56 protein-coding genes and 1 tRNA gene (1 of these 57 cut by a window edge) are annotated in these 55,283 nt (G+C 71.7%); 22 read left to right on the forward strand and 35 right to left on the reverse strand.

Annotated features, from left to right (window positions below):
• The 4 genes from ABZ406_RS04700 to ettA form a co-directional block, all read right to left on the reverse strand.
• Positions 1–312 carry the 5' portion of a YbjN domain-containing protein gene (locus ABZ406_RS04700; protein WP_357755978.1) on the reverse strand. The gene continues 273 nt to the left of window position 1, outside the view, so 312 of the gene's 585 nt are visible here — the first part of the coding sequence; the start codon lies at positions 310–312; its stop codon lies beyond the left edge, outside the window.
• A gap of 131 nt (positions 313–443) precedes the next feature.
• Entirely contained in the window at positions 444–1,187 is a 744-nt protein-coding gene (locus ABZ406_RS04705; RefSeq protein WP_357755979.1) for a hypothetical protein, read from the reverse strand.
• The gene (locus ABZ406_RS04710; RefSeq protein WP_357755980.1) at positions 1,184–1,630 is read right to left on the reverse strand and encodes a thioesterase family protein; all 447 of its coding nucleotides are present in this window, start codon (positions 1,628–1,630) and stop codon (positions 1,184–1,186) included. The genes ABZ406_RS04705 and ABZ406_RS04710 overlap by 4 nt, the downstream gene beginning before the upstream one ends.
• Before the next feature lie 12 nt (positions 1,631–1,642).
• Positions 1,643–3,319, reverse strand: coding sequence for an energy-dependent translational throttle protein EttA (gene ettA / locus ABZ406_RS04715; RefSeq protein ID WP_357756295.1), 1,677 nt, complete (start codon positions 3,317–3,319; stop codon positions 1,643–1,645).
• Between the two features lie 210 nt (positions 3,320–3,529).
• On the opposite strand from ettA, the gene ABZ406_RS04720 reads away from it, so the two are divergent.
• The 4 genes from ABZ406_RS04720 to otsB all read left to right on the forward strand — a co-directional run bounded on the left by ABZ406_RS04720 (position 3,530) and on the right by otsB (position 8,374).
• Positions 3,530–3,835, forward strand: coding sequence for a hypothetical protein (locus ABZ406_RS04720; protein WP_357755981.1), 306 nt, complete (start codon positions 3,530–3,532; stop codon positions 3,833–3,835).
• A complete protein-coding gene (locus tag ABZ406_RS04725; protein WP_357755982.1) occupies positions 3,832–4,224 on the forward strand; it encodes a hypothetical protein in 393 nt (130 codons plus the stop codon). Before ABZ406_RS04720 ends, ABZ406_RS04725 begins: the two co-directional genes overlap by 4 nt.
• A gap of 143 nt (positions 4,225–4,367) precedes the next feature.
• A complete protein-coding gene (locus tag ABZ406_RS04730) occupies positions 4,368–5,768 on the forward strand; it encodes a trehalose-6-phosphate synthase (protein WP_357755983.1) in 1,401 nt (466 codons plus the stop codon).
• Between the two features lie 41 nt (positions 5,769–5,809).
• Positions 5,810–8,374: a trehalose-phosphatase gene (gene otsB / locus ABZ406_RS04735; RefSeq protein ID WP_357756297.1), complete on the forward strand. Its 2,565-nt coding sequence runs from the start codon at positions 5,810–5,812 to the stop codon at positions 8,372–8,374.
• A gap of 205 nt (positions 8,375–8,579) precedes the next feature.
• On the opposite strand, the gene cobA is transcribed toward otsB, so the two are convergent.
• From cobA to cobC, 3 genes are read right to left on the reverse strand one after another with little or no spacing between them, the layout of a single operon-like run.
• The gene (gene cobA, locus ABZ406_RS04740) at positions 8,580–9,830 is read right to left on the reverse strand and encodes a uroporphyrinogen-III C-methyltransferase (protein WP_357755984.1); all 1,251 of its coding nucleotides are present in this window, start codon (positions 9,828–9,830) and stop codon (positions 8,580–8,582) included.
• A gap of 40 nt (positions 9,831–9,870) precedes the next feature.
• Entirely contained in the window at positions 9,871–10,974 is a 1,104-nt protein-coding gene (cobT, locus tag ABZ406_RS04745) for a nicotinate-nucleotide--dimethylbenzimidazole phosphoribosyltransferase (protein ID WP_357755985.1), read from the reverse strand.
• Positions 10,974–12,059, reverse strand: a complete 1,086-nt coding sequence (gene cobC / locus ABZ406_RS04750; RefSeq protein ID WP_357755986.1) for an Rv2231c family pyridoxal phosphate-dependent protein CobC — start codon at positions 12,057–12,059, stop codon at positions 10,974–10,976. Before cobC ends, cobT begins: the two co-directional genes overlap by 1 nt.
• 121 nt (positions 12,060–12,180) lie before the next feature.
• Here cobC and ABZ406_RS04755 point away from each other — a divergent pair, with 121 nt between their 5' ends.
• Positions 12,181–14,310, forward strand: a complete 2,130-nt coding sequence (locus ABZ406_RS04755; RefSeq protein WP_357755987.1) for a transglycosylase domain-containing protein — start codon at positions 12,181–12,183, stop codon at positions 14,308–14,310.
• A 23-nt stretch (positions 14,311–14,333) separates the two neighbouring features.
• Here the strand turns inward: ABZ406_RS04755 and ABZ406_RS04760 are convergent, their stop codons facing one another.
• Both ABZ406_RS04760 and ABZ406_RS04765 read right to left on the reverse strand, forming a co-directional pair.
• Complete coding sequence (locus ABZ406_RS04760) at positions 14,334–14,903, reverse strand: GNAT family protein (protein WP_357755988.1); 570 nt, start codon at positions 14,901–14,903, stop codon at positions 14,334–14,336.
• Positions 14,900–16,303, reverse strand: coding sequence for a cobyrinate a,c-diamide synthase (locus ABZ406_RS04765; RefSeq protein ID WP_357755989.1), 1,404 nt, complete (start codon positions 16,301–16,303; stop codon positions 14,900–14,902). Before ABZ406_RS04765 ends, ABZ406_RS04760 begins: the two co-directional genes overlap by 4 nt.
• Positions 16,304–16,508: 205 nt before the next feature.
• On the opposite strand from ABZ406_RS04765, the gene ABZ406_RS04770 reads away from it, so the two are divergent.
• Positions 16,509–17,330: an SURF1 family protein gene (locus ABZ406_RS04770; protein ID WP_357755990.1), complete on the forward strand. Its 822-nt coding sequence runs from the start codon at positions 16,509–16,511 to the stop codon at positions 17,328–17,330.
• 10 nt (positions 17,331–17,340) lie between these two features.
• Here the strand turns inward: ABZ406_RS04770 and ABZ406_RS04775 are convergent, their stop codons facing one another.
• The 5 genes from ABZ406_RS04775 to ABZ406_RS04795 all read right to left on the reverse strand — a co-directional run bounded on the left by ABZ406_RS04775 (position 17,341) and on the right by ABZ406_RS04795 (position 22,552).
• Positions 17,341–18,933, reverse strand: a complete 1,593-nt coding sequence (locus ABZ406_RS04775; RefSeq protein ID WP_357756299.1) for an ATP-dependent DNA ligase — start codon at positions 18,931–18,933, stop codon at positions 17,341–17,343.
• Between the two features lie 92 nt (positions 18,934–19,025).
• Positions 19,026–19,232 carry a hypothetical protein gene (locus ABZ406_RS04780; protein ID WP_357755991.1) on the reverse strand — a complete coding sequence of 69 codons (207 nt, stop codon included), beginning with the start codon at positions 19,230–19,232 and terminating at the stop codon, positions 19,026–19,028.
• 77 nt (positions 19,233–19,309) lie between these two features.
• The gene (locus ABZ406_RS04785) at positions 19,310–20,653 is read right to left on the reverse strand and encodes a dipeptidase (RefSeq protein ID WP_357756301.1); all 1,344 of its coding nucleotides are present in this window, start codon (positions 20,651–20,653) and stop codon (positions 19,310–19,312) included.
• Positions 20,654–20,689: 36 nt separating this feature from the next.
• Positions 20,690–21,835 (reverse strand): M48 family metallopeptidase, encoded by a 1,146-nt coding sequence (locus ABZ406_RS04790; RefSeq protein ID WP_357755992.1) that lies wholly within the window; start codon positions 21,833–21,835, stop codon positions 20,690–20,692.
• A 72-nt stretch (positions 21,836–21,907) separates the two neighbouring features.
• Positions 21,908–22,552 carry a hypothetical protein gene (locus ABZ406_RS04795; RefSeq protein WP_357755993.1) on the reverse strand — a complete coding sequence of 215 codons (645 nt, stop codon included), beginning with the start codon at positions 22,550–22,552 and terminating at the stop codon, positions 21,908–21,910.
• Between the two features lie 440 nt (positions 22,553–22,992).
• Here ABZ406_RS04795 and ABZ406_RS04800 point away from each other — a divergent pair, with 440 nt between their 5' ends.
• A complete protein-coding gene (locus ABZ406_RS04800) occupies positions 22,993–23,394 on the forward strand; it encodes a rhodanese-like domain-containing protein (protein ID WP_357756303.1) in 402 nt (133 codons plus the stop codon).
• 242 nt (positions 23,395–23,636) lie between these two features.
• Here ABZ406_RS04800 and ABZ406_RS04805 read toward each other — a convergent pair whose 3' ends face one another.
• The 3 genes from ABZ406_RS04805 to ABZ406_RS04815 all read right to left on the reverse strand — a co-directional run bounded on the left by ABZ406_RS04805 (position 23,637) and on the right by ABZ406_RS04815 (position 27,184).
• Positions 23,637–25,196: a cobyric acid synthase gene (locus ABZ406_RS04805; protein WP_357755994.1), complete on the reverse strand. Its 1,560-nt coding sequence runs from the start codon at positions 25,194–25,196 to the stop codon at positions 23,637–23,639.
• Complete coding sequence (locus ABZ406_RS04810; RefSeq protein ID WP_357755995.1) at positions 25,193–26,179, reverse strand: cobalamin biosynthesis protein; 987 nt, start codon at positions 26,177–26,179, stop codon at positions 25,193–25,195. The genes ABZ406_RS04805 and ABZ406_RS04810 overlap by 4 nt, the downstream gene beginning before the upstream one ends.
• A gap of 192 nt (positions 26,180–26,371) precedes the next feature.
• Complete coding sequence (locus ABZ406_RS04815; protein WP_357755996.1) at positions 26,372–27,184, reverse strand: single-stranded DNA-binding protein; 813 nt, start codon at positions 27,182–27,184, stop codon at positions 26,372–26,374.
• 304 nt (positions 27,185–27,488) lie between these two features.
• Between ABZ406_RS04815 and ABZ406_RS04820 the strand changes: the two genes are divergently transcribed.
• Positions 27,489–27,908 (forward strand): HPF/RaiA family ribosome-associated protein, encoded by a 420-nt coding sequence (locus tag ABZ406_RS04820; protein ID WP_357755997.1) that lies wholly within the window; start codon positions 27,489–27,491, stop codon positions 27,906–27,908.
• Positions 27,909–28,074: 166 nt separating this feature from the next.
• Positions 28,075–29,232, forward strand: a complete 1,158-nt coding sequence (locus tag ABZ406_RS04825) for an alpha/beta hydrolase (protein WP_357755998.1) — start codon at positions 28,075–28,077, stop codon at positions 29,230–29,232.
• 37 nt (positions 29,233–29,269) lie between these two features.
• Here ABZ406_RS04825 and ABZ406_RS04830 read toward each other — a convergent pair whose 3' ends face one another.
• Positions 29,270–29,965: a hypothetical protein gene (locus ABZ406_RS04830; protein WP_357755999.1), complete on the reverse strand. Its 696-nt coding sequence runs from the start codon at positions 29,963–29,965 to the stop codon at positions 29,270–29,272.
• 160 nt (positions 29,966–30,125) lie between these two features.
• On the opposite strand from ABZ406_RS04830, the gene ABZ406_RS04835 reads away from it, so the two are divergent.
• Positions 30,126–30,198: transfer RNA gene (locus ABZ406_RS04835), tRNA-Arg, on the forward strand.
• A 123-nt stretch (positions 30,199–30,321) separates the two neighbouring features.
• Here ABZ406_RS04835 and ABZ406_RS04840 read toward each other — a convergent pair.
• Positions 30,322–30,624, reverse strand: coding sequence for a MerR family transcriptional regulator (locus ABZ406_RS04840; RefSeq protein WP_357756000.1), 303 nt, complete (start codon positions 30,622–30,624; stop codon positions 30,322–30,324).
• A gap of 767 nt (positions 30,625–31,391) precedes the next feature.
• Positions 31,392–32,390, reverse strand: coding sequence for a hypothetical protein (locus tag ABZ406_RS04845; protein ID WP_357756001.1), 999 nt, complete (start codon positions 32,388–32,390; stop codon positions 31,392–31,394).
• Positions 32,391–32,731: 341 nt separating this feature from the next.
• Between ABZ406_RS04845 and ABZ406_RS04850 the strand changes: the two genes are divergently transcribed.
• The 4 genes from ABZ406_RS04850 (at position 32,732) to ABZ406_RS04865 (ending at position 36,586) form a co-directional block, all read left to right on the forward strand.
• Positions 32,732–33,907, forward strand: coding sequence for an ATP-binding protein (locus tag ABZ406_RS04850; RefSeq protein ID WP_357756305.1), 1,176 nt, complete (start codon positions 32,732–32,734; stop codon positions 33,905–33,907).
• Positions 33,897–35,105 carry a hypothetical protein gene (locus ABZ406_RS04855; protein WP_357756002.1) on the forward strand — a complete coding sequence of 403 codons (1,209 nt, stop codon included), beginning with the start codon at positions 33,897–33,899 and terminating at the stop codon, positions 35,103–35,105. Before ABZ406_RS04850 ends, ABZ406_RS04855 begins: the two co-directional genes overlap by 11 nt.
• The gene (locus ABZ406_RS04860) at positions 35,078–35,791 is read left to right on the forward strand and encodes a response regulator transcription factor (RefSeq protein WP_357756003.1); all 714 of its coding nucleotides are present in this window, start codon (positions 35,078–35,080) and stop codon (positions 35,789–35,791) included. Before ABZ406_RS04855 ends, ABZ406_RS04860 begins: the two co-directional genes overlap by 28 nt.
• 72 nt (positions 35,792–35,863) lie before the next feature.
• Positions 35,864–36,586: a hypothetical protein gene (locus ABZ406_RS04865; RefSeq protein WP_357756004.1), complete on the forward strand. Its 723-nt coding sequence runs from the start codon at positions 35,864–35,866 to the stop codon at positions 36,584–36,586.
• 65 nt (positions 36,587–36,651) lie between these two features.
• Here ABZ406_RS04865 and ABZ406_RS04870 read toward each other — a convergent pair whose 3' ends face one another.
• The 5 genes from ABZ406_RS04870 to ABZ406_RS04890 all read right to left on the reverse strand — a co-directional run bounded on the left by ABZ406_RS04870 (position 36,652) and on the right by ABZ406_RS04890 (position 41,430).
• Positions 36,652–37,404, reverse strand: a complete 753-nt coding sequence (locus ABZ406_RS04870) for a lysophospholipid acyltransferase family protein (protein ID WP_357756005.1) — start codon at positions 37,402–37,404, stop codon at positions 36,652–36,654.
• 95 nt (positions 37,405–37,499) lie between these two features.
• A complete protein-coding gene (locus ABZ406_RS04875) occupies positions 37,500–39,560 on the reverse strand; it encodes a glycogen debranching N-terminal domain-containing protein (RefSeq protein WP_357756006.1) in 2,061 nt (686 codons plus the stop codon).
• Positions 39,560–39,931: an SCP2 sterol-binding domain-containing protein gene (locus ABZ406_RS04880; RefSeq protein ID WP_357756007.1), complete on the reverse strand. Its 372-nt coding sequence runs from the start codon at positions 39,929–39,931 to the stop codon at positions 39,560–39,562. Before ABZ406_RS04880 ends, ABZ406_RS04875 begins: the two co-directional genes overlap by 1 nt.
• A gap of 325 nt (positions 39,932–40,256) precedes the next feature.
• Positions 40,257–40,673: a CBS domain-containing protein gene (locus ABZ406_RS04885; protein ID WP_357756008.1), complete on the reverse strand. Its 417-nt coding sequence runs from the start codon at positions 40,671–40,673 to the stop codon at positions 40,257–40,259.
• A 73-nt stretch (positions 40,674–40,746) separates the two neighbouring features.
• On the reverse strand, positions 40,747–41,430 hold the full coding sequence (locus tag ABZ406_RS04890) for a TMEM175 family protein (RefSeq protein WP_357756009.1): 684 nt from the start codon (positions 41,428–41,430) through the stop codon (positions 40,747–40,749).
• A gap of 98 nt (positions 41,431–41,528) precedes the next feature.
• On the opposite strand from ABZ406_RS04890, the gene ABZ406_RS04895 reads away from it, so the two are divergent.
• Positions 41,529–42,110, forward strand: coding sequence for a nucleotidyltransferase family protein (locus ABZ406_RS04895; RefSeq protein WP_357756010.1), 582 nt, complete (start codon positions 41,529–41,531; stop codon positions 42,108–42,110).
• Between the two features lie 18 nt (positions 42,111–42,128).
• Here the strand turns inward: ABZ406_RS04895 and ABZ406_RS04900 are convergent, their stop codons facing one another.
• The 4 genes from ABZ406_RS04900 to ABZ406_RS04915 form a co-directional block, all read right to left on the reverse strand.
• Positions 42,129–42,569, reverse strand: a complete 441-nt coding sequence (locus ABZ406_RS04900) for a PPOX class F420-dependent oxidoreductase (RefSeq protein WP_357756307.1) — start codon at positions 42,567–42,569, stop codon at positions 42,129–42,131.
• 153 nt (positions 42,570–42,722) lie between these two features.
• Entirely contained in the window at positions 42,723–43,748 is a 1,026-nt protein-coding gene (locus tag ABZ406_RS04905) for an aspartate-semialdehyde dehydrogenase (RefSeq protein ID WP_357756011.1), read from the reverse strand.
• Positions 43,749–43,922: 174 nt separating this feature from the next.
• Positions 43,923–45,260 carry a pitrilysin family protein gene (locus ABZ406_RS04910; RefSeq protein WP_357756012.1) on the reverse strand — a complete coding sequence of 446 codons (1,338 nt, stop codon included), beginning with the start codon at positions 45,258–45,260 and terminating at the stop codon, positions 43,923–43,925.
• Entirely contained in the window at positions 45,257–46,546 is a 1,290-nt protein-coding gene (locus ABZ406_RS04915) for a pitrilysin family protein (RefSeq protein ID WP_357756013.1), read from the reverse strand. Before ABZ406_RS04915 ends, ABZ406_RS04910 begins: the two co-directional genes overlap by 4 nt.
• A 103-nt stretch (positions 46,547–46,649) precedes the next feature.
• On the opposite strand from ABZ406_RS04915, the gene ABZ406_RS04920 reads away from it, so the two are divergent.
• Complete coding sequence (locus tag ABZ406_RS04920; protein WP_357756014.1) at positions 46,650–47,387, forward strand: phosphodiesterase; 738 nt, start codon at positions 46,650–46,652, stop codon at positions 47,385–47,387.
• Here the strand turns inward: ABZ406_RS04920 and ABZ406_RS04925 are convergent.
• Positions 47,354–47,572, reverse strand: coding sequence for a hypothetical protein (locus ABZ406_RS04925; RefSeq protein WP_357756015.1), 219 nt, complete (start codon positions 47,570–47,572; stop codon positions 47,354–47,356). The genes ABZ406_RS04920 and ABZ406_RS04925 overlap by 34 nt on opposite strands.
• A 281-nt stretch (positions 47,573–47,853) precedes the next feature.
• Here ABZ406_RS04925 and ABZ406_RS04930 point away from each other — a divergent pair, with 281 nt between their 5' ends.
• From ABZ406_RS04930 to ABZ406_RS04940, 3 genes are all read left to right on the forward strand, one after another.
• Positions 47,854–48,939, forward strand: coding sequence for a 3-deoxy-7-phosphoheptulonate synthase (locus tag ABZ406_RS04930; protein WP_357756016.1), 1,086 nt, complete (start codon positions 47,854–47,856; stop codon positions 48,937–48,939).
• Positions 48,940–49,463: 524 nt separating this feature from the next.
• A complete protein-coding gene (locus ABZ406_RS04935) occupies positions 49,464–49,688 on the forward strand; it encodes a hypothetical protein (RefSeq protein ID WP_357756017.1) in 225 nt (74 codons plus the stop codon).
• A gap of 23 nt (positions 49,689–49,711) precedes the next feature.
• Complete coding sequence (locus ABZ406_RS04940; protein ID WP_357756018.1) at positions 49,712–49,906, forward strand: hypothetical protein; 195 nt, start codon at positions 49,712–49,714, stop codon at positions 49,904–49,906.
• A gap of 65 nt (positions 49,907–49,971) precedes the next feature.
• On the opposite strand, the gene ABZ406_RS04945 is transcribed toward ABZ406_RS04940, so the two are convergent.
• The 3 genes from ABZ406_RS04945 to ABZ406_RS04955 are packed head-to-tail and all read right to left on the reverse strand — an operon-like array spanning position 49,972 to position 51,238.
• On the reverse strand, positions 49,972–50,511 hold the full coding sequence (locus tag ABZ406_RS04945; protein WP_357756019.1) for a DUF1360 domain-containing protein: 540 nt from the start codon (positions 50,509–50,511) through the stop codon (positions 49,972–49,974).
• Positions 50,512–50,567: 56 nt separating this feature from the next.
• Complete coding sequence (locus ABZ406_RS04950; RefSeq protein ID WP_357756020.1) at positions 50,568–50,900, reverse strand: hypothetical protein; 333 nt, start codon at positions 50,898–50,900, stop codon at positions 50,568–50,570.
• Positions 50,900–51,238, reverse strand: coding sequence for a DUF6158 family protein (locus ABZ406_RS04955; RefSeq protein WP_357756021.1), 339 nt, complete (start codon positions 51,236–51,238; stop codon positions 50,900–50,902). The genes ABZ406_RS04950 and ABZ406_RS04955 overlap by 1 nt, the downstream gene beginning before the upstream one ends.
• Positions 51,239–51,372: 134 nt before the next feature.
• Between ABZ406_RS04955 and ABZ406_RS04960 the strand changes: the two genes are divergently transcribed.
• Both ABZ406_RS04960 and ABZ406_RS04965 read left to right on the forward strand, forming a co-directional pair.
• Positions 51,373–51,795, forward strand: coding sequence for a hypothetical protein (locus tag ABZ406_RS04960; RefSeq protein ID WP_357756022.1), 423 nt, complete (start codon positions 51,373–51,375; stop codon positions 51,793–51,795).
• Positions 51,796–51,821: 26 nt separating this feature from the next.
• Positions 51,822–52,151, forward strand: a complete 330-nt coding sequence (locus ABZ406_RS04965) for a DUF3817 domain-containing protein (protein WP_357756023.1) — start codon at positions 51,822–51,824, stop codon at positions 52,149–52,151.
• Positions 52,152–52,209: 58 nt separating this feature from the next.
• Here ABZ406_RS04965 and ABZ406_RS04970 read toward each other — a convergent pair whose 3' ends face one another.
• On the reverse strand, positions 52,210–52,731 hold the full coding sequence (locus ABZ406_RS04970; RefSeq protein WP_357756024.1) for a DUF6232 family protein: 522 nt from the start codon (positions 52,729–52,731) through the stop codon (positions 52,210–52,212).
• Positions 52,732–53,233: 502 nt separating this feature from the next.
• Between ABZ406_RS04970 and ABZ406_RS04975 the strand changes: the two genes are divergently transcribed.
• Positions 53,234–54,208 carry an NlpC/P60 family protein gene (locus ABZ406_RS04975; protein ID WP_357756025.1) on the forward strand — a complete coding sequence of 325 codons (975 nt, stop codon included), beginning with the start codon at positions 53,234–53,236 and terminating at the stop codon, positions 54,206–54,208.
• A 72-nt stretch (positions 54,209–54,280) separates the two neighbouring features.
• On the opposite strand, the gene ABZ406_RS04980 is transcribed toward ABZ406_RS04975, so the two are convergent.
• Positions 54,281–55,270, reverse strand: a complete 990-nt coding sequence (locus ABZ406_RS04980) for a sigma-70 family RNA polymerase sigma factor (RefSeq protein ID WP_357756026.1) — start codon at positions 55,268–55,270, stop codon at positions 54,281–54,283.
• Positions 55,271–55,283 lie beyond the last annotated feature (13 nt).

A 55,283-nucleotide genomic window follows, 5' to 3' on the forward strand; every position in this document is an offset into this window, starting at 1 on the left:
GATCTCGTCCTCCGGGCCTTCCAGGGTGACCAGCACGGCGTGCCGTTCCCACATCGCCAGCAGGTTGCCGTCGCCGTCGGCCAGGTAACGCACGTCGAGCAGGTCGAGTGCGTCACAGACCCGGCGCAGGCTCACCGGCCCGACGGTGGCGGGCATCTCGGTCAGCACGGGCCGCTCGTTGGACGGGCAGTCGTCCCCCGGCTGGCGGGGACTGGGCGGCCCGATCCGGACCGCATCATCGACTGTGATCCCGCTTCGGGTTTCCGGATCGCCGCCGTCGGCGGGACCGGGGCGCCATGACCACCACGGCATCGCTCGCGCACCTCACTCCCCAGCGGATCCAGACGCCTACGGTGCGTTGGATCCGAGGATGGACGGTACCCGGACAGCCGGGTTGAAGCACCCCCCCAACGACCGCCCCTGACCAGAAGAACGATCTGGGGTCATCCGTTCGGACGAGTACTGACGGGTGTCACGGCAAGATCGGTGGCCTTCTGCAACCATGCCGCTCCATGCGGTCCCACCAGGCCCACCCAACGACCGGCCACCCGCACCTGAACGGAGTTCGAGCCCTCGTCGGCCGCCGGGTCGTCGGCGGCGCCGAGGAAGCCCATCCGGACCACCCCCTGCACCAGCCGCTGCGGCACCTCGACCGGCGCGGCGGGCGTCCCGTCCGGGGTGACGAGCACCGCCACGTGGTCGAGCAGAGCGTCCCGCAGGGCCCGCTGGCCCACGGCACGGCCGGCGACCCCCTGCTCGCTCGCCGTCCGCAGGGTGCCCGCCGCCGCGGCGGCGATCCGCCGGACCTCGGCAACGGGCAGCGCCTCCACCTGACGGCTCCGCGTCGGCGGCAGCGGCCACCGCCACTGGGCGTCCCGCCGGGTCGGCAGGGCCGTGCCGCCGCGCTCCAACTCGGCCAGCAGCTCCACGGCCGCCACCGTGACGTCCTCGGCGACACCGTCGGCCGGCCCACCGGCGACAGTGCGGACCACCAGAACCTGCCACGGCAGCCGGGCCCACAGGACGACCCGGCCGGGCCCGCCGGCCGGCCGCAGCCGGACCGGCGCCACCGGATCCAGTCGGACCAGCCGGGCCAGGAAGGCGCCCGCGTCGGCCACCCCCGCGAGACCGTGCGTGGACGCCGACGCCGCCACCCCGCCCGGCTCCGCGGTGCCCGGCCGGGTCACGCCACCTCACCCTGCGGTGCGTACGTGAGCAGGAAGTCCCGTTCCTCAGTGGTGATCCGCCGGGGCGTCTGCCGGGTCAGGTCGAACGGCACCAGCACCGAGCGGGCCCGACTGGCGAGCACCTCGCCGTCGTACAGCTCGTAGGCGACGGTGAACCGGGAGGCCCGGATCTCCTCCACCCACAGCTCGATCCGCACTGTGGGTGCCGCCTCGGCGGTGGCCCGGCCGAGCGCGTAGTCGACCGGGCGCAGGTAGTCGACCTCGTGCCGGCGGATCACCACCCCGTCGGCGAACGAACCGACGCCCCAGGCCCGGCCACCGGCGAACATCAACGCGACCCGCGCCTCCTCGTACAGGGTGAGGAAGCGCGAGTTGTTGATGTGGCCGTACGCGTCCAGGTCGGACCAGCGCAGGGTGCAGTGGTAGATGAAGCGGTCAGACACCTTCTCGGCCGGTCAGTCGCGGGTCAGCTTGCGGTAGGTCACCCGGTGCGGCCGGGCGGCCTCGGCGCCGAGGCGGTCGATCTTGTTCTTCTCGTACGCCTCGAAGTTGCCCTCGAACCAGAACCACCTGGACGGGTCCTGATCGTCGCCCTCCCAGGCCAGGATGTGCGTGGCCACGCGGTCCAGGAACATCCGGTCGTGGGAGATGACCACGGCGCAGCCGGGGAACTCCAGCAGGGCGTTCTCCAGGCTGGAGAGCGTCTCCACGTCCAGGTCGTTCGTCGGCTCGTCGAGCAGGATGACGTTGCCGCCGATCTTCAGGGTCAGCGCCAGGTTGAGCCGGTTGCGCTCGCCGCCGGAGAGCACCTTGGTCGGCTTCTGCTGGTCCGGGCCCTTGAAGCCGAACGCGGCGATGTACGCCCGCGACGGCATCTCGACCTTGCCCACCATCAGGTAGTCCAGCCCGTCGGAGACGACCTCCCAGACGGTCTTGTCGCCGTCGAGGCCCTCACGGTTCTGGTCGACGTACGACAGCGAGACGGTGGGACCGACCCGGACCTCGCCGTCGGTCGGCTCCTCGAAACCGACGATGGTCTTGAACAGGGTGGTCTTGCCGACGCCGTTGGGGCCGATGATGCCGACGATGCCGTTGCGGGGCAGCGAGAACGACAGGTTGCCGATCAGCAGCCGGTCCCCGAAGCCCTTGGCGAGCTTGTTCGCCTCGATCACCGTGCTGCCCAGGCGCGGGCCCGGCGGGATCTGGATCTCCTCGAAGTCGAGCTTGCGGGTCTTCTCCGCCTCGGTGGCCATCTCGTCGTACCGGTCCAGGCGGGCCTTCGACTTGGTCTGGCGGGCCTTGGCGTTGGAGCGGACCCACTCCAGCTCCTCGGTGAGACGCTTCTTCATCTTGGCGTCGCGGCGACCCTCGACGGCCAGTCGGGCGGCCTTCTTCTCCAGGTAGGTGGAGTAGTTGCCCTCGTACGGGTAGGCCCGGCCGCGGTCCAGCTCCAGGATCCAGTTGGCCACGTTGTCGAGAAAGTACCGGTCGTGGGTGATCGCCATGACGGTGCCGGCGTACTTCGCGAGGTGCTGCTCCAGCCAGGAGACGCTCTCCGCGTCCAGGTGGTTGGTGGGCTCGTCGAGCAGCAGCAGGTCGGGCGCCTCCAGCAGCAGCTTGCAGAGCGCGACGCGGCGACGCTCACCACCGGAGAGCTGGGTCACGTCGGCGTCCGGCGGCGGGCAGCGCAGCGCGTCCATCGCCAGTTCGAGCTTGGAGTCGACGTCCCAGGCGTCGAGGTGGTCGAGCTCCTCCTGGAGCTTGCCCATCTCCTCCATCAGCTCGTCGGTGTAGTCGGTCGCCATCTGCTCGGCGATCTTGTTGAACCGCTCCAGCTTGGCCTTGGTCTCGGCGACCGCCTCCTCGACGTTGCCGAGCACTGTCTTGGCCTCGTTGAGCGGGGGCTCCTGGGCGAGCATGCCGACGGTGTAGCCGGGCATGAGTCGGGCCTCGCCGTTGCTCGGCTTGTCCAGCCCTGCCATGATCTTGAGAAGGCTGGACTTACCGGCGCCGTTCGGACCGAGCACACCGATCTTGGCCCCCGGCAGGAAGCTCAACGTGACGTTGTCGAGCACGACCTTGTCGCCGTGCGCCTTGCGCGCCTTTTCCAGGACGTAGATGTACTGGGCCACGGTGCGGGCTACCTCCGTCGGTTTACTGTCGCTGATCGGCGGCGCGGCGCGGGCTGCGAGGACCGCCCGCCGCCGCCGGCCGGGAGCCGGCCGCGCGCACGCCATCGTCAATCCTGACAGGTACGGCGCGCTTCGCCCACATCACCCCGCCCCAGGAGTACGCGGGCGCGCCTCCTTGCCGGGCCCGGTATCACTCGCTAGCGTTTTCGTATGACCAAGAAGATCGCCATCAGCGTGCCGGATGACGTGGCGGAGCGGCTGGCCCTGGAACCCAATGTCTCCGCATTCGTGGCGCGGGCGGTGCGGCGCCAGATGGCGGGCGAGAAGACACGGGAGATGCTCGCCAGCGCGGGCTTCGTGATCACCGATGAGGACATCGCTGAGGCCCACGCGGAGATGGAGCAACTCAGGGCCCGGATCACCCCGGAGCTGCGTGAGCAGGCCGCCCGGCTGCAGGCCGAGGTGCTGGCGGCACGCGCCGGGGCGCGCGTCGCACGCGCCAGGATGCTCGGGTGATCCCCTTCGGTCTGGCGCTGGACACTGCTGCTCTGCTGTCCTACGCCTCCGGCACCAAGAATGTCGGCAAGAGAATCGCCGAGGCCGCCGACTACGGCCAAGAGGTGCTCGTGCCCGCCTTGTGTCTCGCGCACGCACACGAGCGCGTCGCACCCGCTCAGTGGGAGATGCTCGAACTGCTCGTCGCACTGCCGCACGTGCAGGTCACCTCCGTCGAGGCGAACATATGCGGCTACCTCGGGGGCTGGTCACGCCGCATGGAGGGTCGGATGGACCTGGCTCAACTCGCCATCGACGCCGCCGCCCACCCCCTCGTGCCGATCATGACGGATCGGCGGGAGTTGCTCGGCGAGGTGCTGCCGAAGGAATGGCCGATCATCGACCTCTGACCAGCGCGGCTGTCGAGAAGATCACCTTCGGGGTTCGGCCCGACCGGGGCGGGTAGGAGACTCCGGCACTAGGCACAAGACGCCGCAGCTACGCTCAGTACGCTCATCGCGGTGGACCCGTCAGTACCCGGAGGTGGCCGATCGTGACCGTCCGTAGCTCCTTTGTCGTAGTGGCGAACCGTCTGCCGGTCGACGAGGTGAGCACACCCGAGGGCCGGCAGTGGCGGCGCAGCCCTGGTGGGCTGGTCACCGCGCTGCACCCCGTACTCGCCGAACACAAGGGCACCTGGGTCGGCTGGGCCGGTGGCACCGGCGCCGCACCCGAGCCGTTCGACCTGGAGGGGATCCGGCTGCATCCGGTTCCGCTCAGCGCCGAGGAACTGGAGCGCTACTACGAGGGCCAGTCCAACGCGACGATCTGGCCGCTCTACCACGACGCCGTGGAGACCCCGGCCTACAAGCGCCGGTGGCGGGAGGCGTACCGCCTGGTCAACGCCCGGTTCGCGGAGGCCGCCGCCGACGTCGCCGCCGAGGGCGCGACGGTCTGGGTGCAGGACTACCAGCTCCAGTTGGTGCCGGCGATGCTGCGTGAGCTCCGCCCGGACCTGCGGATCGGGTTCTTCCTGCACATCCCGTTCCCGCCGATCGAGCTGTTCATGCAGATGCCGTTCCGCACCGAGATCCTGCGCGGTCTGCTCGGCTCCGACCTGGTCGGCTTCCAGCAGCGGTTGGCCGCGCAGAACTTCGTCCGGCTGGCCCGGCACCTGCTCGGGCTGCGCTACGAGGGCCAGATGATCCAGGTCGACGGTCGGCAGGTGAAGGCGGGCGCCTTCCCCATCTCGATCGACACCCGTGAGATGGAGCGGATGGCCGCCGACCCGGCCATCCAGGCCCGGGCCAAGCAGATCCGCGCCGAACTGGGCGACCCGAAGACGATAATCCTGGGCGTGGACCGCCTGGATTACACCAAGGGCATCGAGTTGCGCCTCAAGGCCTTCCGGGAACTGCTGGCTGACGGAAAGTTGACAGTTCCCGACGCGGTCATGGTTCAGGTCGCCACGCCCAGCCGTGAGCGCGTGGAGCACTACCAGGCACTACGGGTGAAGGTGGAGCGCGAGGTCGGCCGGATCAACGGTGAGTTCGGCCGAGTCGGCGTGCCGGCGGTCCATTACCTTCATCAGTCGTACAGTCGCAGTGAGCTGGCGGCGATGTACGTTGCTGCCGACGTGATGATGGTGACCCCGCTGCGGGACGGAATGAACCTCGTGGCGAAGGAATACGTAGCATCACGTGGCGATCAGGGTGGTGCGCTCGTACTCAGTGAGTTCGCCGGTGCCGCCACCGAGCTTCGCCAGGCATTTTTGTGCAATCCGCACGATCCGGACGCGGTCAAGGACGCCCTCCTCCGGGCAGTGCACGTGGAGAAAACCGAGGCGCGCCGCCGGATGCGGACAATGCAACGTCACCTGCGTACCCACGATGTGGGTCACTGGGCCAAGTCTTTCCTCTCGGAGCTCGGAGTTCCCGAGACGGAGGCCGAGTGAACACGACCGTCAACGATGGGGCGGCAACCGCCACCGGGGTCATGGACCCTGAGTTGCGGTCCGCCATCGGCCGAATCGCCCGGGTCCCCCAACTCCTTGTCGCCTGCGACTACGACGGCACACTGGCGCCGATCGTGGAGGACCCGAGCACCGCCGTCCCGCTGCCCGAGTCGGTGGCCGCGGTCCGCGCCCTCGCCGCGCTGCCGCAGACCACCGTCGCGGTGGTCTCCGGTCGGGCACTGCGGGACCTGGCCGCACTCTCCCGACTGCCCAGCGAGGTGCACCTCGTCGGCAGCCACGGCTCCGAATTCGACATCGGCTTCGTCGAGCGACTCTCCCCCGAGCTGGTCGCCGTACGAACCAAGGTCCGCAACGCGCTGCGCGAGATCGCCGCCCAGCACCCGGGCATCCGGTTGGAACGCAAACCGGCGAGCGTCGCGATGCACACCCGTGGGATCGACCCGCAGATCGCCGCCGCCGCCATCGAGGCGGTCCGCAACGGTCCGGCCACCTTCGACGGCGTCACGGTGACCCAGGGCAAGGAGGTCATCGAACTTTCCGTGGTGGCCACCCACAAGGGCACCGCACTCGACCAGCTGCGGACCCAGCTCGCCTCCAGCGCGGTGCTGTTCATCGGCGACGACGTCACCGACGAGAACGGGTTCGGTCACCTGCACGGTCCCGACCTCGGCATCAAGATCGGCACCGGCGACACCAAGGCCAGCTACCGGGTGGCCGACCCGCTGGAGGCCGCCCGCGCGCTGGCTCTGCTACTGGAGACCCGGCGACACTGGCTGTTCGGTGAGCGGGCGGTGCCTATCGAACGGCACTCCATGCTGGCCAACGGTCGTACCGTCGCTCTGCTCACCCCCGAGGCCAAGGTGAGCTGGCTCTGCCACCCCAAGCCGGACTCGGCGGCGATCTTCGCCGACCTGGTCGGTGGCAGCCCGGCCGGCCACTTCAGCATCACCCCGGAACGTGGCGGCATCCCGCTGGGTCAGCGCTACCGCTCCGGCACGATGACAGTGGAGACCCGCTGGTCCGGGCTCACCGTCACCGACTGGCTGGACAAGCCGGCGCGGGAGACCACCCCGGACGACAGCCCGGCGGTCATCACCGGCGACTCGACACTCGTCCGGGTGCTGACCGGCAGTGGCAAGGCCACTGTGGAGTTCGCGCCGAGGCCCGAGTTTGGTCAGGTCGCCGTCCAGATGCAGCCGATCGGCGACGGTCTGCTGGTGCTCGGCTCCAACGAGCCGGTAGCGCTCTACGCCCCCGGGGTGGAGTGGGAGGTCGGCAACGACGGCGGGTACGAGACCGCCAAGGCGATCGTCGATCTCTCCGCCGCCGGTGGGCAGGTCGTGCTGGAGCTGCGCTTCGGCACGCACAGCCTGGAGCACCACCGGGTGCCGATCCACGAGCGGCAGGCCGCCGCCGAGCAGCCGTGGAAGGACTGGGTCGCCTCGCTGCGGCTGCCGTCCACCGCTCGTGACCTGGTCGCGCGCAGCGCCCTCACCCTGCGCGGGCTCTGCCACGAGGCCACCGGCTCGATCCTGGCCGCGGCGACCACCTCCCTTCCGGAGGAGCTGGGCGGCGTCCGCAACTGGGACTACCGCTACTGCTGGCTGCGCGACGCCGCGCTGACCGCCCGCGCACTTGTCGACCTGGGCTCCGTGGAGGAGGCCGAGGCGCTGCTGCGCTGGGTGGACGGCTGCATCGAACGCACCGGGGGGCACCCCGAGCGGCTGCACCCGCTCTACACCATCGACGGGTACGAGCTGGGTGCCGAGGCGGTCATCGACACGCTGCCCGGGTACGCCGGTTCCCGGCCGGTCCGGGTCGGCAACCTCGCCAACCACCAGTTGCAGCTGGACGTCTTCGGGCCGATCGCCGACCTGATCGCTGCCGTCGCCGACGCCCGCGGTTCGGTCCGCGACGACGAGTGGCGGGTCCTGGAGAACATGGTCGAGGCGGTCCGCCGCCGCTGGCACGAGCCCGACCACGGCATCTGGGAGGCCCGACTGCCACCCCGGCACCACGTCTTCTCCAAGGTGATGTGCTGGATGACAGTCGACCGCGCGCTGCACGTCATGCGCGAGCACGGCGGCGAGGACCGACCCGAGTGGAAGGACCTGCGGGACCGGATCGGCGCCAACGTGCTGGAGCACGGCTGGCACTCCGAGGTCGAGGCGTACAGCGTCGCGTACGGGGACGAGGACATGGACGCCTCGTCGCTGTGGATCGGGCTCTCCGGCCTGCTCCCGGGTGACGACCCGCGCTTCCTGTCCACAGTCCTGCGGATCGAGGCGGACTTGCGCAGCGGCCCGGTCGTCTACCGCTACCACTGGGACGACGGCCTGCCCGGCCGTGAGGGCGGCTTCCACATCTGCACGGCGTGGCTGATCGAGGCGTACCTGCGCACCGGCCGACGCACCGACGCCGAGGAGCTGTTCGCGCAGATGGTGCTGACCGCCGGCCCGACCGGGCTGCTCCCCGAGCAGTACGACCCGCTCGCCGAGCGCGGCCTGGGCAACCACCCGCAGGCGTACAGCCACCTCGGGCTGATCCGCTGTGCCCTGCTGCTGGACAACATGCTCAAGCAGTAGTTCGACAGCTCGTGAGACAGGGCCGGAGCGCTTTGCGCTCCGGCCCTGTCGTCGCTCGCGGCCGGCTGGGCTCGGCTCGGCTCGGCTCGGCTCGGCTCGGCTCGGCTCGGCGATCTTTCACTTTCGGTCGTTGTTATGCGCTGATTTTCCTCTTATGCGACGACAGAAAGTGAAAGATCGCGCCGGGGGAGGGCACCCGCGGGGCTCAGGCGTCGAGGGCGTCGAGGGCGTGCACGACATCGCCCACGACGACTATCGCGGGTGGGCGGATGTCGGTCGCCAGCGCGTCGGCGGCCACCGCGCCGAGCGTGGACCGCAACACCCGCTGGGCGCTGGTGGTGGCTTCCTGGACGACGGCGGCCGGCGTCTCCGGTGACCGACCGTGGGCGATCAGGGTGGCGGTGATGGCGGCGAGGTTCTTCAGCCCCATCAGGACCACCAGGGTGCCGTGCAGGCCGGCGAGGGCGTCCCAGCGCACCAGCGAGGCCGGCGCGTCGGGTGCCAGGTGCCCGGAGACCACAGTGAACTCGTGCGCCACGCCCCGATGGGTGACCGGGATACCGGCCGCGGCCGGAGCGGCGACGGAGCTGGTCACGCCCGGGACCACAGTCACCGGCACGCCGGCCGCCGCGCAGGCCAGCAGCTCTTCGCCGCCGCGCCCGAAGACGTAGGGGTCACCGCCCTTGAGCCGCACCACGAAGGCACCGGCAAGGGCCCTGTCGACGAGGATCTGGTTGATCTCCTCCTGGGCCCGGGACGGGCCGTAGGGGATCTTCGAGGCGTCCACCAGCTCGACGTCGGGGCGCAACTCGTCGAGGAGCAGCCCGGGCACCAGCCGGTCGGCGACCACCACGTCGGCCTCGGTGAGCAGCCGCCAACCCTTCACGGTGATCAGCTCCGGGTCGCCCGGCCCGGCACCGACCAGCGCCACCCGCCCGCCGAGCGACCCACCGGTCGCACCTGTCGAAGCGTCGGGCCGGCCGGCGGTCGAGTCCGATGCCAGGCGGACCGCGAGCAGGTCGCGGATCGCGTCACGGACGGTCATCGCACGGCGGGGGTCGCCGCCCCCGAGCACCGCAACGGTGACCGGGCCGTGCCGGGTCACCGCCGGGGTCCAGGCGGTGGCGGCCGTCCGGTCGTCGGCCCGGACACAGAAGATCCGCCGCTCGGCGGCCACGGCACTCACCGAGGCCGCCGCTACCGGGTCGTCGATGGCGACCTGGACCAGCCACGCGCCGTCCAGGTCCTCGGGCACGAACGTGCGCGGCACCCAGTGCAGCCGGCCCGCGTCGACCCGGGCACGCAACGCCGGGGTCAGCTCCGGGGCCACCAGCAGGACGTCCGCGCCGGCGTCCAGCAGCGCGGGAACCCGCCGGGTGGCGACCGCGCCGCCGCCCACCACTACCACCCGCCGGCCGTCCAGCCGCAGACCGAGGGGGTACGGGTTGGCTGTCACCCCGCACCACCGACGCGGACGGCGAGTTCACTGCGCGTTGTCACTTCTCGGCCACCCCGGCGGAGTCGAAGGTGGCCACCTCGTGCAGCACCCGCACCGCGCCGGTGACCACTGGCAACGCCAGCAGCGCGCCGGTGCCTTCGCCGAGGCGCAGTCCCAGGTCGATGAGCGGGTCGAGGCCGAGGTGGCGCAGCGCCACTGTGGCACCGGGTTCGGCCGAGCGGTGGCCGGCGACCATGGCGCTCACCGCGTCCGGGGCGAACGCGGCGGCGGCGAGCGCTGCCGAGACCGCGATCACGCCGTCCAGCAGCACCGGCGTGCGGCGCGCCGCGGCACCGAGGATCAGCCCGGCCAGGGCGGCGTGCTCCAGGCCACCGACGGCGGCCAGCACGCCCAGCGGGTCGGCCGGGTCGGGGCGGTGCCGGGCCAGGGCGGCCCGCACCACTGCCACCTTGTGCGCGTACGTCGGGTCGTCGACCCCGGTGCCCCGGCCGGTGGCGTCGAGCGCGTCGGCACCGGTGAACGCGGCGATCAACGCGGCGGCCGGGGTGGTGTTGCCGATGCCCATGTCCCCGGTGAGCAGGATGCCGGCGCCGGCGTCGATCAGCTCGTCGGCGATCCGGATGCCGGTCTGCACCGCCGCCAGCGCCTCGTCCCGGGTCAGGGCGGCGGTCACCGTGAGGTCGCGGGTACCCCGCCGGACGGACGCGACAACCAGCCGGGGCACCGCCGGGTCGAGCACCGCCGGGTCGAGCACCGCCGGATCGAGCACCGCCGGATCGGTCGGCAGCGGGGTGGCCACGCCGACGTCGACCACGGTGACCGAGGCGCCGGCCTGTCGGGCGAACGCGTTCACCACCGCTCCACCGGCCAGGAAGTTGCCGATCATCTGCCCGGTGACCTCCTGCGGCCAAGGGCTCACCCCCTGGGCGTGCACCCCGTGGTCGCCGGCGAAGATCGCCACCGCGGCCGGCTCGGGCAGCGGTGGCGGGCACGCTCCGGCCAGGCCGGCGAGGCGTACCGAAAGCTCCTCCAGCGCGCCCAGCGAGCCCGCCGGCTTCGTGAGCCGGCCGTGCAGCTCCCGGGCGGCGGCCATTGCCGCTTCGTCCGCCGGGCGGATCGCCGCGATAGTGGTCTCCAACATCATGCCTCCATGATCTCGCGCAGCACGTCGATGAACGCGTCGGTGGTGTCGTGGTCGCGTACGGCCACCCGCAGCCAGTCCGGGCCGAGGCCGGGGAAGGTGTCGCCTCGGCGCACCGCCCAGCCGCGCTCGCGCAGGGCGGCCCGCATCGCTGTGGCGCCCGGCAGGTGCAGGAGGACGAACGCGCTGGCGGGACGGCCGACGACGCGTACACCTGGCAGGGTGGTGAGGCGCGCGACCAGGTGGTCGCGGTCGGCGGCGAGGTCGGCGGCGATAGCGCGTTCGGCCTGGACCGCGACGGTGCTGGCGCAGGCCGACGCGGCCGCCAGAGCGGGCGTGGAGACGGCCCAGAGCGGTTGGACGGCGGCCAGCCGGGACACCAACTCGGCGGCGCCGAGCAGGTAGCCGATCCGCAGCCCGGCCAGACCCCACGTCTTGGTGAGGCTGCGGACCACGAGCAGCCCGGGCAGGTCGCGGCGTTCGGCGAGCGACTCCGGTTCGCCTAGATGCCCGGGGGCGATCGTGGTGTCGGCGAACGCCTCGTCGACCACGAGCACCCGGCCGGGGCGGGCCAACGCCGCCACCGTCTGGGCGCTGTGCAGCACCGAGGTCGGGTTCGTCGGGTTGCCGATCATCACGAGGTCGGCGTCGGCGGGCACCCGCGACGGGTCGAGCCGGAAGTCGTCGGCGGCGTCGAGCAGCACCCGTTCGACCGGGTGTCCGGCGGCCCGCAGCGCCGCCTCCGGCTCGGTGAACTGGGGGTGCACGACCACCGGGCGGTGGACGCCGCGCAGCGCCTGGGCGATCAGCACGAAGCCCTCGGCGGCACCGGCGGTGAGCAGCACCTCGTTCGGGTGACGGCGGTGTCGGGCGGCGACGGCCGCCCGGGCCGGCGCCGGGTCCGGATAGCGGGCCAGGTCGGTCAGTGTCGCGGCGATCGGGTCGGCCAGCCAGGCGGGGGGCCGCGCCCGCCGGACGTTGACGGCGAGGTCGACCAGACCGGCGGTGGCCTCGGCGTCGCCGTGGTGGGCGAGGTCCGGCTCGGCCCACGTGGGCGGGGCGACAGCGCTCGTCTGATCGGACATGTCCGCGATCCTGCCGGGAAGGTGGCCGGTAGGACAGACGATCTCGGCGTAAGCCGCGTCACCACTTGCCGGTTTAAGAGTTCTTCTCATGTACGAATCGGAAATGTCATAACTTGACCAGGTGAGCAACCGACCCCTTGCTGCTACTGGTCGTCTCGTCCCTCTCCTCCGCGCCGGACTGATCGCCGCGATCGTGGTCGCCGCCGCCGCGTACCCACTCGTCGCCCTCACCGGGCTCGGCGCGAAGGCCACCGCGCACGCCGTGGACCAGAAGACCCGGGTGCTGAAGACCGCCCTGCCCGCCGAGACCTCGTACGTCTACGGCCCGGACGGCAAGACCGTCCTCACCATGTTCTACGAGGAGTACCGGCAGTACACCAAGCTGTCGGACATGTCGCCCAACATCCAGCAGGCGATCGTGGCCGCCGAGGACTCCCGCTTCTACCAGCACCACGGCGTCGACCCGAAGGGCGTCGCCCGGGCCTTCGTCTCCAACGCCCGCTCCGGCGGCTCCCAGGGCGCCTCGACACTGACCATGCAGTACGTCCGGATGGCCCTGCGGGACAGCGCGACCACACCCAAGGAGGTTCAGGAAGCCACCCAGCAGACCAGCCTGCGCAAGGTCAAGGAGATGCGGATGGCGCTGGACCTGGAGAAGGAGATGAGCAAGGAACAGATCATGGAGCGTTACCTGAACTCGGCGTACTTCGGACACCGGGCGTACGGCATCTACGCGGCCAGCGAGATCTTCTTCTCCAAGACCCCCAAGGACCTCACCCCGGTCGAGGCCGCCACCCTCGCCGGGCTGGTCAAGTCCCCCTCCGAGTACGACCCGGCCGACTCCGACCAGAAGGATGCCACCGGGCGGCGCAACTACGTGCTGGACCGGATGAGCCAGCTCGGTTACCTCTCCCCCGACTCGACAGCCGCCGCCAAGTCCGAACCGATCCGGCTCAAGCTGACCACCCCACCGCACGACTGCGCCGCCGTGGCGGAGAAGTACAACAGCTGGGGCTTCGCCTGCGACTACCTGAAGAACTGGTGGAGCGCGCAGCCCGCGTTCGGGGCGAACCGGCTGGAACGGATGGACAACCTGCGCCGGGGTGGCTACCGGATCGTGCTCAGCCTCGACCCGAAGATCCAGGAGGCCGCGGAGAAGAGCGTGGGCACCAAGGAGGCCACCGGCAGCCCGTTCGCCAACGGCATAGTGGTCTCCGAGCCGGGCACCGGGCGGGTGAAGGCGATGGCGGTGAACCGGACGTACTCGCTGGACCTGGCCGACAACCCGCAGAGCTCCAACCCCGAGGCCGGGCCGAAGGTGAAGGCCAACTACCCGAACACGGTGGCCCCGCTGCTCGGCGGCGGTGACCTGGCCGGCTACCAGGCCGGGTCGACGTTCAAGATGTTCCCGATGCTGGCCGCACTGGACTCCGGGATGACCCTCTCCACCTCGTTCAACGCGCCGTACCGCTACAAATCGGCGGTGTACGACGGCTGGGCGCCCTCGAACGCCAGCGGCGCCATGACCGGCCAGCAGACCATGTGGTCCGGCTTCGGCAAATCGGTGAACACGTACTTCGTGTGGCTGGAGGAGAAGGTCGGCGCGGACCGGGCGGTCCGGTTGGCCGAACAGCTCGGGCTGCGGTGGCGCACCGACGTCGACCGGGAACAGGCGTCCCCGGCCAAGGCGAAGAAGTGGGGTGCGTTCACCCTGGGCGTCTCCGACGCCACCCCGCTGGAGATGGCCAACGCGTACGCCGCCATCGCGGCCGACGGCCGCTACTGCGAGGCCATCCCCGTACAAGCGATCATGAACCGGGACGGCACACCCGCCACCTACGCCACCCCGGGCGGCCTGCACCGGGAGGTGGCCAAGCCGCGCTGCCGGCAGGTGGTGAGCGCGGACGCCGCGCGGGCGGCCACCGACGCGGCCCGCTGCCCGACCGGAGACACCCCGGCGCGCGGCAGCTGCGGCGGCTGGTCCACCGCCGACAGCGTGCGCGGCACCGTCGGACGCCCGGTGGCCGGCAAGACCGGTACGACAGACAGCACCCGGTCCGCCTGGTTCGTGGGCTACACACCGGAGTTGGCGGCGGCGAGCTTCATCTCCGACCCGGACAACCCCTTCAACGCCGTGGGTGACGGGCAGTCCCAGATCCCGATCAAGGCGGTCTCGGAGACCCTGCGCGACGGCCTCAAGGGTTCCCCGACCCGCCAGTTCACCCCACCGTCGGACGCCATCGTCGGCTGACCCGGCACCGGCCGGTGCACGGCTCAGCGCAGGTCGGCGGCGACGAACGACCAGACTTCCAGATCCACCCGGCCGCCGCCCACGAAGCCGGCGTTGCGCAGCAGACCCTCGTAGCTGAACCCGGCCTTCTCGGCGACCCGGCGTGACGCCAGGTTGCCGGGCGCCACCCGCAGCTCGACCCGTTGGAAGCCGTGCTCCAGGATCAGCGCGATGGCCACCGCGTCGACCGCCTCGGCGGCCAAGCCGAAGCCCCGCGCGTGCGCCGCCATCGCGTACGAGATCTCGGTGAGGCGGGCACCCCAGTCGGTACGCCTGGTCCACAACGAGCCCACCACCTGGTCGTCCTCGCGTCGGAGCACCGCGTAGTGGTCGCCCTCCCCGCTGTCGCGCCGCTGCCGCGCCAGGTCGGTGCACCAGGCCAACCCGTCGATCGGGCCGGAGTCGCCGGGCAGCGGCAGCCACCGCCGGGTCAGCTTGTCGGCGAAGATCTCCCCGGCCGCCGGCGCGTCGGCCGCCGTGAGCCGCCGCACCTCGGTACGCGGCGTGGAGACGGTCAACGCCGGGAACCGGCGCACCGCCACCTGCCCGATCACACCGGCACCCCGCCCGACTGCGCGGGCACCACCTCGCTCGTCGGATCGGCCGCCGCCGCGGCAACCAACCGGGCGGCAATCGTCGGATGGCTGGCCCAGTGCACAGTGAGCTGTGAGGCGTGCACGTTGCGCCAGACGAAGCCCTCCGGCGAGCCGCCGTCCCAACTCCAGGCCGCGCGCTGACCAGCGCGAGGGGTCAGCACCGCGCGGTGCGCCTTGTGCCCGACCACCACAGTGCCGGTGTCGGCGACCACGCTGTCGGTCTGGGCGGTCGCCTCCCGGTAACCGGCCACCACCCCGTCCCGGCTGGCGCCCACCGCGTCCAGGACACCGCACATCGGCAACCCGTCCAGCTCGCGGGCCAACCACAGCAGGCCGGCGCCCTCGGCGATCACCGGACGCCCGGTCCGCGCCAACTCGGCCACCGCGATGCAGAGCCGCCGGTTGGCCGACAACTGCTCGGCGTACGCCTCGGGCAGCGCGCCGCCGACGACGAACGCGCGGGTGCCGACCGGAAGCGCCTCGTCGCGCAGCGGGTCGACGACCACGACCTCGGCGCCGGCGGCCCGCAACAGTTCGGTGGTCTCCGGGTGGCTGAAGCTGCCACCCGGCCCACCGGCCACCGCCACCAGTGGCCGGTTCGCCGGGGGCGTGAACGAGCCCAGGGCCTCCTCGGGAGACCAGGCCGGAGCCGGCAACGGCGGGGCGGAGCGGGCCAACCCGAGCAGCCGTTCCAGGTCGACAGTGGCGGCGACGGCCTCGCCCAGACGACGGACCGCACGGACGGCATCGGCCGAACCCTCGACCACCGGCGCCACCCCGTGCCGCCGCGACGGCAGCACCGCCGGCAGGTCCTGGCGACGCAGCGCGCCGTAGATTGGCACCCCCACGTCGTCCAACGCCTCCCGCAGCAACAGCTCGTGCCGCGACGACGCCACCCGGTTGAGGATCACCCCACCAAGCCACAACTGCTCGTCGTACGAGCGGAAACCGTGCACCAGGGCCGCCACCGACTGACCCATCGCGGCCACGTCGACGACGAGCACCACCGGGCTACGCAGCGCGGCGGCCGCGGCGGCTGTGGACTCCTGCTCGGGACGGCCACCGACCGAGTCGTACAGGCCCATGCTGCCCTGCACCACGGCCAGCCCGGCACCGGCGGCACCATGTGCCACCAGCGGGGCGAGCCGGTCGAGGCCGACCAGTCGGGGGTCGATCACCCGACCGGGCCGACCGGAGGCGAGACCGAGGTACGCGGCGTCGACGTGGTCCGGACCGAGCTTGAACCCGGCGACGTCGACCCCTCGCTCGGCCAGGGCGGCGAGCAGCCCGATCGCCAGCGCGTTCTTCCCGTGCCCGGAGGACGGCGCGCTGAGCACCAGGCGCGGCACGACGGTCATCATCGACTCCTCGCGAGCGGCGGCGGGTACGCGACGGGACGACCGAGGCCGATCCGTCGGCGTGACGATACCCGCCCGGCTGGAGGCGCGAGCACCGCCAACCGGGGTACCCGGCCCGGCCCTGGCCGCGCCCCGGAGCACTTGCCCCGGCCCGGGCGGCCCGGTCCAGGTCAGTGGCGCCGGTCATACGGGTAGCCTCGGTGCCGTGTACCGGTTCCTGCTGAGCCCACGTTGGCTGGGCGCTCTCGCGCTGACATTGGTCGCGGCCGCCGTCATGGTGTTCCTCGGCAACTGGCAGCTGGACCGCTACCGGGGGCGCACCGAGGTCAACGAGCGGATCGACGCGGGCCAGCGGATGGCCCCCGGGCCGCTCGCCGACGCGCTTCGCGCTCCCACCGGCGGCGCGGGGACGACCGGTCCGGCCCCCGCCGAGGACAAGGTCTGGACCCGGGTCACCGTCACCGGCCGGTACGACCCCACGAACACGGTGCTGGTGCGGGGCCGGACGGTGGACAGCCGGGTCGGCTTCGAGGTGCTCACCCCGCTGGTGCTCGCCGACGGGACGGCGCTGCTGGTGGACCGGGGCTGGATCCCGCCGGCGCCAGGTGGGGCGACCGCTCAGCCGGCGGTGCCGGCCGCGCCGACGGGCGACGTGACGGTGGTCGGTCGGGTGCACGAGACCGAGAGCGGTGCCGGCGCGGCGGCCCGACGCGCCGGGGTGCTGGAGATCCGGCGGATCGGGCTGTCGCGCCTGGCCCCCGAGCTTCCCTACCCGGTCTACGGCGCCTACCTGTTGCTCGACGAGCAGACCCCGGCGGCCGATCCGGTGTTCAAGGCGGTGCCGGTGGGGCACGCCAACAACTGGCAGAACTTCGGCTACGTCGTGCAGTGGTGGCTGTTCGCGGTGATGGCCCTGTTCGGTTACGGCTGGGTGGCCCGTCGGGAGGCCCGCCGGGCCGCCGGCCTCGGCACCGCCCCGGCTCCCCTGGACCGGGCCGCCGAGCCGACGCCCACCGCGTCCGCCTGACCTCGCCCGGTCAGCCGCTCACGCGGCCGGCATGAATGGCGCGTACCGCGTCGATGGTGTCCGCCTCGGCGGCGGACTTGTCGTCGCGGTAGCGCACCACCCGGGCGAACCGCAGCGCCACCCCACCCGGGTAACGGGTGCTGGTCTGCACCCCGTCGAAGGCGATCTCCACCACCTGTTCGGGCCTGACCCGGACCACCCAGTCGCCGCGATCCACGGCGAGGTCGAGGAACCGCTCGGTCTGCCACCGCAGCAGCTCGTCGGTGAGCCCCTTGAACGTCTTGCCGAGCATGACGAAGTCGCCGGTGCGCGCGTCGCGGGCACCCAGATGCAGGTTGGACAGCCAGCCCTTGCGTCGGCCGCTGCCCCACTCGACGGCGAGCACCACCAGGTCGAGGGTGTGCCGTGGTTTGACCTTGACCCAGGCGGCACCGCGCCGACCGGCGTCGTAAGGGGCGTCCGGTGCCTTGACCACCACGCCCTCCTGCCCGGCGTCGAGCGCGGCGGCGAACGCGGTGGCGGCCTGCTCCGGATCGTCGACCTCCATCCGCCCGACCAGCAGCGACGAGTCGACCGCACCGGCGAGAGCGGCCCACCGCTCCCGGCCGGGCAGGTCGATCAGATCCTGCCCGTCGAGGTGCAGCAGGTCGAAGAAGTACGGGGTGAGCACCGTCGCGCCGGTGCTGCTGGCCGCCGCGAGCACGGCCGGGGCAACAGGTGTGCGGCCGGTCGTGCTGGGGGTGGTGCGTCGGGCGGCCCGGCTCGACGTCTGCTGGAACGGCAGCGGGCGGCCGGTCTGGTCCAGGCCGATCGCCTCGCCGTCGAGGACCAACTCACGACCCGGTAGGGCACGGACCGCAGCGACCACCTCGGGCACCCTGGTGGTGATCTCGTCGAGGCTGCGGGTGAACACGGCGATGTCGGCACCGGAGCGGTGCACCTGGATGCGGATGCCGTCGAGCTTCACGTCGACCACCGCCGGCGTGCCGGTCGCGGTGAGCGCCTCGTCGACCGAGGGGGCGCTCTGCGCGAGCATCGGCGCCAGCGGCCGGCCGACCTGCAGACCGAACCCGGCCAGCTCGGCGGCCCCACCGGCGAGCGCGGCCACCGCCACCGCCCGCAGGTCACCAGCGAGCAGCAGCGCCCGACGGACCGCCGCCACCGGCACATCGGCGGCCCGGGCCACCGCGTCCGCGAGGAGCCCGGCCTGGGCGCCCTGCCGCAGCTCGCCACTGAACAGGCCGGTGAGCAGGCGCTGCTCGTCGGCAGTCGCCGCCGCGTAGAGGGCACCGACCAGCGCCCGGCGCCGGGCCTGCGAGCCCGAGCCGTGCACCGCGGCGATCTGTGCGATGGCAGCATCCACGGCGGCCACCGTCAACGTCGGCTCGGCGGCAGGTGGCGGCAGGTCACGCAGGCTCGCGTAGCCGACCCCGGTCTGCCGTTGGCGCAGCTCACCGGCGAGATAGCCGGCACCGGGCTCGACCTCGTCGGGGTCGAGCCGGCGCAGCGCGTCAGCGAGCAGCCCCACCTTGGCCCGTCGGCCGCTCGTGGCACCGACGGCGGCGGACGTGGCTGCCAGATCGAGGAACCGCACGCAGATCATCCTGCCAGTCACCTCCGACACCGCCCGGGCATTGCCGTGCCCGGGCGGTGTCGGCAGGGTGCCGCCCGCTCACGCGGACGACGGATCAGGGCCTATGCGGAGACGGGTTCCTCGATGCGCAAACCTCGGGCGCGGACCTCGCCGGCGACCCGGGAGAGCACCGAGTCGAGGGCGACAAGTGCTGCGGAGAGCTCACCGAGCTGTTCGTTGAGCGTGTCCTCGGACCACGTGGAGACATCGACGTCTCCCAGCGCGCTGACAGCGGCCCCCAACCGGGCCATCACCTCGTTCGTACTCATGTACGAAAGGCTATAACAGCTGACCATCCGACACGCCGTAAACTCCCAGATCAGGGCCAAAGTTGTCGTTCCGACACCTAACTGCCCACTGCCGCCACGTTGTGCAGAAGCAGCGCCTCGGCGAGGCAGACCCGGGCGAACTCCCCCAGGTGCAGACTCTCGTTCGGGCCGTGCGCGCGGGCGTGCGGGTCCTCCACACCGGTCACCAGGATCGCCGCCTTCGGGAACATCTCCTGGAACGTGGCGATGAACGGAATCGAGCCGCCCACACCGATGTCCACCGGTGCGGTGCCGTCCCAGGCGGTTCGGAAAGCCGAACGGGCGGCGTCGAACATCGGGCCGGACGCGTCGATCACGCACGGGTCGCCGTCGTGTTCGAAGGTGACAGTCACCTGCGCGCCCCACGGCGCGTGCCGCTCCAGGTGCGCGCGCACCGCCGCGTACGCCCGCTTGGGGTCGTCGCCCGGGGCGAGGCGGATGCTGAGCTTCGCCTTCGCGGCCGGGACCAGGGCGTTCGGCGCCTCACCGGTGGACGGCGCGTCCATTCCGAGGATGGCCAGCGCCGGCTTGGTCCAGAGCCGGTCGGTGATCCGGCCGGTGCCGATGAACTGCACGCCGTCGGCGAGCCCCGCCTCGGCCCGGACCCGGTCCTCCGGGTAGTCGACGGTGGCGCCCTCCCGGCCCACCAGGCCGTCCACCGCCACGTCACCGGCGTCGTCGTGCAGCGTCGCCAACAGCCGGACCAGCGCGGTGAGCGCGTCCGGCACGGCGCCGCCGAACATGCCGCTGTGCACCGCGTGGTCGAGCGTGCGCACCTCGACGAAGCAGTTGACGATGCCCCGCAACGAGGTGGTCAGCGCCGGTACGCCGATGTCCCAGTTGCCGGAGTCGGCGATCACGATCACGTCGGAGGCGAGCGTGTCGCGGTGCTCGGCCAGCAGTTGCTCCAACGAGTCGGAGCCGTACTCCTCCTCACCCTCGATGAAGAGGACCACGCCGACTGGCAGCGCGTCACCGTACGCGCGCAGCGCCGCGACGTGCGCCATGATGCCGGCCTTGTCGTCGGCCGCGCCCCGGCCGTAGAGCCGACCGTCCCGTTCCACCGGTTCGAACGGGTCGGACTCCCACAGCGAGAGGTCGCCCACCGGCTGAACGTCGTGGTGGGCGTAGAGCAGGACGGTGGGTGCGCCGGGCGGGGCGGCCCGACGGCCGATCACCGCCGGCTGGCCGCCGGATCGCACGATGTCGACGTCCAGGCCACAGCCGCGCAGCAACTCGGCGACCGCCTCGGCGGAGCGTTCCACGTGCGAGTGGTCGAAGCCCTCGAAGGCGATGCCGGGGATGCGGACGAGGCGCTCCAGGTCGGCCCGGACGCCGGGCATCTCCCGCTCGACGGCAGCCCGCACCTCGGGCTCGGACATGATCGGTGAGGTCATGACCGGCATCGTATGCCGGCCTTACCGGGGCGTGTCGGCGGAGCCCGTACCGTCGCCGCCGTCAGTGGGGCCGGCGCCGGCCTGCGCACCGGGGGCGGCCCGGCCGGCGCGGTGGGCGCGGCCGGCCGCCTCAGCGGCGGCATCCACCCAGGAACGGGCCCGACCGGCGGTGCCGCCCACCCACTCGCCGACGTCGCTCGCGCCGTCGCCGAGCCGGCGCAGCAACCCGACGAGCGGGTCGGTGGAACTGCTGAACTCCTCCCGGTACGACTCCGCAGCCGCCTTGATCTCCTCGGAGACGCTTGTCGAGCTGTCGTCCTCGCGGCGCGGATAGTCCCCGGCCAGCACCCGGCCGTACGCCCCGGAGTCGATCCACTGGCGCAGCTGCGCCGCCCGCGCCACGGGCGTCGGGTGGGTGCTCCACGCGGTCATCCGGATCTTGTGCAGGCTGTCCCGCAGATCGCCACCACCGGCGTACTCGGCGGCCTGCTCCAGGAATGCTGTCGTGTCGACCTGGGACAGGTCACCGCCGCCGGCCAGCTTCATCAGCAGCCGCAGCGCGGCCGCCGGGTCCTGCCCGGCGAGCAGGCCGGCCCGGTCGGCCGAGAGCTCGGCCTTGCGCCACCACTCCAGCATCGCGGCGATGATGGCCCGCAACGCGATCGCGCCGACCGGCAACCAGCTCAGGTTTGCCGCCCACCGGGTGAGGATCATCAGCATGGTCTTGTAGACCGCATGCCCACTGCCCACGTGCCCCAACTCGTGACCGAGCAGGCAACGCAGCTCATCCTCGTCGAGTTGCTGCACGCACGCGGAGTTGAGCACGATGAACGGCCGCTCCAACCCGACCGCCTCGGCGCCCAACCAGGGCGACTGGGTCACGTACAGCTCCGGCAGTTCGGCCACGTCCAACGCCGCCGCAGCCTCCGTGTAGCGCTGCCACACCGCCGGGTACTGCCGGTGGTCGACCCGGATGCCGGAGGCCAGCACCGACAACCGGAAACCCCGCTCGTTCCACATCCCGAAGAACGCCCGAACCACGTCGTCGAAGCCTCGCAACTCCCGCAACGCGACCAGAGCACCCCGGTCGGCCGGGTGCTCCCAGGCCCGCGAGCTGATACCACTGAGGGTGATCCGACGCCGCGCAGGCGCGTCCGCTGCCGTCATGCTGGCTCCCCGTTCGCCGTAGCTCCCCGCATCGTGCCGCAGTCGGTGGCCAACGTCCATGCCCCGTCCCGCTCAGGGGATACGCAGGTAGTACCGCTCCGCGTCGTGTGGCAGTGTCGGTGCGCCATCCACAATCAGGTCCGCGTGGGTAGCGGTCCCGTCGACGGCGAAGTGTGCCCGTTCCCCCTCATGCCACCGACGCAACTCGGGCAGGATCTCCGGGCCGTCCCGGGCGACCGCGCGCGCCAGCCGCAGCGACGCGGGCGCGGTGACGAACACGGCCAGCGTCAACTCCGGCCGGACGACCGCCCGGGCCGCGGTGACCCCCTCCACCACCAGAACCGGAGCCACCGGCACCGGCACCGGTCGGGGCAGAAAACAACGCCGGACCCAGCTGTACCGCAGGTAACCGCCCGGCTCCCCGTTGCGCAGCGGCGCCAGCACCCCCTCGTCGAGCCGGGGCCAGAAGGTGACCTGGTCGTCCCACCCGTCGAGCAGGTCGTCGGTGTGCACCACCGGCGGTCGACCGCCGAGCGGCCCCGCCAGAGCGTCCGCGAGCCGCGCGGCGAACCGGCTCTTACCCGCGCCGCTCGGCCCGTCGACAGCTACCAGCCGGGTCCGCCCCAACCGCGCCGGGCCCGCGACCACCCGACGAGCCAGTTCGGTGTACGCCTCGACGACCGCCACTGTCGACCCGCCAGTCTCCGAATTCAGCACAGGACCACCCGCGACCTGACGAGACACGACCTGACGTGGCCCGACCTGGCCTGGCCCGACCTCACGTGACCCGACCTGACCTGGCCCAACCTGGCCTGGCCCGAACTGACCTGGCTCAACCTGGCCTGGCCTGGCCTGGCCTGGCCCGACGTGGCGTGGTGCATGGCCCGAAGTATGCCGCGAGGGGCGCTGACCACGGTGATCGACTCGGGTTCATTGAAGTCGCGCTATCCCTGGCGGCCGGACACCGCGACTTCATTGAAGCCGTGTCGATCATGCTGGTGGGGCGGCGTGGTGGGCCACTGTGACACGTCCGGCTGACCGCCCTGGCCGGTCACCGTCACGTCCGGGGGAATTGGGGCGGCGACGGGTGACGGGCGGCCCGTTCGCCGCCCGGGGTGCCACCGAATCGGCATGATCGGGTGGTGCTCCGAGACGTGATGAGCCCCGGTATAGACGCCCTGCTCGAACAGGCCCGCGCCGGGCTGCACCGACTGACTCCGCAGCAGACCGTCGAGGCGGTCCGCGGCGGTGCGCTGCTTGTCGACACCCGTACCGAACTTCAGCGCCGCGAACAGGGCGACCTGCCGGGCGCGGTGGTCATCGACCGGACCGTGTTGGAGTGGCGCCTCGATCCGGCCAGCGCCTGGCGGATCCCGGAAGCCACCGGGTACGACCGGGAGATCGTGCTGGTGTGCCGGCAGGGCTACAGCTCCAGCCTGGCCGCCGCCAGCCTGCAGACCCTCGGGTTGCGCCGGGCCACCGACATGATCGGCGGCGCGGACGCCTGGCTCGCCGCCGGCCTGCCCACCACCGACCGCCCCGCCGACATCCGCCCGTAGACCCGACCCAGACCCCCTGCCGCCTGGCCCCGCCTCCCGCCCTCGCCCTCGCCCTCGCCCTCGCCCTCGCCGGGTCGATCATGGACTTGTGGTGGGGGACGAAAGGTGCTGGTCGGGGTGCAACGGGCACCACAACTGCATGATCGACCGGGGTCAGGCTCCATGATCGACCGGGTCAGGCTCTGTGATCGACCAGGGCCGGCGCATCGTGGTGGGCGACGGCGGCGGGCTCGGTATTGCAGCTAGTTCTGGGACGTGGTCTTGACCGGTGGCGGGCCGGGTGGGATGAACGGAAGGTCGGCGGGTGGGCCGGCTTCGATGAGACGCCAGAGGGCATCGGTGTCCAGGTGTTCCTCGACCAGGTCGCCGAGCAGGTCGAGTGAGCGTTCCCGGGCGGCGGCGAAGCTGGTGGCGGGTGCGACCCGGAACCCGTTGCGCCCGGCGAGGCGAGCCGCCTCGGTGAGGAACCACCGGCGGAACCCGTCGGACTCGAACGTCCCGTGCCAGTGCGTGCCGTGCACCGCGCCGAGCACGGCTCCCTCGCCGACACCGTCGTCGCCGGTCAGCAACGGGGTGAGGCCGGGGTCGGCCTGGGAGACGTACCCGTGGTGGATCTCGTAGCCCCGCACCGGGAGGCCCCCGTGGCCGGTGCCCACCGACTGCCGGACGGTCTTGCGCGGATCGAACGTGATGTCGATGGGCAGCAGTCCGAGCCCTGGAACGCGGCCCCGCCGGCTCTCCACCGGGTCGTCGATGGCGCGGCCGAGCATCTGAAAACCGCCGCAGAGGCCGAGCAGGGGCTTGCCGGCCGCCACGTGGGTGGCGACCGCGTCGGCGAGCCCCGTTTCGCGCAGCCATGCGAGGTCGGCGACGGTGGACTTGGAGCCGGGCAGGACAACCAGGTCGGCGGCGGCCAGCTCGGCTGGTTCGATGGTGAGGCGTACGCGGACGCCCGGCTCGGTGGCGAGCGCCTCCACGTCGGTGGCGTTGCTGATCCGGGGCAGTCGGACGACTGCCACGTCCAGCCATTCGGTGCCGTGCGGTGCGGCGGGTCGGCCGAGCACCCGGCCGTAGGCGAGTGAGTCTTCCGCGTCGAGCCACAGGTCGAGGGCCCAGGGCAGCACCCCGTACGTGGGACGACCGGTGACCTGACACAGCATGTCCAGCCCCGGCTGGAGCAACCCGAGGTCACCCCGGAACTTGTTGATCACGAAGCCGGCGATCAGCGCCTGGTCAGCCGGGTCGAGCAGGGCGACGGTGCCGAACATCGAGGCGAAGACACCGCCCCGGTCGATGTCGCCGACGACGATCGTGGGCAGGTTGGCGTGCCGGGCCAACCCCATGTTGACGTAGTCGCCGGCCCGTAGGTTGATCTCCGCAGGGCTGCCGGCGCCCTCGCAGATCACCACGTCGTACGTCTCGCGCAGCTCAGCCAGAGCGGCGTACGCGGTCTCGGCGAGACGGGGACGCAACTGCCGGAAGGTGCCTGCGGTGATCGTGTCGACCGCCTCGCCCAGCAGCACCACCTGACTGGCCAGGTCACTTCCGGGCTTGAGGAGCACCGGGTTGAACCGCAGGTCGGGTGCGAGCCCGCACGCCGCGGCCTGCATGGCCTGCGCGCGCCCGATCTCACCGCCGCGCCCGTCCGGCCCGACGACCACCGCGGAGTTGTTGGACATGTTCTGCGCCTTGTACGGGGCCACCTTCACGCCCTGGCGGTGCAGCCAGCGACAGATGCCGGCGGTGAGCACACTCTTGCCGGCGTCGGACGTCGTGCCGGCCACCAGCAGCCCGCCGCTCACCGCCCTCGCCTCCCCACGGCGCTGAGCAGGGCGCGCCTGCTCACCGCGCCAACCAGCCGGCCGACGGTCACCGGGTAGGCGGCGGCCAGCCCGACGGCCGCCAGCCCCACCGCGCTGGAGATCCGGGCGGCCCGCTTCAGGTGCCGCGCCTCGGGGCGGGGACCGTCGCCGAGGAAGGGCCGCACCTCGGAGCGCCCGAAGTAGATGTTGCGGCCGCCGAGGCGCACCCCGAGTGCGCCGGCCATCGCCGCCTCGCACTGACCGGCGTTGGGGCTCGGGTGGTCGTTGCGGTCCCGCCGCCACACCTGCCATGCACGGTGGCGGTCCCCGTTGGCGACCGGCGCGACGGCGACGGTGAGCAACCCGGTCAGGCGTGACGGCACGAGGTTGAGCGCGTCGTCCAGCCGAGCGGCCGGGGTGCCGAACCGCGCGTAGCGCGTCGACCGGTGCCCGACCATCGCGTCGAGCGTGTTCGCCGCGCGGTAGCCCAGCAGCCCGGGCAGGCCGGCGACCGCACCCCAGAGCAGCGGGGCGACCACCGCGTCGGAGGTGTTCTCGGCAACCGACTCGACTGCGGCACGGGCCAGTTCCGACTCACCGAGCGTCGACGGGTCGCGCCCGCAGAGGTGACCGAGGCGTCGCCGGGCAGCGGGCAGATCGCCCTTGCGGAGCGTCCGACCCATGACCGTCGCCTCGCGGCGTAGCGTGCGGCCGCCCAGCACTGTCCACGTGCTGGCCGCCACGAGCACCGCGCGGGCCACCGGTCGGTGCCGGGTGGCCGCTGCGGCTGCCGCCCCGAGCACCACCGGCACGCCGACGGCCAGGGCGGTGAACGCCGTACCCGCCGTTCGGTCCGGACGGTAGAGGCGGCGCTCCAGCGCGCCGGCGGCCTGCCCGAAGCCGGCCACCGGGTGCCACCGGCGGGGGTCGCCGAGGACCCTGTCCAGCGCGTACCCGGCCAGCAGCCCCACCGCGTTTGCCATCGGCGCTGTCCGTCGCACCCGCACCACCTCCGGCCGGCCAGCCTAGACGAGCACCCAGTGGGCCAAGCGCACCCACGGGGCCGCACCGGCGACGAGAACCGGTGGAGCGAAAGGATGGGCAAGCCCCGCTGACACCCGTCACGCGGGGTGACGGCACTGGTCGCGCCGCCACCCCGCCCCCGTCGTGATCGGTCAGGCTGGCTGGGGAACGCGGCCCCGACCACGCCGACCTCGACCGGGCCGCGTTGGCTCCGGTTGCCCCTCGTCGGGCACCGGCCCCAACTCGATGTCCAGGTCGCCGTCGGCGCTGTCGTCGTCCGCCTCGGGCGGAGGTGCCAACTCGTCGTCGAGGCCCGGCGGGTCGGTGACCTGCCCGTTCTGCCCGTCGCTCGGGAGCGCACCGCCGGCACCGAAGCCACCGCCACCCGGGGAAACCCCGCCACCCGTGGTGCTGTCGTCCTCCGGAACGTCGCCGAACGGACTCGTCCGCAGCTCGGCGTAGTCGGGCAACTCGAAGTCGTCGTCCAGCGGACGGTCGTCGGGCAGCACGGGTGCCTGCCCGGCGGGAACCGGCTCGGTGGGCTCGCCGTGCACCCGGCTCTCGGCCTCCGGGTCCTCCACGGTGCTGGTGGTCATGCTCGGCCGGTTGCGCAGGAACCGGGCCCGACCGCGGGACAGATCGTGGCCGACGGCGACCGCCTCCAGTTCGTAGAGCGTGCGGTGGTTGCCGGCGTCGTCGGTCCAGTCGCGGGTGTAGAGCCGCCCGCAGACCACGACCGGATCACCGACCATGACGGACGCGGCCACCCCCTCGGCGAGCTTGCGCCAGCAGTTGACGCGGACGCGGAGCGAGTTGCCGTCAACCCACCGGCCGCTGTCCCGATCGAGTCGGCGGGCGGTGGAGGCGACCTTGAAGTTGGCCACCAGGGTGTTGCTCTGGGTCGTACGCCGCCACTCGGGCGTCGTCAGCACATTGCCGACAATTGTTACGTAGGTGTCGAACATCGTCCCTCCAGGGGGATCGGGGCGTACCAGCGCGAGTCGACTCGACACCGAGCATCGACACCGAGAGCACCCGTTGCCAGCGCCCGCCTCCGGCCTGTGGATGACCGACCCACCTGTGGACAACGCCCTGATCACGCCCGGATGTGGTAGGCCCGATCCGCCCGATCCGCCGTCCACGGTTTCCCGGCCCTCCCGAACTGGGTAAGGACTTGATCAACGCATCACCGACAGCTCCACGTCGACGAGAGGTCAGCGTCATGATGATCACTACCATCGGCTCCGTGAACGCTTCCGAGGCGCAGCGATGAGCGCCGTGGCGAACCCGGCCACCGTGGCCGAGTGCCTGCGGGTGGGCGCCGGGTTCTCGCAGGGCGACCGCAACTGGATCGCCGAGCAGTTCGGCACCCTCGACGCCCGGCTGGCCAGCTTCCACGCCGACGCCACCGAGCTGGAGGTGTCGGTGAAGGACCGGGAGGCGCGTGGGCAGAAGGTCACCCTGGAGTGCTGGATCGCCGGCCGACAGAAGATCGTCACGACCTCCGGCGAGGAAGACCTGCACGCCGCCCTCAACGACGTCCGCGACGACCTGCGGCGCCGGCTCAACGACGCCAAGACCCGCCAGGAGCCTCGGCACAACAAGCACCTGCGGGACGTCCCGCAGCCGCAGGTCGAGGTCGACGAGTCCGAGGACCTGATCCCCCGCGCCGACGCGGAAACGGCCTGACCCACGCCCCACCCCCGCGATCTTGCACTTTCGGCTCCCGAAGAGTGGCTAACGCCCGTTATGCCGGGACAGCAGGCGCAAGATCGCGGGGCGAGTGGGCCGGGTGGGAGCACATCGCCAGGGCGTGGGCTACCGCTGGGTAGGGCGGCGGCGTAGCGTCGCGTTCGTGGAACCGGACGTGTTGGGGCCGCCGTACGAGCGGCAGACGATCGACCTGGGCGCCGACGACGAAGGGCCCGTAGTCGCGACACTGGTCCGGCGGCGGGCAGAACGCCCCACCGGGCGGGCCGTGCTCTACGTGCACGGCTTCGTCGACTACTTCTTCCAGACTCACCTGGCCGATTTCTTCGCCGAGCGAGGCTGGGACTTCTACGCCCTCGACCTGCGTAAATACGGTCGCAGTCTGCTTCCGGGCCAGACGCCGAACTTCTGCCACGACATCGGCGACTACTTCCCCGAGTTGGACGCCGCCGCCGAGATCATCCGCAAGGACGACGGGCACGAGACCCTGCTTACGATGGGCCACTCCACTGGCGGCCTGATCATCTCGCTCTGGGCGGACGCCCGCCGCGACACCGGCACCATCGACGGCCTCGTCCTCAACAGCCCCTTCTTCGACCTGAACGCCCCCTGGGCGGTCCGCCGACCCCTCGCGGCCGCCGCGTCCCGGCTGGGCCGCAGGGCGCCGCACCGCATCCTCCCGTTCGGGTTGGGCACTGTGTACGGCGAGAGCCTCCACTCCGACCACCGCGGCGAGTGGACCTACGACCTGGAGTGGAAGCCGCTCGCCGGGTTCCCGGTCCGGGCCGGCTGGCTGAACGCGATCCGCACCGGGCAACGCCAGCTCCGCGCCGGGCTGGACATCCAGGTGCCGGTGCTCCTCGCCTGCTCGACCCGGTCCTTTAGGGGCACCAAGTGGCACGACAACGCGACACTGGCCGACGCCGTGCTGGACGTGGAACACATGGTCCGCTACGCGCCCCGCCTCGGCCGCCACGTCACGCTGGCCCGCTTCGACGGCGGGCTGCACGACCTCACCCTGTCCGGCCCGGCCGTACGGAAGAAGGTCTTCGACGAGGTGGGCCGCTGGGCCGAGGCGTTCCTCGCCGCCGGCCCCACCGCTCCGGCCGACGCACTGTCAGACCCGGCCCGGGCCGATGTCGCGCCGACCGACGCCGACTCGACCACTACCGCGCGGTCAGACGCGACAGCACCTGATGCCACCCTGACCGATGCCACTCGCGCCGACGCGCCGACGGTTGACGCAGGCCGTGTCGGCCCCGCACAGGTCACGAAGCAGGCAGCAGACGCTGCGGGGCGGTGACGCCCGCCGGCTGACCGCACCGGGCGGCGGGCGCGGCTCAGGCGTCTCCGGGCGTCGGCGGGAGGAGAGCACGGATCCGGTCGAAGGTCGCCACCTGGTGCGTGCCGACGCCGGGCAGGACCAGGCCCAGGCAGTACGGGGAAACCTCGCCGGTGGCCTCGGCCTGGACGATGAAGACCGGCGCGCCGACGTACCCCGGTGGCAGTTCGGTAGTGATCAGCACGGCGTCCCCGTCGCGGACCACGCGCTCGATCGCGACCTCCAGCGGCCGCGACCCGTCGTCGCGTACCCCATGGGCCAGCACGAAAGCGGAAGCGGCGTCGACGCCGAGGCGGGCGACCACCTCAGGCCCGGCGGCGATCCCCGCCGGCACCGGCTGGACGCGCCACCGCCAGCCGCCGTCGCCGGCATACCGGTGCAGGCCGGCGGTCGGCAACACCGCCACGCCGTCGCCCGGGAAGCGGGCCCAACCGGGCACGATCTCGGCCTCCGCGATCACGGCCGGGGCGACCCCCGCCGGTTCGGTGACGCTCGACCGCAGGCCCAACTCACCACCCGTACCGACCACCAGGTCGGCCGCCGTCAACAGCGACTCCCCCACCGGGTCGTCGCCGCCCTGGAAGAAGAACGCGGTGCCGACGTCGCCCGGGGACCGGTACGGCAGGATGGCGCGACCGACGACCTGGCACAGCTCGTAGGCGACGTCGCTCTCGGCGTCGGAATCCAGCAACACCAGCCAAAGGTACGGTCCGGGGCGACGCCGGTCCGCGGTAACCCGGATGCCCGCTCCGGGGCGGACATGAGACTCTGCTCGGCGACGTGGACGCGGGCACCCTTTTCGTCGTTGGACAGTGGGACGGCGGTACCCTCTGGGCGCGACATCCACGTCACACGCGCCCGTAGCTCAGCGGATAGAGCAGGGGACTTCTAATCCCAAGGCCGCAGGTTCGAATCCTGCCGGGCGCACCCACCGCACCGCAGGTCAGCGGCTTTCCGCTCCGAACCGAGACGCTTCTACTGACGACAGACGGCCCCTGCCCGGACGGGGAGGGACCGTGTGGCGGACGACGCCGGCCGTAGAGGAAGCGCTCAGTTCTGCTGGTGGCGCTCGTTGTGCCGCAGGGCCTCTTCCAGTTGGTCCTCGAGGATGATGATCCGGCAGGCGGCGACGATGTCGGTGCCTGCGTCGCACATCTCGCGAGCGCGCGCGGCGAGACGCAGTTGGTAGCGGGAGTAGCGGCGGTGCCCCCCACTGGAACGCTGCGGGTCGATCAGTTTCGCCTCGCCGAGTCGGCGAAGAAAGTCCTGCGAGCAGCCGAGGATCTCGGCGGCGCGGCCCATGGTGTAGGCGGGGTAGTCCTCGTCGTCGAGCATGTCGTCGGGTTGAGCCATGGAACCTCCAAAACGAGGGCCCCGGTGCTCGGAAGCACCGGGGCCCAAGGGTTGTGGGTCAGGAACACCATCTACCGACGAAACGTCGGCTTGTCTTGTCCGCACCGGCCGTCAATGACGGCATCGGGCGCGAGGATCGCATATGCGTGACCGGAGACCACCTCTCGTTCGATGGAAACTGCGGTGTCCGCGCCCAGCCTTCGCAGTGCAGCTGAGTGCGGGCGATCCAACGGTGTAGTGCCCTCCCTTGCCTCTGGTTTCCTCTGCCGTACTACTTCGTGCTGTCCGTCGGTGTCCGAGCCCCACGCGACTTCTTGGCCCTGACACGTACGACGAACTTCTCTCACCTCGGGTGCAGCCCTGAACCAGCGTCGGCCCCACCCGCTGTCACGCCGGTCGCATATCGCGCCCGGTCACCACTAGCAACTTCTCGTACCTACTACTGAACTACGGCAAACTTCTGCCGCCTAACCGAGCAGGGCCATCGATTGCCAGGCCCACTCCTTCGCCCTCGTGCGGGGCGGTTACGTCTGCGTCTTTGTTTACTCCGTCTTCGACTTGAGGAACGTTAGTCGACGGCGGCAAGGATGTCTAGCGCTTCGGACATAGATTTTCTGTTGAGGTCGGGCGAGGGGATCTCGCGGCAGGCCCCTACCGGGCTGACCGGCAGGGCAGCGACGGGCTGAAGTTGACCGTTGGGCCCTGCTTCGTCGAGGCGTTTCGCACGTGGTGACGCCTTGACGGGTGGTGCGACTTCGCCGGCGGCCTCAGACGGGCCCGAGCAGGGCGGCGAGCGTGTCGTCGCCCTGGCCGAGTTGCGCCCCGCCGGCTGGCGGTACGACCAGGAACCGTCGGCAGCCGTCGAGTTCCACGTACCGTTCGGGGCCCGACTCGTCGAGGGGGCGCAGCACCGCGAAGCGGGTCGCCGGGGTGGCGCAGTCGACCACCGCTCGACGGTTGGACAGCGCCCGCAGCACGCCCGCCTGGCGCTCGGCGGGCAGCGGCCCGCCGTACACGAAGTCGCCCGGCGGTCTTTCGCCGTCCTGTAGGGACGCGGGCACCTCGTAGACGCAGAGGCGTAGCGGCTCGGCGGCCGGTCGGTTGCCCGAACCGGCCGACCCGGGAGTTCCGTTCCGGGTCTCCACCCACACCATGTCCTTCCACTGCTGCGCGCAGCCGGCGGCCACTGCCGCCCCGGATTCCATCTGCCGGACGATCCGGACGTCGACGGTGGTCCACTGCGGCCCGGCCAGCGCGGCGATGACCTCGGCGCGTGGCCTGTCGCAGGTGTCCGTGGGGAGGTGGGGTCGCAGCCAGCGCCCCTGGTCATCGAGCAGGGCCAGCCACGGCGGGATCACCATCTCGGCGGTGCAGGCGACCTCCCCGTCGGCCTGCTCGTCGGGGAGGCGCAGTGCGGTGAGCAACGACGCGATCCCCTCCGCGCGTCGCTCGGTGGCTACCTGCTCCTGGCCGCCGTCGCGACCCGGCCGAATCTCCCGCCCGCAGATCACCGCCGCGACCGGGGTGAACGCGGCGTCGATCCGACCGATCGTCGGCTCTCGTCCGGAGGGCAGCGGCGTCCCCTCCGTCGGCACCGAGAGCGTCTCGCCGGCCCGTGGCGCCTCCTTGGCGCAGGAGGTCCACCCGTCGACGATCTGGGCCGCAGCGCGTTCGTCGGCCATGTCCGGACCGTTCTCCGTGCCACCGCAGCCGCCCAGCGCCATGCCGAGCAGTGCCACCGCCAGTACCGTCCAGGACGAGCGCATCCGGCTCACCATCCTTTCCACCGGCGATGAGACGGACGACGAGGGCCCGCGGTTCCGGCCGGGTGGTCACTGCGTCACACCCGGTGATCGACTCGCTTTTCAGAATGTCGGGGTGTCAGTCGGCTCCGGACACCCCGACTTCCGCAAACCCGAGTGGATCACGCCCCGCGTCGATCTCTATCGCAACCGGTGGGACCTCCTCCAGCCCAACAACACAGAGTGACACATTGGCGACACTCCGCACACAAGGGGTCACCCGGTCACAGTCCCCATGCTATTGTCCGATGTCGATCTACGCCGTGTGGACCCGGACCGGGTCGTTGTCGGAAGGACACTTCCCGATGCCGGCCGTTGCCACCCCAATCGTGCCGCCGACGCTGGACAATCCGGCCGGCGGGGCCATGGGCCTCATCTTCACCACGTTGCCGGCGCTGCTGCGATTGAGCTGCGGGCTGTTCGGTGCGGCGGTGGCCGTCTCGGTGCAGACACAGCCGGTGCGGCAGGGGATGTTGCTGCCCGCCGTGGGCCTGCTGACCGGCTGGTCCCTGTGGTACGCACACCGCGCGCTGCGCCACGGCATCGGCACCGCCCTCGTCGCCGGTGACGTGGCGGTCACCGCGCTTGCCTGCCTGCTCATTCCCGTGCTGGTGGCGCCCGAGGTGCTGCCCGGCGAGGGCAGTTGGATCGCCGTGCTGGCCAGCACCACCGTGATCAACGCACAGGCCACCACCTCGGCGCGCCTGTCGATCCCGGCTGGGCTGCTGGTGATCGCCACCTACGTGACCGGGGCGCAGGCGGCCGGCAATCCCACCGAGGCTCGGGCACACGCGGCCACACTGCTGGCGCAGACCGCCTGCACGGCGATGATGGCGGCGGTCATGCGCCGACGCATCGGCCGGGCGGACCGCGCCTTCGTCGAACACCAACGGCTGACCCGGGAGGCGCTGGTCGCCCGTGCCGCCCGGGAGGCCGAACGTCAACAGAACCGCGATCTGCACGACACGGTGCTCGGCACGTTGACGATGGTGGGGCTGGGCGCGGTGGCCGGGCCCTCGACGGTCTTCCAGGACCGGTGCGCGGCCGACCTGCGTACCCTCGTCTCACTCACCGACGGCGGCCCGGTGGCCGGCGACGGCCCGGTGCCGCTCGACGGGCGGTTGCGGTTGGTGGCCGACCGGCTGCCCGAGCTCGCGGTACGGCTGGACCTGGCGTCCTGCGCCGTCCCGGTCGGGGTGGCCGACGCGATAGGCGAGAGCGCCTACGCCGCGCTGTCCAACGTGGTCCGTCACGCGCCGGGCGCCGCTGTCACACTGCGCTTGACCAGGGACGCGATCGGCGTCGTGGTCGAGGTCGCCGACGACGGCCCCGGCTTCGACCTGGCCACCGTCCCACCGCACCGGTACGGGTTGCGCGAGTCCATCCGCGGCCGGATGGCGACTGTGGGTGGGCGGGCCGACGTGCGCTCGGCGGTCGGCGAGGGCACCCGGATTCGACTGGAGTGGCCCGGTGTCGGCTGACCTGAACGCCCCGGCGTACCCCACCGGCGCTGCGGAGGCCCCGCCCCGGACGGGCGTTCCGACGCCCCGGGAGCCGGTCTCCCCCGCGCCGCTCGCCGCGCCGGCGGCCGTGGCGCACGCGTCCGACCGGGGCGCCCGGATCGCCGCCGTCGCCATCGCGTTGGCCTGGCACGTCGTGATCGCGTTGCCGGCGGTGCTGTCCGCCCGCGCGGAGTTCGCCGCGCCAGCGGTCGTGCTCGGCGCCTGGGTACTCGTCGCCGGGACCGGCGCGGTGGCCGGGGTACGGCTGTTGCAGGGCTCGCCGCTGCCGCCGTGGCCGCTGGCCGGGCTGCTGCTCGTCGTCGACGCGGCCGTCTTCGCCGCCGCCGGTGAGCGGCAGTTGTTCACCGCGGCGAACTGGGTGTGGGGCACTCTCGGCTGGTTCTTCGTGCTGGCGGTGTGGGGCCGGCGGGTGGTGGGGCTCATCGCGCTGCTCGGCACGCACGCGTTGATCGCCCTGGTCGCCGTGCTCTGGCACGGCCCCGACCCGGCCGACGTGGCCCGCTACGTGATGTACGTCTACGGCACGTTCTCCCTTCCGGTGGCGGTCTTCGTGGGCAGCACCGTCATCGTCGGCCTGGCCCGGGAACGGGCCGCCGTCTCGGCCGCCGGTCACGCGATCGCCGCCGAACGGGACGCCGCCGAGCGGGGTCTTCAGGAACGTCGGGACCGGCTCGCTCTGGTCAGTACGGCGGCCGGGCGGGTCCTCGGTGACCTGGCCGCCGGCCACGTCGACCCGAACGACCCGGAGGTGCAGCGCCGGTGCATGCTGGCAGCCGCTCGGCTGCGCCGGCTGATCGCCGAGTCCGACGACGTTCCCGACCCGCTGCTGCACGAGTTGCGAGCCGCCGCCGACCTGGCGGAACGCAACGGCCTCCCGATGGACCTGGTCACCATCGGCACCCCGCCGCCGCTGCCGGTGGAGGTTCGCCGCCGGCTGGCCGACCCGCTCACCGGCACCCTCGCCGACGCCCGGGGATGGGCGCGACTGACAGTGGTCTCCAGCCCGGACGAGGTGGTGGTCAGCCTCGTCACGCCGGACCGGGAGGGACCGGAGTCGACCGGCGCGCCCCCAGGGCAGGACGACGACGGGCCGGTGCAGTACCTCTACGAACGGGACGGGAACATCAGATGGGCGCAGACCCGGTGGCGGCGGTGACCGGCGACCGGCCGGTCGGGGTGGCGATCGTCGACGACCACCCGGTGGTGGTCGAGGGGGTCCGCGCCTGGCTCGCCACCGAGCCGCGCCTGACGGTGCTCGCCACCGGCGACGACCCGGACGCGGTCCTGCGGGCGGCACCGGACGCCGATGTCATCCTGCTCGACCTGCGGCTGCACGGGCGGATGGCGTTGGACAAGCTGGCCGAGCTGAGCGCCGCCGGGCGACGGGTGGTGGTCTATTCGGAACACACCGACCCGCAGACGATGCTCGCCGCCCTGGACGCCGGGGCGGTGGCGTTCCTGGCCAAGCACGAGGGCCGGGAACACTGCGTGGAAACGGTGCTGGCTGCCGCGAGCGACCGCCCGTACGTCCCGCCGACGCTTGCCGGTGCGATGGTCGGTGACCCGCGACCCGACCGGCCGATGCTGTCCGACAAGGAGCGTGAGGCGCTGCTGCTCTGGTTCCAGTCGATGTCGAAGGCGTCGGTGGCCCGACGGATGCAGATCAGCGAGCACACCGTCAAGCAGTACGTGGATCGGGCGCGGATCAAGTACACCCGGGCGGGGCGACCCGCCGCCACAAAGGCGGCATTACTCGCCCGTGCGATCGAGGACGGTCTCGTCCGCCCGGAGGAGATCGGCATCTACCGGTCACAGGCGACGCACGACCGGCCGACCCCCTAACAGGCGTCATGACATAGGGCCTTCGGTCCGCCAGGCTTCAGTACACAGCCATCTGACCGGAAGGTCGTGACGATGCACGCCGACGCGTCCCCCTTCTTCATCGGTCCCCACCGGTTCGACGCCCCCGACGACGACGTGGGCCCGACCCTGGACCGCCGCTACAACCTGCGCCCGAGAGCCGGTGAGAAGGTGCTCGGGACACACCGGCTGCTGGTCGCGGGCTACCTGCTCGGGCCGAGCGAGGTGCGCTGCCGTTGGCAGATGCCCGAGCCGGTCGCCGTGACAGTCACCGACCAGCGGGTCTGCTGGGTGGGCAGTGGCTCACATCTGTCCCTTGTCGCTGACGGCTCGCACCGGGCCCGGCCGCCCGCCCGACTGAACGGCCTGATGAGCGGTCAGATCCGTTGGCAGTGGCCGTCCCGGCTGGAGTTGCCGACGAGTGCGCCGAACGCACCGGCGCAGCTGCTGATCGTCTGCGACGCGCTGCGTACCATCCAACAGCCGGCGCTCGCCCTCAGCGGAGCGGCAGCCGAGGTCGTGGCGCTGGCCCGGCAGGTCCGGCGGGCGGTGGCCATGTTCCGGCTCTCCCGACCGCAACTCGTCGACCTGTCGGCCCAGGAGCGCGACGTGCTCCTGCTGCGGGCCGGCCCCGGTCTGCTGGCCGGCGACACCAGGATCACGCTGCCCGGCTCGTTACCGGTGGAATTCCACTCGCGGGACGACTACTACCGTTCCAGACCGGAGCCGACCTCGTGGGACGGGCTCGCGGGCGGCGCCGCATCCGGGCACCGGTGACCCGACCGCTCGCCCGGCGGCTTCCACGGTGCCGCCGGGCCAGGTGAGGGGTCGTTGACGGGACGTCAGGCGCTGGTGGCGGGCTGCTCGGCGGCGGCGTCCAGGGCGGCGGCCTCCTCCGGCGTGGGCGCGCTGCCGCCCAGGTGCGCGGGCTGCCACCAGGTGTCGTCCGGGCCGGCCGGAGTGTCCGGATAGTTCCGCTGCGCCCTGTCGACGAGTGCGCTGAGCCGGGTGGTCAGCTCGGCGGCCAGCACGTTCGGGTCCGGGAAGTCAGCCGGGTTGATCGGCTCGCCGATCAGGATGGTGATCGGCGTGTGCCGGCGGGTGAGCGTGCGCGGGCGGCCCTTGGTCCAGAGGCGCTGGGTGCCCCACAACGCGACAGGCAGCACCGGCACCTTCGCCGAACGGGCCATCCGGACCGTGCCGCTCTTGAGCTCCTTGACGGTCAACGACCGGCTGATCGTCGCCTCGGGGAAGACACCGACGACCTCGCCCTTCTTGAGCGCGCCCACGGCGGCACGGAACGAGGCCGCGCCGGCCTGCCGGTCCACCGGGATGTGCCGCATCCCCCGCATCAGCGGGCCGGAGATCTTGTGCGTGAAGACCGAATCCTTCGCCATGAACCGCACCAGCCGGCCGGAGGCGTTCGCGCCCAGACCGGCGAAGATGAAGTCGAGGTAGCTGACGTGGTTGCTCGCCAACACCGCCCCGCCCGTGCGGGGTACGTGGTGGGCGCCCTCGATGGTGATCTTCAGGTCGAGGACCCGGAACAGCGTCTTGGCGGCGGCGATAACGGGCGGGTACACGAGCTCCGGCATTCGCAGAATCTACCCTGACCGGCTGGGGATCGGCTGGGTGGTGAACCGGCGGCGACGCGGGTGACGCGCCCACCGCCGGTTCGGCTGCCGATCGGTCAGTCGGCGAGTTTGTCCAGGTCCAGTCGACCCCTGGCGAACGCGTCCACCCGACCCCACCGACCGGGGATGTCCAGCACCTCGATGCGACCCATCCCCACCGGCAGCCGTGGCTCGACCGCCAGGTGACCGTCGTGCGGCTCCAGGCCGAGCATGGTGCGCAGCAACAGCAGCGGCGTACCAGTCGACCATGCCTGTGGGCTGCACGCCGTCGGGTACTCCACCGGGAACTTGGTCAACTCCCGTGGGTAGCCGCCGAACGCCTCCGGCAACCGGCCGTCGAAGTACGTGGCCGCGTCCAGGATGCCGTTGGCGATCGTCGCGGCCTCCTCGGCGAAGCCGTACCGGCGCAGGCCCCAGGCGATGAACGAGTTGTCGAACGGCCAGATCGTGCCGTTGTGGTAGCCGATGGGGTTGTACCGCGTCTCCCCCTCGGCGAGGGTGCGCACCCCCCAGCCGGAGAAGAGCCGCGGCCCGACCAGGTGCGCGGCGAGCTTCTCCGCCCGGTCGGGCTCCACGATCCCGCTCCACAGCAGGTGCCCGATGTTGGAGCTGAGGATGTCGCACTGGCGGCCGTCCGGGTCCAGGGCCAGGGCGAAATACTCGCCGTCGGCCACCCACCAGTCCCTGTTGAACCGCTCCTTCAGCTCCGCCGCCTCCCGCTCCAACTGGTCGGCGAACTCCCTGTCACCCCAGAACTCGCGCGCCAGGCGGGCCGCGCGGACCTTCGCGTCGTACGCGTACCCCTGCACCTCGCAGGTGGCCCGTGGGAACGGCGGCAGCGTGCCGTCGGAGTAGGAGATCGAGTCCCAGGAGTCCTTCCAGCACTGGTTCTCCAGGCCGGTGTCGGTGTTGCGCCGCTCGTACCAGATGTAGCCGTTGCCGACCAGGTCGGCGTAGTTGTCGATCCACCTCAGCGCCGCCCGGGACTCCTGCTCCAGCTCCTTGACGAGCGCGACGTCCCCGCTCCACCGCTCGTACTCGTCGAGCAGCACGATGAACAGCGGCGTCGCGTCCACCGAGCCGTAGTACGGCGAGTGGGGCTGCTCCTCGAAGGCGGCGGTCTCCCCGTAGCGCATCTCGTGCAGGATGCGCCCCGGGTCCTCGTCCCGGAAGTCGTCGAACCGGCTGCCCTGCAGGGACGCCAGGATGCGCAGCGTCGTCTTGGACAACTGCGGGGTGAACGGCAGCGTCTGCAGGCAGGTGAGGATGCTGTCCCGGCCGAACATGGTCATGAACCAGGGCAGGCCGGCGGCCGGCAGGGTGGCGCCGCCCAGCGACAGCGGCGAGAAGCGCAGCGCCGCCAGGTCGATCAGGCTGCGCCGGTAGGTGCTGGCCACCCGGCCGTGCTCACTGTTGACCTTCGGCGCGTCGGCGATCCACTGATCCAGGTCGTGCTGGAGGGCGAGCCGCTCGGCGCCGTGTTGGCGCAGCCCGAAACGAAGGTCCCGGCCGCCGGGCCCCACCGCGTGGGTCTGGACGTCGATCACGGCTTCCCACTGCTCGTTGGGCTCCAGGTGCACCGTGTACGCGAAGCCCTTGTCGTCGTACCGGGCGGACATCGACGACGAGACAACCGTCTCCCGCCGGAAGTTGCCCCGCCGGTAGCCGAGCCGCAGCCGGTCCGACTCCACCTCGGTGTAGATCTCGCCCTTCTTGTTCAGGATCTCGTCCTTGACCTGGAACAGGTCGGCGAAGTCCGACGCGGCGTCCATCCGGACTTCCAGGTCGACGGGCTTCTCGTCGTGGTTGAGGATGGTCAACTGCTCCCGGAAGCTGCCGCCCACGGTGCGCTCCCGAATGATCGACAACTTCGCGTCCACATAGTGCGTGGCCATTCCCGGGACCAGGAAGAAGCGCGACTCGAAGTACTGGAGGTCGTCGAAGGAGAGCGAGTTGAGTCGCTCACCGTTGACTGTCAGCACCCAGGTCGACAGGAAGCGGGTGTCGATGGAGAAGAGCCCGGTGGGCTCGCTCGGTGTCGCCTCGATGTCACCGGTGTCCTCGCAGACGACGAATGTGTTGCCGTCCAGGATCCGGATCGTGTTGCTCTGCCCCATCAGTGCACCTCCCCGGCGAAGCGCCGACGTGGCCCACGGGCGTCCGGGGAGCCCGGGAAGATTCGCTCCACCTGCACCACGAGACGGGCGTCGCCCGACACCGTCATGTCCCCCCGCAACAACGCGGCCAGGCCGTGCTCACGCCCCGAGGCGATGCCGTCGAAGAGAACCGGGCTGGTGATGATCACCGTGTCGGCCTCCCGGTCCTCCTGACTGACGTTCAGCCGGCCGTGATCGATGCGCAGCAGCCAGTGCCGGGTCTGTGCCCCCTCGTGCAGGTCGATCCGCAGTGTCCCGGAGGTCTTGGCCAGCAGAGGTTCGTACCCCCGCCGGTCCAGGTCCTCGAAGAACCTCGTGGTCGCGTCCACCATCGGGTCCGCTCCTCCCAGTTGCCGGGCCGGGGATCCCACCCACCGCGCTCGCGTCGCGCGGACGGCCGGCGTTGCACGTCCCCGCACGGGTCCCCGCCGCTCCCCCAGGTCAACCTCGCCCAAATCGGGTGACCCCCACCCCACCCCCTGCCCCCGCCCCCTGCCCCCACCCCCGCCGGTGATCAAGAGGTTCGCGTCATGCGTGCGGTGTGTCGTGACGGAAAGCTCTTGATCAACGGGGCAGGGGGTCGGGGCCTGGGGTGGGGGACGCGCGAGCGCCGGCCCTCCCGGGTGGGGAGGGCCGGCGCTCGCCGCGGCGGACGGGTCAGTTGTTCGGGTCGTCGGCGCTGATGTCGGCCAGAACCGACTGCGGTTCGCGCTCGACCGCGAGGTCACCCATCGACACGAGGCCGACCAGGCGGCCGTCGTCGATCACCGGGAGTCGGCGTACGGCGTACGTCCGCATCAGGTCCGCGGCGGCCACGGCATCGTCGTACTGACTCACCGTGATCACGTCGCGAGTGGTGATCTGGTTCAACCGGGTCGCGCCCGGGTCCATGTTCTCCGCGACACCACGGACCGTGATGTCCCGGTCCGTGACGATGCCGACCACACTGTCGCCGTCGGTCACCACCACATCGCCGATCGCGCTGTCACGCATCTCCTGCGCGGCGGCGATGAGCGTGTCGTTGCCGTCCATCGTCACCAACCGGGTCGTCATGAACTCTCCGACCGTTGTCATGGTGCTCCCCTCTCGGTGTCGGCACGGCCCGTCTACCCGCCGCCCGGGAGGGGGTAACGCCGACGGCCCCGGCCTATCCGCGCGGGTGGCGCAGGCGTCGCAGCTCGTACAGACCGCTGCTGGTCAGGCTGTAGAACGCCGGCAGCAGCAGAAAGATCACCAGCGCGAACAGCGGGCTGGCCAGGAATCCGACCAGGATCGCCAGCACGTACCCCAGGAGGCCGACAGCGGCCCTGGCCCGTTCGGCCGGAAAGAACCGACGTGGCACCGCCTGGTCGAGCAGGTCGTGATGCCGGGCGAGGTAGTGGTACAGCCCCAACCAGCTCACCGAGACCAGCACGCCGACCAGACCGTAGACGACCACTCCGGTCCGCTGGTCCGCCTGGTCACCGTCCCGCATGGCCTGCGAGACGACAGATGTGGCGAACGGCAGCAGCGCGGTGCTGAACAGCACAGCGAGGTTGTACCACTGGAGGGCCTTTCCGCTGTTCTCCACCCGGTTGAAGGCGGCTCGGTGGTTCAGCCAGCCCACCGCCACGTACGCGTACGACGTGACATAGGCGAGGTACGCCGGCCACTGCTCGACCAACGCGTGCAGCAGCTGACCGCGGCCGACCCGGGGAGGCTGAAGGTCGAGCACCAGCAGCGTGATGATGATCGCGAAGACCCCGTCGCTGAACGACAGCAGCCGGGAGGTTTCCCGCCGCAGGGGCGGGCCGCCGGGAAGGTTCTCGTCACTGCTCGTGGCAGCGCCCATCCCCCACCCCCTCCCCGACGTCCCGCGACGGCACGGCGGAACGGCATACCCGCCGAGCGGCGGTGCACCCGCCCATGGGCGCCGCCTACCGTCGGCGGATGGTGACGGGCGAAGCGGAGTTGCGGGAACTGGTCGCGGGCAGCGGTTGGCTGACCCGGGCGCTGACAGCGGTACGTGACTCCGGGCTGCCGGACGCCTGGATCGGCGCGGGGGCCCTGCGCGACCTGGTCTGGGGCGAGCGGTACGGCGACGGGTTCGACCCGACGCGGGTCCGCGACGTGGACGTCGTCTTCTTCGACCCGACGCGGCTGACCCGCGCCGACGACGACCAGGCGACCGCCCGGCTGACGAAGATGTGGCCGCAGCCGCCGTGGCAGGCGCGCAACCAGGCAGCGGTGCACACCTGGTACGCGGCCACGTTCGGCGGCGACCCGATCGAGCCGTACCGCAGCGTGGCCGAGGCGGTTGCCACCTGGCCGGAGTACGCGACGGCGGTGGTCGTCCGCCTGGACCCGGCCGACCGGCTGGAGGTCCGCGCGCCGTACGGCCTGACGGATCTGCTGGGTGGGGTGTGGCGGCACAACCCGGCCCGGGTGGACGTCGCCGGGTCCCGGCAGCGGTTGACCCGGCACCGGCCGGCGCAGCGTTGGCCCGGCGTGACGGTGATCGAGCCGGGCTGAACGGCGGGTTCGGCGGGCTCAGCCTCGGGGCGGCATGCCGTACAGCCGTTCGACGTGCAGGCGCAACACGATCCGTCCCTCGTCGACCATGGCCTGGCGGTACTCGTCCCAGTCGGGGTGTTCGCCGCTCACCGCACGGTAGAGCGCCACCAGCTCCTCGACGGTGTCGTCGACGAGTTGGGTGGCCGGCGGGGTCAGTGCGGCGCGACCCTCGACCACCGCGTACGCCCAGCCGTCCTCGCTGCTGACGTGGAAGCTGGCGCGCGGGTCGCGGCGCAGGTTCGCGGTCTTGGCGCGGCCGTCGGTGACGGAGACCCGGATCAGGCCCGCGTCCCGGTCGAAGGAGTAGAGCACCGTGGACAGTTGCGGACGCCCGTCCCGCTTGATGGTGGCGAGCACGCCGATCGGGCGGCCGGCCACCAGATCGGTGAGCGCCTGCTGGGTGCGGTCATCCGGCATGGTGTCCTCCAGGTTGGACGGTCGTCTCCGCTCCATCCAAGCACGACCTGCCGCCGTCGTAGGCGAGACTGCCCCCACGCGCACGGGCCCCCGCCGACGTACGGCAGGGGCCCGGTGCTCGGTGGGAGTGGGCTGATGTGGCGACCGCGCCGCTCAGCGGCGCTCGGCGGCGACCAGCTCGGCGAGTTGCACCGCGTTCAGCGCGGCGCCCTTGCGCAGGTTGTCGTTGGAGCAGAACAGGGCCAGCCCGTACTCCACTGTCTCGTCGGCGCGGATCCGGCCCACGTAGGTCGGGTCCTGGCCGGCGGCCTGCAACGGCGTCGGGACGTCGGTGAGTGCCACCCCGGGCGCGTCGGCCAGCAGTTCGTGGGCGCGTTGCGGGGTGAGCGGCCGGGCGAACCGGGCGTTGATCTGGAGCGAGTGCCCGGTGAAGACCGGCACCCGGACGCAGGTGCCGGAGACCTTCAGGTCGGGGATCTCCAGGATCTTGCGGCTCTCGTTGCGGAGCTTCTGCTCCTCGTCGGTCTCGAACGAGCCGTCGTCGACGATCGAACCGGCCAGCGGGAGGACGTTGAAGGCGATCGGCTGGGTGAACGAGCGCGGTGCCGGGAACTCCACTGCCGACCCGTCGAAGGCCAGCCCGGCGGCGTGCTCGGCCACCTTGCGGACCTGCTCGTCCAGCTCGGCGACGCCGGCCAGCCCGGCGCCGGAGACCGCCTGGTACGTGGAGACGACCAGGCCCACCAGGCCAGCTTCGGCGTGCAGCGGACGCAGCACCGGCATCGCGGCCATCGTGGTGCAGTTGGGGTTGGCGATGATGCCCTTCGGGCGGTCCAGGGCGGCGTGCGGGTTGACCTCGGCGACCACAAGCGGCACCTGCGGGTCCATCCGGAACGCCGACGAGTTGTCGATCACCACGGCGCCGGCCTCGGCGACCCGTGGCGCCAACTCCCGGGCGGTGCCCTTGCCGGCCGAGAAGAGCACGATGTCCAGCTCGGAGTAGTCCGCGGTCGCGGCGTCCTCGACTGTCACCTCACCGTCGCGCCACGGCAGCGTACGCCCGGCGGACCGCGCCGAGGCGAACAACCGCACCTGCTCCGCCGGGAACTTCCGTTCCGCCAGCACCTGCCGCATCACGCCACCGACCTGGCCGGTGGCTCCCACAATGCCGATCCTCATGCCCGCGAGGCTACCGACCCCACCCCCGGAACCGGGACCCCTTTCCCACCCCCCGGGTCGCACCTCACACCCCGCCCCCGCAGCGGTTGATCAAGAGGTTTGCGTCAAATCACGTGCTCGGAATGACGCAAACCTCTTGATCAACCGCGAAAGGGGGCGGTCAGGAGAAGGGGTTCAGGAGAGGAGGTCTCCCAGGGCGGTGGATTCCAGGTCGGCGCGGATCACCGTGGCGTCACCCTCGACGACCAGGGTGAGGGCCTCCGGGTGCAGGTGGGTGGCCGCCGCCGCGGAGACCTGGTCCACGTCGGCGGAGAGCAGCGACTCGCGCAACCGCGCGTGGTAGTCGTCCGGCAGGTCGTGAACCACCAGGGTGGTGAGCGCGGAGGCGATCGCTCGAGGGCTCTGCAACTCGACCGAGAGCTGCCCGGCTCGCCAGGAACGGGCGACCTCCAGCTCGTCCTCGGTCACCCCGTCGACCTGGGTACGGGTGATCTCGCCCACCGCCTCGACCAGGGCCGGCGCGGTGACCGCCGTCTGCACCCCGGAGCTGACCGCGAACCGACCGAACCGCCGCGACGCGGCGAAGTCACCCCGGATGCCGTAGGTGTAGCCGTGCACCTCGCGCAGCAGGTGGTTGAGTCGGGACGTGAAAGCCCCGCCGAGCACCGTGCCGGCGAGCGTCATCGGCACGTAGTCCGGGTGCGCCCGGTGCGGTGCCGGGTGACCCAGTCGCAGCGTGGACTGCACCGAGCCGGGCCGGTCCACCAGGATGATCCGTCGACCGCCGTGCAGTGGCACCTCGATGGGACCGCCCCGCTCGGCCGGACCACCACCGGTGCCGGCGAACGCCGCGGCGGCCAGCGCGTCCAGGTCGATCCGGTCCAGGTCACCGGCGACGATCAGGGTGCCGGGGCGTAGGAACCACTCGGAGTGGAAGACCGTCACGTCCTCCACGTCCAACCCGGCGACCGACTCCGGGTCGCCGTACATCGGCCGCCCCCAACGGTTCTGCGCGCCGAACAGGTCGGCGCGAAGCGCCGCGTCGGCACGCGGGCCGGGGTTGGCCCAGTCCATCCGGAGCGCTGTCGCCTCGTCGTCGCGGACCCGGCGTACGTCGGCGGGGTCGAGCTTGGGCGTCCGGACCGCCTCGGCGAGCAGCTCCACCGCCGCGCTCAGCCGGTCCACCGGGAGCACCACGCTGGCTTGGAACGAGTCCCAGTCCAACCCTGTCGACAGCGCGGTGCCGAGCCCTTCGACGGCGAGCGCGTACGCGGCGGCGTCCCGCTGCGCGGTCCCCTCCTCCAACGCCTTGGCCAGCACACCGGACAGGCCCTCCTTACCGACCGGCTCCTGGCCCGCGCCCACGTCGAGCAGCAGCAGGGCCACGGCGAGGTTCTGCCCGGGCAGGTGCGCGGCGACGACCTGACCACCGGCCACGGCGCGGCGGACCACCGGCGGGAACCGGTACGGGCGGGCCGCGCCCGGGCCGGGACGGTCGGCGATCAGCGTCATGAGGTCTCCTCGGGCAGGTAGGTCAGGATCACCCGGTCGGTGGCGAGCACGTCGGCGGCGGCCTCGGCGATCTGCTCGGCGGTGACCGCGAGCAGGGCCGGCAACTGGTCGGCGATGTGGGCCGGGTCACCGAACTGGGTGGTGTACCGGCCGAGCAGGTCCGCGCGGCCGTCGACGGTGGACAGCTGACGCCACCACCCGGTGCTGAGCAACGCCTTGGCCCGATCCAGCTCCGAGGCGGTGACCGGCACGGTGGCCAACTCGTCGACGACCTCGGCCAGCCCTTCGGCCAGCCGCTCGGCGCTCACTCCGGGGCGGGCGGTGGCGGTGGCGATCAGCGGTGCCGGGGCGTGTGCGAGATCCACCCCGTACGCCCCGACCAGGTCCGGCTGCGCGATCCTCTCGCCGTCGGCGAGGCGCTGGTAGAGCCGGCTGCCCCGGCCGCTGCCGAGGACTGTGGCGAGCACGGTGATCACGTTGTACCCGGGGCTGCCGAACGGGTGGCTGCGGTGGGCGATGTACACCCGCGGGGCGGGCACGTCGGCGCTCACCGACTCCACTGCCGTCTGACCGGTGGCGGGGACGCTGCGACCGTCCGGCGCCGGCGGGATGTCGTCGCGGGCGGGCAGCGCGCCGAAGTATTTGTCGGCGAGCGCGAACACGTCGGAGGCGGTGGCGTCGCCGACAACTGTGAGCACCGCGTTGTTCGGCGCGTAGTAGGTCTGGTGGAACGCCTGGAAGGTGGCGAGGTCGGCGGCGTTCAGGTCGGCCATCGAGCCGATCGTCGCGTGGTGGTAGGGGTGCCCCGGCGGGTAGAGCAGCGGCAACAGCCGCAACCAGGCATCGCCGTACGGCACGTTCTCGTAGCGCTGCCGGCGCTCGTTCTTGACCACATCCCGCTGGTTGTCGAGCGTCTCCTGGGTGAGGGCGGGGACCAGGCCGCCCATCCGGTCGGCCTCCAGCCAGAGCGCCAACTCCAGGTGCTCGGCCGGGACCGTCTCGAAGTAGTTGGTCCGGTCCGGGTTGGTGGTGGCGTTGAGCGAGCCGCCGGAGCCCTGGATGAGCTTCATGTGCTCGGTCTTCGCCACGTTCACCGAGCCCTCGAACATCAGGTGTTCGAAGAGATGGGCGAAGCCTGTATGCCCGGCCGGCTCGTGCCGGGAGCCGACGTCGTACCAGAGGTTGACGGCCACGGCGGGCGCGGTGCGATCCTCACTCACCACCACACGCAGGCCGTTGTCCAGTCGGGATGTCTGAATGGGCCAGGGGTAACCGCTGTCGGGCATGCCCCCGACGCTATCCGATCTCGGGGGCGGAAAGGTGACGTGCTGTCGGTCGGCGAGCCGACCCGGGCGGCATCGGGGCCGCCGCTCGGGGTACCGGGAAGCAATGACCGTCACCCCGCCTCCGTCCAGGGCCGCCACCGCCGTCGAGCGCGCCAGCACCGCACTCGGCCGGCTGCGCCGCGGCCGGTTGCTGCACCCGGCCGGTCGCTCGTTCGTCGGCGAGACGGTGATCTGGGGTACGCCCGGACCACCCACCGGGGTCGCTCTGCTGGACCACCCCGGCCGGTACCGGACCACAGTCCGACTCTCCAAGGGAACGCCCACACCCGGCAGTTGGCCCGACGTCCTGGGTCTCGCACTGCGTCTGCACGGCGACGACGGTCGGCCGTTCGACCTGCTCGTCAGCTCCAGCGGCGCGGCCCCGGTGCTGCGGAACCTGCCGCTGCCCCGACGCCGCTTCACCGGCACGTACAGCACGATCACGTACTACCGCAGCGGTCGGCGACGCCTCTGGCTGGCGGCGCTCGCCGACCCCGAGTCGGTCGACCTCGGTCGCAGCCTGGCCACGGTGGCCGCCGCGGCCCGGACGGACGCCCCGCGCCTGGTGCTCGCCGTCGCGTCGGCGGTGGGGGCGTGGCGGCTGGTCGGGCAGGTCAGCTTCGGTGCCCCACTCGGTGCGGAGGAGGACGCGGCGCTCGCCTTCGACCCGGTGCGCAACCTGCCACCCGAACTTCGGGTGGCAGGTCCGCTGGCCTGGTTGCGCGACCAGACCTACCGGGGGTCGCGCCGGGCGCGTGGGGCGACCGCTCAGTCCGGCGGTTCGACAGCGACCACGGTCTGATCCGAGGTACGACGTTCCAGCACCGTGTCCGGGGCGGCGTTCTGGTCCGCCTCGCGGAGGTCCGAGTCGGCGAGGATGGCCTCGGCCTGCGCCTCCGGGTCGTCGCTTCCCGCGGCCTTCTCCTCGGGCAGGAGGTGGTGCGCGCGGGACTCCACCCGCTCCTGATCGCTCTGCTCGTGTGTCATGGGACCCCTGTTACCCCGACCGCGTCCCCGGCACGCGACCTTCGCCCCGCATCTTGAGACGACAGGCGGGGTGGGCGCGTGCGGTCGGGTACGCTGGTCCGGTGACGCGTTCCTATCGATGGTTTAGGCAGCCGGCTCGCAAGCCGGTGACTTCACCATGAACTGATGTCACCACAATCGAGCCGGCCGGGCAGGAGCTGTCGTTCCTGCCCTTTTGCGTACAAGCAGCCGGCTCGTCCCGGGCACCGGCCCCGGGCACGGTCGGCGGAAGGAAGCCCACCGTGACCACCCCGGAGACCCATCGGGTCAGCGATCAGCGCATCCACCGTGTCGTGCCGCTGACCACTCCAGCCCTGCTGCACCACGAGTTACCCCTGGACGCCCCGCTCGCGGCGGCGGTGCTTTCCAGCCGCCGCGCGGTCGCTCGCGTACTGGACCGCGAGGACGACCGCCTGCTGGTGGTGGTGGGCCCCTGCTCGGTGCACGACCCGGCCGCCGCTCTCGAATACGCGCAGCGTCTGCGGACGGCAGCTGACCGGCTCGCCGACGACCTGCTGATCGTCATGCGTGTCTACTTCGAGAAGCCACGCTCCACCGTCGGCTGGAAGGGCCTGATCAACGACCCGGGGCTGGACGGCAGCGGGGATGTCAACACCGGTCTGCGGTTGGCTCGGGCGCTGCTGCTCGACGTGCTCCGCCTCGGCCTGCCGGTGGGTTGCGAGTTCCTCGATCCGATCACCCCGCAGTACATCGCGGACACGGTGGGCTGGGGAGCGATCGGCGCCCGCACCGTGGAGAGTCAGGTGCACCGCCAGCTCGCCTCCGGCCTGTCCATGCCGATCGGCATGAAGAACCGCCCGGACGGCAGCATCGACACGGCAGTGGACGCGATCCGCGCCGCCGGGGTGCCGCACGTCTTCCCCGGCATCGACTTCTCCGGCACCCCGGCGATCATGCACACCCGGGGCAACACGGACGGGCACCTGGTGCTGCGCGGCGGGGGTGGGCGGCCCAACTACGACGCCGAGTCGGTGGCGGCTGCGCTCGACCTGCTCCGGGCAGCCGGCCTGCCGGAGCGGCTGGTGATCGACGCCAGTCACGCCAACAGCGGCAAGGACCACCGCAACCAGCCGCTCGTCGCCGCGGACGTGGCCGCCCAACTGGCCGCCGGCCAGCGGGGCATCACCGGCCTGATGCTGGAGTCGTTCCTGCTGCCCGGCCGGCAGGACCTCGACCCCACCCGGGAGCTGGAGTACGGCCGGTCCGTCACCGACGCCTGCCTGGGCTGGGACGACACGGCCGACGTGCTCGACCACCTCGCCTCGGCCGTGCGGGCCCGCCGGGCCACCCTGCCGTCGACTGTGTGACGGTGGCTCGGCCTCGCTGCCTGACGCTGTGACCGCCGACACGTAGGGACACGGAACACGAGCGGGGGTCGGCTCGTTGACTGGGGTGTCGGTGTGACTCAGTGTCCCCGGGCCTCACCTAAATAGCCTTCGCGGAATACCGTTCGGCCGGAGCCGCGTAGTGCCACTCGCCGAGAGGCGACCTGCACATCGACACCAGCGCCGCCCCCGACCCACAAGGTCGGGGGCGGCGCTGTCGGTACCCGCGACCCCCGTCCCGTCCTGCCACCCCCGCTACCCCCTCGCGCTCCCAACCCTCCTTTGCTCTGCACCCGTCCGTGCACCACCTACCGCGCCCCGTTCACCGAGCGTGACTGTCGCATCGGCGGGTGCAGAGCAAAGGAGGGTTCGCACGGCAGTGGACCCCGAGCGCGGGCGACCACCGACCACGACCACGACCGCGGGTTCGCACGGCCGTCGACCACGCGGACGGGCCGGCCGCCCCTGTGACGTTTGACCGATTCTGCCCCGGGTAGCTGATCGACGTGACCGACGACTCACCACAGGCCGACGAGCCGGACACCCGGGCGCTGGACGACCTGCTCGACGGCATCTTCCGGGCGCAGGAGCGGGTTGAGCAGGCGGAGATCTACCGCCAAGCGGTGGCCGCCGAACTCCCCCCGGAGCTGCTCGACCGCATCAACGCACTCCCCGAGGGTGAGTACGCGGTCGACGAGGCCAGCGACCTGCTGGGCGGTTCGGTCGGCTGAGCGACCGCAGAAGGGACACCGACATGTCGAACCACGAGGACCACGACGAGAAGATGCCGGCGCTGGGTCAGCCCCCGAAGGGCAGGGACACCACGCCCGAGCCGGACTTCGCCAACGAGCACGACAGGACCGCGGTGGACCGGGACATCATCACCGGGGCGGACGAGGACGAACGAGAGCCGGAGTCCCCGCACGGTTGGTCCGGGATGCAGCGCTGAGACGTACGACAAGAAGGGGGGCCGGCATGATGCCGGCCCCCCTTCCGCGTCACGTCCGCCAATTGTCAGTCGTCGCCGTGCCCGCCCTCGGCGGCCTGCTGCGCCGTCGCGTACGCCATCTGGAGGAAGTCGGACGCGGCGACCGCCGTCAGCGCGGTCGCCACCAGGCGGGTGAGCCGGGGCGCGAGCACCAGGCCCCCGGTCAGCCCGGTGGCCACCCAGACCGCCAGGCAGAACGGGCAGCTCAGCAACTCTCCGATGGCGTGCCGGGTCGGGCTGCCCGAGTCGCGGACCTGCTCCATCACCTCGCCGCTGCCGATCGGGCGGTCGTAGCGGGTGAACGGGGCCCGCAGCGGGCTGGTCACCGCGTCCTTGGACAGCAACCGGCTCAGCTTGTGGGTGGCGATGGAGAGCAGCACCACGTCGGACGGGGCGGGGCGCTCCGGCACCGGCCGACCGGTCGCCTTGACCAGGCCGGCGAGAGCCCCGGTCACCCCGGCGTAGGCACCCATGGCCACCAGGTAGCCGCCGAGCGGCCGGTGCTCGTGCGGCGCGTAGGCCCGGCGTAGCCGGGCCGCCTTCTGCCGCAGGCCAGTGTCGCTCACCCGTTCTCCTCACGTGTCGTGGCGGGGTGCGGGACCAGGGGTCCCGCGCGGCCGGCTCAGCCAGCCTGGAGGTTGTCGGCGACCTCGCGTACCAGGTTGGTGAGGGCCTCGTCGGCCAACTGGTCCGGACCGGGCCCGCTCGATCCGTCGGCGAGGTCGAGCTGGATCCGGGCACCACCCGAATCCGCCGGCTCGACCCGGATCTCGGCGGACCAGTCGCCGGTGTCGCCCCAGCGGGCGCGTAGCTCCTCACCGCTGACCTCGGCGGCGGGGCTGCCGTCGCCACGCAGTGGCTCGGGCAGCCAGGCCGAGGCCCGGGCGGGGTCGGTGGCGGTGTTGAAGACCACCTCGGGTGGCGCGGACATGCCGCGCACGGCGCGGGCCGGCATCAGGCGTCCCGCAGGCGGCTGGGGTCGACCTCGCGGCCCGGGTGGCGGGCCAGGTACTCGGTCTCCAGCTCCGCCGTGCGCCGCAGGTGGTTGGCGAGTGCGGAGTCCGCCGCGTGCCGCAGGGTGTCCAGACGGGTGCGGTGCAGGCTGTGCACCTCGCGGATCAGGTCCTCGTCGGTCAGCTCCGTCGGGTCGATGCCGAGCAGATCGCCGTCGAGACCGGGAGCGCCGGCCGGGTCGGCGAACTCATCGCCGCCCCATTCGGGCACCCGCTGCTCCGGGCTCATCTCCGCGCTGCCGCTGGATGCAAAGCCGTCTTCTCGTACCGATCCGGTCATGATCGCCCCCCTTGATCTCGTTTGGGCTGGCGTCTAAACGAATGCCCAGGGGCGGTGAGGCCAAACCAGGTCGGCCAGGCGGCAACTACGACACGGTGTCGGAGACCGGCGGTGGCCCCGGTACCCTCGTTGCCATGAGGCGACTCTGGACCCCGGCGTGGATCGCGCGCCATGTGGCCATGGTCGTGCTGGTCGTGGGCTTCCTGGGGCTGGGCTGGTGGCAGATCAGCCGGGCCACCGCCGGCAACAGCCTGAGCTGGGGGTACGCGGTCGAGTGGCCGGTCTTCGCCGGCTTCGTGGTCTACGTGTGGTGGCGCGAGGTGAAGCTGGCCCGTCGCCGGGCTGAGGAGGCCGACGCTCCGCCTGCGGAGCCGGCCGTCGAGCCGCCGCCGGCGGTCACCGCCGGGTCCCGACCCGCGGTACGCCGACCCGTGCGGGTGTCCCGGGGGCCGGCCGCCGGTGATGTGGTCGAGGACACCGACCTCGCCGCCTACAACCACTACCTGTCATGGTTGAACGCCAATCCGGGCGCCCGGCCCGGTGACTATCCCGGCTGAGCCGGGGCTCGGAAGGACGGACGAAGGTGGGCGCTGCCCTTACCCGGTACCGCGTGATCGCCTGGATCGTGGGCGTGGTGCTGATCCTGCTGGTCGTGATCGGCATGCCTCTGAAGTACGCGTTCGACAACCCGGTCGTGGTGGAGACGGTGGGGCCGGCACACGGCTTCCTCTACATGATCTACCTGGTGGCCGCGTTCGACCTGAGCCGCCGAGCCGACTGGCCGCTGAAGCGGATGCTGTTGGTGATGCTGGCCGGCACCGTGCCGTTCGTCTCGTTCTACGCCGAGCGCAAGGTCAGCGCCTGGTTGGCCGCGCCGCAGCAGGAACGGGCTCCGGAGCCGGTCGCCGGCTGAGCGCGTCGAACGGCCGGCGGGCCGGCGCGGATCCCGTTCCGACCCCCCGGACACGGGTTCAGCGGTGGGGCCGCCACGGGTCCGCCGAGGCGAGCGGGTCGACCCAACCGCCGTAGCGGTTGACCTCTCGGGCCCGCAGCAACGCCCTGGTGACCTGGCCGAACTGCCGTTCGTCGTCGGCGCTGAACAGCAGCACCTCGGAACCTCTGTACCACCCCCACAACTCGTGGGGCGGTGGGCGCCAGCGGTCGCCGACCAGGGCCAGCGCGGCCGGCACCAGGAACACCGCGCCGAGGATCAGGTACGCCTCGGCGGTGAGGTGCTGCAGACCGCCGGTGAAGCCGAGGAGCACCCCCACCCCGCCGAGCATGCCGGCGGTGATGACGACGGCCCGGACGGCGATCCGGTCGTGCGGGCCCCGGGTGGTGCGCAGGTGGGTCAGGTCGGCGACCCGGTAGCTGTTCCGGCCGACGGTGAACCGGTCGACGGTCACGATGATGCCGGGCCGCGCGTACAGCAGGGTCGACCGGGCACCCGGCACCGTTCGCGGCGGTCGCGTCTTTGCGCCTTCACGATTCACGGTTCCTCCCGCAGGGGACGGTTGGCCGGGTGGACCCGCCGGTGACAGTCATCGCTAGCTGTCGACGGGATTCCCGGCTCCGGCCTTCATTGTGTTGGTGCACCGCCAGTCGACCTGGGCATTTATCGGTTCTCGGCAGCCGGCCACCGACGGGTGACATCGCCAAGAAACAGCATCCATTTCAGCTTTTATCGGTTATGGAGGCCAGGAATCCGGCGGCATACGCCCGGAACGACCAAGGTCGCATATCCGTCAGCAGTTTCCCAAAAGGGACGAATTTCTCTCGCTGGCAGGCGTCATTCGCCACTGTGACGCCATCGAACCCACCGGCACGACGCGCAACACTCCCCACATTCGCCCCTGCTTCCACTGCGAGCGACAACCGTCTCGGGTTAGGTTGGGCGAGCCGGTCCGGCCCAGTGCCGTCCGCCCGGGTGGCCCCGGCCGGTGTCGTCGAGGGCGTCAGCAGCCCCGGCGGCCGTGGGAGAGGGGCCTTCCGCTCTTGTCATCCCTGAGAAATCTGCTGCGCACCGTGGCGCTGGTCGGCATGTCGGCCGCGCTGATCGCCCCGACGGCGGTGGCCCGTGCCGAGCCGTCCCCCGCCGACCTGACCCGCCGGATCGAGACGTCCTCGGCCGAGTTGGAGCGGGTCGTCGAGTCGTACAACAAGCTGCGCGAGGAGATCAAGACAAACGAGGCCGCCGTGGCCCGATTACAGACCCGCATCGGCCCGCTCGAACAGCAGGTCGAGCAGAGCCGGGCCGACGTGGCCAAGCTCGCCTCCACCGCGTACAAGAGTGGCGGCCTGCGTACCGCTGACGCCCTGCTGCGTGCCGGCGGCTCGACCGCGCTGCTGGACCGGCTCGGCACGATCGAGCAGTTGACCCGCCAGCGGCAGGAGCGCATTTCCGGCTTCACGGCCGACCAGCAGCGGCTGCTCGACGAGAAGTCCCGCCTGGATGCGACAGTGACCCGGCAGGCCGCGCAGGCTCGCCAGCTGGCCGCGGGTAAGAAGCAGATCGAGCAGGATCTGGCCAAGCTGTACGAGCTGCGCCGGCAGGCGTACGGGGCCGCCACCGAGCGACCCCGGTCGAAGACGCTGGCCGAGGCCAAGGACGTGCCGGCCGTGTCAGGTGCCGCCGGAACGGCGGTGCGCTACGCGTTCGGCGCGATCGGCAAGCCGTACGTCTGGGCAGCCGACGGGCCGAACGGCTACGACTGCTCCGGGCTGACCTCGGCGGCCTGGCGGGCGGCCGGGAAGTCCCTGCCGCACAACACCCGGATGCAGTGGGGTGCGGTCAGCCACATCGGGCGGGGCGACCTACGCCCCGGCGACCTGATCTTCTACAACGGGCTCGGTCACGTCGCCCTCTACGTGGGTGGCGGTCAGGTGATCGACGCGCCGAGCGCCGGTCGCAACGTCCTCAAGCGCGGCATGAACATGATGCCCATCGAGGGTTACGGCCGGGTTCGCTGACACCACAGGCAAACGGTGAACGGCCGGCGTCCCCCTATCGGACGCCGGCCGTTCACCGTCATTACTACCAGGTCAGGCTGCCTGCAGCCCCTCCGCGCGGGCCAGCTCACGGAGCCGACCGAGGGCCTGGATCTCCAGCTGGCGGATCCGCTCGCGGGACAGCGAGAAGCGGGACGCGACCTCGGTGAGCGAGTGCTCCCGGCCGTCCTCCAGCCCGTAGCGGGCCCGCATGATGCCGGCGGACCGGTCGTCCAGGTGGTTGAGCAGCCCTTCGATGCGCTGCCGCTCCAGGCCGCTGAGGACGATGTCCTCCGGCGACGGCGCGTCAGTGTCGGCGACCAGGTCGCCGAGGCTGGTGTCGCCGTCGTCACCGACCGGGGTGTCCAGCGAAACGGTGTCCTGCGACCACCGGCGCAGCTCGTTCACCCGCTCGACTGTGACGCCGAGGGCGGTGGCGATCTGCTCCGGCTCCGGGTCGCTGCCCAACTCACGGGTGAGCTGCCGAGCCACGTTGCGCATCCGGTTGACGTCCTCCACCAGGTGCACCGGCAGACGGACAGTGCGCTCCTGCTGGGCGATCGCCCGGCTGATCGCCTGCCGAATCCACCAGGTGGCGTAGGTGGAGAACTTGTAGCCGCGCTCGTAGTCGAACTTCTCGACCGCCCGGACGAGGCCGGTGTTGCCCTCCTGGATCAGGTCCAGCATGGGCATTCCCGAGCGCACGTAGCGCCGGGCGATCGACACGACCAGTCGGAGGTTGGCACGGATGAAGAGGTCCTTAGCCCGCTCACCCTCGACGACCAGCCACTCCAGGTCGGCCCGGTCGAGACCGGCGGGAATGGCTTCCTCACCGAGCAGGTGCTCGGCGTAGAGGCCGGCCTCGATCGCCTTGGAGAGCTCTACCTCCCGGGCGGCGTCCAGCAGTGGCGTCCGGGAGATCTCGTGCAGGTAGACGCCCACCAGGTCGCGTTCCTCGGCGACCTGATCGGTTCGCATGCCGATGTTCTTGTCCACGTTGCCCACGGTCCCCTCGCTCGCGCCGGTTGCCCGGTTCCTTGCCATTCATCAACACCGG

Source organism: Micromonospora sp. NPDC005710 (assembly GCF_040630995.1).
Classification (GTDB): domain Bacteria; phylum Actinomycetota; class Actinomycetes; order Mycobacteriales; family Micromonosporaceae; genus Micromonospora.

Excerpts from the sequence above, each read along its gene's own strand:
- ABZ406_RS04720 (WP_357755981.1), top strand. The coding sequence starts at position 3,530 with ATGACCAAGAAGATCGCCATCAGCGTGCCGGATGACGTGGCGGAGCGG.
- otsB (WP_357756297.1), top strand. The coding sequence starts at position 5,810 with ATGGACCCTGAGTTGCGGTCCGCCATCGGCCGAATCGCCCGGGTCCCC.
- cobT (WP_357755985.1), bottom strand. The coding sequence starts at position 10,974 with ATGTTGGAGACCACTATCGCGGCGATCCGCCCGGCGGACGAAGCGGCA.
- cobC (WP_357755986.1), bottom strand. The coding sequence starts at position 12,059 with ATGTCCGATCAGACGAGCGCTGTCGCCCCGCCCACGTGGGCCGAGCCG.
- ABZ406_RS04765 (WP_357755989.1), bottom strand. The coding sequence starts at position 16,303 with ATGACCGTCGTGCCGCGCCTGGTGCTCAGCGCGCCGTCCTCCGGGCAC.
- ABZ406_RS04775 (WP_357756299.1), bottom strand. The coding sequence starts at position 18,933 with ATGATCTGCGTGCGGTTCCTCGATCTGGCAGCCACGTCCGCCGCCGTC.
- ABZ406_RS04780 (WP_357755991.1), bottom strand. The coding sequence starts at position 19,232 with ATGAGTACGAACGAGGTGATGGCCCGGTTGGGGGCCGCTGTCAGCGCG.
- ABZ406_RS04785 (WP_357756301.1), bottom strand. The coding sequence starts at position 20,653 with ATGTCCGAGCCCGAGGTGCGGGCTGCCGTCGAGCGGGAGATGCCCGGC.
- ABZ406_RS04790 (WP_357755992.1), bottom strand. The coding sequence starts at position 21,835 with ATGACGGCAGCGGACGCGCCTGCGCGGCGTCGGATCACCCTCAGTGGT.
- ABZ406_RS04800 (WP_357756303.1), top strand. The coding sequence starts at position 22,993 with ATGAGCCCCGGTATAGACGCCCTGCTCGAACAGGCCCGCGCCGGGCTG.
- ABZ406_RS04810 (WP_357755995.1), bottom strand. The coding sequence starts at position 26,179 with ATGGCAAACGCGGTGGGGCTGCTGGCCGGGTACGCGCTGGACAGGGTC.
- ABZ406_RS04815 (WP_357755996.1), bottom strand. The coding sequence starts at position 27,184 with ATGTTCGACACCTACGTAACAATTGTCGGCAATGTGCTGACGACGCCC.
- ABZ406_RS04820 (WP_357755997.1), top strand. The coding sequence starts at position 27,489 with ATGAGCGCCGTGGCGAACCCGGCCACCGTGGCCGAGTGCCTGCGGGTG.
- ABZ406_RS04840 (WP_357756000.1), bottom strand. The coding sequence starts at position 30,624 with ATGGCTCAACCCGACGACATGCTCGACGACGAGGACTACCCCGCCTAC.
- ABZ406_RS04845 (WP_357756001.1), bottom strand. The coding sequence starts at position 32,390 with ATGCGCTCGTCCTGGACGGTACTGGCGGTGGCACTGCTCGGCATGGCG.
- ABZ406_RS04850 (WP_357756305.1), top strand. The coding sequence starts at position 32,732 with ATGCCGGCCGTTGCCACCCCAATCGTGCCGCCGACGCTGGACAATCCG.
- ABZ406_RS04860 (WP_357756003.1), top strand. The coding sequence starts at position 35,078 with ATGGGCGCAGACCCGGTGGCGGCGGTGACCGGCGACCGGCCGGTCGGG.
- ABZ406_RS04865 (WP_357756004.1), top strand. The coding sequence starts at position 35,864 with ATGCACGCCGACGCGTCCCCCTTCTTCATCGGTCCCCACCGGTTCGAC.
- ABZ406_RS04870 (WP_357756005.1), bottom strand. The coding sequence starts at position 37,404 with ATGCCGGAGCTCGTGTACCCGCCCGTTATCGCCGCCGCCAAGACGCTG.
- ABZ406_RS04875 (WP_357756006.1), bottom strand. The coding sequence starts at position 39,560 with ATGGGGCAGAGCAACACGATCCGGATCCTGGACGGCAACACATTCGTC.
- ABZ406_RS04880 (WP_357756007.1), bottom strand. The coding sequence starts at position 39,931 with ATGGTGGACGCGACCACGAGGTTCTTCGAGGACCTGGACCGGCGGGGG.
- ABZ406_RS04885 (WP_357756008.1), bottom strand. The coding sequence starts at position 40,673 with ATGACAACGGTCGGAGAGTTCATGACGACCCGGTTGGTGACGATGGAC.
- ABZ406_RS04890 (WP_357756009.1), bottom strand. The coding sequence starts at position 41,430 with ATGGGCGCTGCCACGAGCAGTGACGAGAACCTTCCCGGCGGCCCGCCC.
- ABZ406_RS04895 (WP_357756010.1), top strand. The coding sequence starts at position 41,529 with ATGGTGACGGGCGAAGCGGAGTTGCGGGAACTGGTCGCGGGCAGCGGT.
- ABZ406_RS04900 (WP_357756307.1), bottom strand. The coding sequence starts at position 42,569 with ATGCCGGATGACCGCACCCAGCAGGCGCTCACCGATCTGGTGGCCGGC.
- ABZ406_RS04905 (WP_357756011.1), bottom strand. The coding sequence starts at position 43,748 with ATGAGGATCGGCATTGTGGGAGCCACCGGCCAGGTCGGTGGCGTGATG.
- ABZ406_RS04910 (WP_357756012.1), bottom strand. The coding sequence starts at position 45,260 with ATGACGCTGATCGCCGACCGTCCCGGCCCGGGCGCGGCCCGCCCGTAC.
- ABZ406_RS04915 (WP_357756013.1), bottom strand. The coding sequence starts at position 46,546 with ATGCCCGACAGCGGTTACCCCTGGCCCATTCAGACATCCCGACTGGAC.
- ABZ406_RS04920 (WP_357756014.1), top strand. The coding sequence starts at position 46,650 with ATGACCGTCACCCCGCCTCCGTCCAGGGCCGCCACCGCCGTCGAGCGC.
- ABZ406_RS04925 (WP_357756015.1), bottom strand. The coding sequence starts at position 47,572 with ATGACACACGAGCAGAGCGATCAGGAGCGGGTGGAGTCCCGCGCGCAC.
- ABZ406_RS04940 (WP_357756018.1), top strand. The coding sequence starts at position 49,712 with ATGTCGAACCACGAGGACCACGACGAGAAGATGCCGGCGCTGGGTCAG.
- ABZ406_RS04950 (WP_357756020.1), bottom strand. The coding sequence starts at position 50,900 with ATGCCGGCCCGCGCCGTGCGCGGCATGTCCGCGCCACCCGAGGTGGTC.
- ABZ406_RS04955 (WP_357756021.1), bottom strand. The coding sequence starts at position 51,238 with ATGACCGGATCGGTACGAGAAGACGGCTTTGCATCCAGCGGCAGCGCG.
- ABZ406_RS04960 (WP_357756022.1), top strand. The coding sequence starts at position 51,373 with ATGAGGCGACTCTGGACCCCGGCGTGGATCGCGCGCCATGTGGCCATG.
- ABZ406_RS04980 (WP_357756026.1), bottom strand. The coding sequence starts at position 55,270 with ATGGCAAGGAACCGGGCAACCGGCGCGAGCGAGGGGACCGTGGGCAAC.